Consider the following 57,671-nt stretch of genomic DNA (forward strand, 5'->3'; position numbering starts at 1 on the left):
AAACATATAGCTAGCGCGTAATATAATTCAAAATAGAAAAATTCTAATAGTAGTTGACTATGAAGTTGAAAAGATTAGGCCATGTAGCTATTTGCGTACAAGACGTTGACAAAGCAGTAGAGTTCTATCAAAATCTGGGAATGGAAATAGCCTGGAAAGATGCTGACTGGGCATACCTAAAAGCTGGCGATGATGGACTAGCACTTTTGAGTCCTGGATATGACCAAGCAGGGCCACATTTTGGGTTTGTGTTTAGCGATCGCTCAGAAATGGAAACCGCCTACGAACAGCTCAAAGTCCAAAATATCCAAGTCTCCCCTGTTCATGAACATCGAGATGGTACAGCTTCCTTTTACGGTAGAGATTTAGATGGTAACTGGTTTGAATACCTGTACGAACCCGAAGCCATAGTTAATAATTAATTATTAATTATTAATTATTAATTATTACCTCTCCTTGAAAACGGAATTGATTGACTAATCATAAAAATTTTTTCTCTCTTGGTCGATTGGATATGGTTAGGAAACCCATCCATCCCACCCTTCGGGAAGCTGCGAAGATAGACCGCTTGTTTCTCCTTTAAAGGAGAGGAATTTTACCTTAATTATTCGGTAAAAATAAGAATAATTAATGCTAACTACCTAAGAATTAGCAAAAAGGTGGTTCGGCCTGTGTTAATTACTTAATAACTGAAGTTTTACTTAAGTATAACATCAATGCTTATGAATTGGTATGAGACTCTTTATACTCCCTACTCCCCATCAGGAGCATCACTAGAACAGGCATTTTCAACCTGTCTCTACGGTTTACCGAAGAACATATAAATTTTATCAAAATAATATGGGTCTAAACCCCCCCCTTTTTTAAGGCGATCAGGTTTTTGGAGAGTTGCTCAAATCCCCTACTTCCCCTCCTGGGAGGGGCCTGCGGGTGGGTTAACTTCTGAGTTCTGAGTTCTGAGTTCTGAGTTCTGACTTCATTAAAGCAGTCGCCATTACTCTATTTGACATATCAAAAGCTTAAGATTCAGACAATGCCAGATTTTCCGAATTTTTGCCCTCTTCGAGATAATTAAAGCCTCCTTCCCTCTTCCTTCTTCCCTCTTCTCTCTTCCTTCTGCAATATCAAAAAAAAATTTTAATTTATGCAGACATCCCACTTAAATATATGTATTAACTATCAGGAGTATTCTAAAGTCTAAAATATTCACATATTAAAATATGACCCAGAAATTAGTATTAAGAAATCGCCGAAAATGGCCCCTCTCACAATGGCGCAATATGGATTGGCCTCTACTGCTGATTTATATAGGAATGACCACTTTTGGTGGAGTTATGATCCAAAGTGTCGAACGAAACCAGGGATTGACAGACTGGTGGCAACACTGGCTCACAGGAGGAGTCGGCTTAATCTTGGCCTTAATTATTGCCCGTTGTCGTTATGAAGTTTTAGTTAACTGGAAATGGATAATTTACATTTTAACCAATATTTCTTTGGGAGCTGTACAACTCATTGGTACTTCAGCTCTGGGGGCACAAAGATGGATTAATGTTGGTGGTTTCCACGTTCAACCCTCAGAATTTGCCAAGGTAGGAATAATTATTACCTTAGCGGCAATACTTTCGTCTCAGACTAGGATAAGGCTATTAGGCTTTTTTAAAGTTTTGATTATTACAGCCATACCATGGTTATTAGTATTTTTAGAACCCAACCTAGGCACATCTTTAATATTTGGTGCAATTACCATGGGAATGCTGTACTGGGGTAATGTTAATCCTGGTTGGTTAATATTGCTTGTGTCTCCTATCTTTTCAGCTATTCTTTATAGTATCTATTTTCCCGCTTGGGTTGCTTGGATAGCTTTGATGGCCTTAATTGCATGGCGGACTTTACCTTGGGGTTGGTTATGGATGCCTATAGTTACTGGGATTAATATTGTCTCTGGAAACGTTGGGCAGCTATTATGGGATTTGCTCAAAGATTATCAAAAAGACCGACTAACAGGATTTCTGAACCCAGAACAAGACCCCCTGGGGACGGGATATCACCTAATTCAATCTCGTATTGCTATTGGTTCTGGACAAATGTTTGGTAGGGGGCTATATCAAGGTACTCAAACTCAACTACACTTTATCCCGGAACAACATACAGATTTTATTTTCTCAGCTATTGGTGAAGAGTTGGGTTTTGTTGGTTGTATTCTGGTACTTTTAACTTTTTGGTTTATTTGTCTGCGCTTGGTTATTATTGCTCAGACTGCTAAGGATGATTTTGGTTCTCTGATTGCCATTGGAGTATTATCAATGTTAGTATTCCAGGTTTTTGTGAATATTGGGATGAATATTGGTTTGGCTCCTGTGACTGGTATCCCACTACCGTTACTTAGTTATGGGCGATCGGCTTTGTTGAGTAATTTTATTGCCCTGGGGTTAGTGGAGTCAGTTGCTAATTACAGTGCCAAATCTAGGCAAGGTTTTTGACAACAGGCAATAGGCAACAGGCAACAGGCAACAGGCAACAGGGACAGGGCTATTTCATTTTTGATAATCACCTGGGTGTGGGGAGTGTGGGAGTAGGGGAGAGGGGGAGTTTGGGAAGGGTGGAGAGTTTAGAGAAAAACTACAACCATCTGGGGTTGAATTAGATGAAATTTTATGAGAAAAAAACACTAAAAACAATCTCCATATATAATTTCCAGAGATATCTGTTGGTAATATCATGGCCGTTGGTATCGTTTGTGTAAAAACTTGGGAAATATCTAGGGCTTGCTGATTAAATCTAAAAGCATTGACAGATATTGGTTTTAGCGTTTTAGAGTTCAAAAAAGTACCAGCTTTGGAATGGCTTGAGCTGCATAAAGCTAGTATTTTGGGACGATTATGGCAGAAAAATTGAGGTACAAAACGCCCGCTCCTACCTCCTCTACATTCCCATTTCTCCCCTCCCCTCCTGGGAGGGGTTAGGGGTGGGTTGGGAGGGGGAGGGGCGAGGGGTGGGTTGTCTCCTACACAGAGCAAAAAAACTTTCCATACGCAAACCCTATCTATTTTTTCTTTCTTTCAAATATTCTTCCTTCTTCCTTAATTGCGAGTCAAATGCTCCCACTATTTATCATACCGATTACGAAAAATTAGGATTTGAGATTGCTATCCGCTCCGGACTACTGCGCAAACCTTGTGGGTTGCAATGACGAAAATCGGTTGTAATGCTTAAGTCCTAGCCAAATCTATCTAGCTCCGGTCTCCAGACTTCCGATTTTGAATTTCAGAATTTTTGCAGTAATTATTGTAGTATAATATAATTCATAGTACATAATACTTTATATATATTAAGCTTTGATTCAATCCGAGACTTTAGAATTATTGGAATGGCCTCGCTTATGTCAACACTTGGCCACTTTTACAGCAACGAAATTGGGTGCGATATTGCTCCACAATTCTAGGACTTTTAATATCGGCGATCGCCAAAACACGACTAATTATTTACCAATTCCGTCAACAAAGGCGGAAACTATACAACTATTAGCTGAAACTAAGGAAGCTTATATACTAGAAACTCGTCTTCAACAGGGGTTGTCCTTTGATGGTATTGAAGACTTTGGAGATTCCCTGGAAAGAGCAGAACTAGGTGGTATACTTTCTGGAAAAGAACTTTTAGCTATTGCAACAACTTTGTCTGGCGCTCGTAAGTTACGTCGGACAATTGATAATTATGAGTCGGAATATGAGTTGTCAGTTTTACCAGAATTAGTAGCTGAGTTACGCACTTATCCAGAACTGGAACAGGAAATTCACCGCTGTATAGACGACCGAGGAGATGTTACAGACCGGGCAAGTCCGAAACTGGCGGGTATTCGAGAAAAAATGCACCATTTACGCGATCGCATAGACCGGATACTTCGAGGGATTTTACAACGGAAAGCTAGTGCTATTCAACAACCAATTATTACTCAAAGGAGCGATCGCTTTGTAATTCCGGTCAAGGCACCTCAAAAAGATGCCGTACCTGGTATTGTTCACGATACATCTACAACAGGCTCTACATTATACATTGAACCTAATGGAGTTGTCAACCTCAATAACCAAATGCGACAGCTACAGCGTCAGGCCCAAAGGGAAGAAGAAGCGATTCGGCAAGCACTAACAGAACAAGTGGCAGAAGTCAAGGAAGACTTGGAGCAGTTACTGATAATTGCTACTACAATTGATCTGGCAACAGCTCGCGCTCGTTATAGTTTATGGTTAGGAGCAAACCCCCCTCAATTTACTGAACCAGACTCGGAACGCCCCGTGAATATTCGTCAATTGCGACATCCGTTGTTAGTTTGGCAACAGCAATACGAAGAAGGAAATGATGTGGTACCTATTGATGTTACGGTGAAATCTCCAGTTAAAGTGGTGGCAATTACAGGACCTAATACTGGTGGTAAAACTGTTACTCTGAAAACTTTGGGGTTAGCTGCTCTGATGGCAAAGATAGGATTATTTATACCTGCTAATGAACCTGTGGAGTTGCCGTGGTTTGAACAAATCTTGGCTGATATTGGTGATGAGCAGTCTTTAGAACAAAGTTTATCTACTTTTTCTGGTCATGTTCGACGCATTATTAGGATTTTAGAAGCAATAGATGAGGATGAAAATCAAGAAAATTCTGATTTATCTTCTACTTTGGTTTTGTTAGATGAAATTGGTGCTGGTACAGACCCCACTGAAGGTAGTGCTTTAGCAACTTCTATTTTGCAATATTTGGCGGACCATGCGCTATTAACTGTGGCAACTACCCATTTTGGAGAACTTAAAGCTCTCAAATATGATGATGAAAGGTTTGAAAATGCTTCTGTAGAATTTGATATCAATTCTCTACAACCTACATACCGCTTGCTTTGGGGAATTCCCGGGCGTTCTAATGCTATGACTATTGCTGGTAAGTTGGGTTTAAAACAGGAGATTATTTATAGAGCGCAAGATTATGTGGGAGGAAATTCTGAAGATGTGAATCAGGTAATTGCTGGTTTGGAAGCTCAAAGACAGCAACAGGAAACAAAGGCAAAAGAAGCTTCTGAGTTACTACAAGAAACTGAGTCTTTACATCGGGAGGTTTCTAGAAAAGCTGCTGCGCTGAAAGATCGAGAAAGAGATTTACAGTTGTCGCAAGAGGTTGCGGTACAGGAAAAAATTGCTGAGGCAAAAGCAGAAATTGCTACGGTAATTCGGAATTTACAACAGGGTCCGTTAACTGCTCGAAATGCTCAGAAAGCTACGGAAGCTATTAATGAAATTTCTGAGAAATATTTGCCTTCTCGTACTCTCCCTGTGAAGAAACCGAATTTTATGCCTAAGGAGGGCGATCGTATTCGGATTCCCAAAATTGGGCAAACAGCAGAAGTGTTGAGCGCTCCTAATGAGAATGATGAGTTAACTGTTAAATTTGGAATTATGAAAATGACAGTTAGTTTGGCAGAAGTGGAGTCTCTTGATGGTGAAAAAGCAGAGCTTTCTAAGAAGAGTAAAAATGTAGAGGTGCAAAAGAGTAAGAAGTCAGAAAGTAAGTCTAAGGAAACTCCAGCAGAGATTACTTCTAGTGGTTTAGCTGTCCGTACTGCTAAAAATAGTATTGATATTCGTGGCAGTCGGGTTGCAGATGCTCAAATTGATGTGGATAGGGCACTTTCTCGGGCGATCGAATATGGTTTGTTGTGGATTATTCATGGTAAAGGTACTGGTAAATTGAGACAGGGTATCCATGAGTTTTTGCAGGATCATCCGTTGGTTGAACGTTATGAGTTAGCGTCTAGAAATGACGGCGGTAGTGGGGTAACTATTGCTCATTTAGTATAGTGCCACTCATTACTATAAAATTTTGGTCTATCTGAGTCCAAAGACTTTCACAAGTTGATAAAATGGTGGTATTTTCTACTTCACCCAGAGATTCTCCCTGATCATAATCTCGCAGAACGTTCATTACGGTTGGCAATTATAGCGCTGTGCGCAGGCAACAGCTCCGGAAAGCAACAGCTCCGGAAGGGGGAATAAATTGCTGATCATATAAGACTTTTAGCTATTTTGCCCCTCCTGCAATTTGTAAATATACCAGCGCTCATTGCTATACCAAACGAAAAGTTAGTGGTGGTTCCAGAAGTATGGAAAGATTTCAACACACAGCTAATATCATGTCCGGTAGCATCGGTATTGTAAGCGTGAAGGTAAGGAAGACCGAAGTTGGAAGAAGGAAGAAGCTTTAAGAGAAGGAAAAACCATTAATGGCGCTAGATATTTCCCCAACTTTATACACGCTCCGATACCAACGGACATGATATAATTTATTGACTGTGGTACAAACCTGTCGTTGAATCAGACTATACTCAATTTGTAAACTGATGACTTCTGACTTCTGACTTCGTTAATAGCGATCGCTAAACTACTTCATCACACTACTTCATCATAAATTATCCTAAATTTTTTCCCATCATAAACTGAACTAAACCAGGGAATAATCGATAAGTTTCTGTTGCCAAAACAGCCGGACCTACTACTACTTCAGACTGATGATTTTTCACAGAATTCCAGATAGCTTCAGCAATATCTTTTGACTGACTAACAAAATTAGATGTTAAAACAGAATTCATTTGTTGACGACTACTTTCTATTTCAGAATTATCCCCACCTCGAAACTGCGCTCTTTCCATAAAATTGCTATTAATAACCCCTGGATGTACAGAAATAACATTAATTCCTTTTGACTGTAATTCTAAACGTAAAGTATCATTTAATCCGGTAACTGCGTATTTACTAGCACAATAAGCGGTCATTTGTGGCAAAGGCATTTTTCCACCAATAGAACCAACATTAACAATTGTGCCAGATTTTTTAGCCAAAAAGTGGGGTAATAAAGCTTTTATTGTATTAACATAACCGAAAAAATTGACATTCATTAATTGTTGAAAATCTTCTAATGTTGTATGCTCCATTGCACCAGTCAAACAAATACCAGCATTATTAACTAATACATCGATTTTGCCATAAAAATCTATTGCTTTCTGCACTAAATATTCTACTTGTTTAGCATCAGTAACATCAGTAGGAATAGCCAAAGCAGAACGACCGTTTGCTCTAACTTCATTAGCTGTTTCGACTAATTTATCTAGTGTTCTAGCAGCTAAGACAATGTTATATCCTTTTCTAGCAAATAAAAGTGCTGTTGCTTTGCCACAACCTTGAGAAGCACCAGTAATTAAAACTGTTGGTAGCATTGTTTTTTTTATGGATAATTCAAATTTAATGTGTATAGCAGAAGGAAGAAGGAAGAAGCTTGCATTGTCTGAATTTTGAGTTTTTGATATGTCTTAACCTTTCCATCGACTGCTGTATAGAAAATAGTGTAACGCAACTCTGAGAAAAATAGCTGATAGCTAATAGCTGACCGCTTACCGAATAATTAAGGTTTGGAGAGGTAATTATTAATTATTAATTAAGTAAGTTGGCACAAAAAAACTAAGTATGTAACAAAAAATAAAGTAGCTCTAAAAGCTCTTCCCTTCTGCCTTTCCTGCGGAATGCTGCGCAAACAGCATAGCTGCCTTCATCTAACAATAAATTTTAACGCCTACCTACTTATTAATTATTAATTATTAATTATTAATTATTAATTATTAACATCTACTCATCTTTTAACTTTCTTTTTCCTCTCATCCTTGCCAAAATTTGTAGGTCAACACTTTTATCTGTTTCATCCACAATTTCACCAGTTAATTCTTCCAACACGTCTTCCAGAGTCACCACTCCCGACATTCCTCCATATTCATCTAAAACTACCATCAAATGTTGACGATATTTCTGAAATTCTTTGAGCAATAGATCGACTCTCAATGTATCGGGAACGAATCTAACATCTCGCATAAAATCAGAAATTTTATTACTATCTTTACCTTCTATAATTCCTTTAAGTAATTCATTTTTCAACGCTACACCAAGTACATCATCTATAGAATCTCCAATTACAATAATGCGACTATGTTGAGAAGCAATAATATCTGACTTTACCTCAGCTAAAGTTGCATTAGCATAGAGATAAGTAGTCGCTATTCGAGGTGTCATAATATCAAAAGAATTTTTGTCATTGAGCCGAAATACTCTTCCAATCATTTCAGCTTCATCACCTTCAATAACTCCTTCCTTATATCCTATTCTGGTCAAAAACATAATTTCTGCTTCATTAGTGGTGGGTAATTTCTGCCCTTTAGTAAAAGGAGAAGTAATTTTTTCCATCAACCAAACTATAGGAGAAAATATAAAAGTTAATCCCTGGACAGGTAAAGCCACAGTTAATGCAAATTGCATGGCATAACGTTCGCCTAAAGTTTTAGGAATAATTTCGCCAAAAACTATTACCAAAAAAGTTAATATTGCAGAAAAAACACCTAACCAAGCATTTCCCAAAACCGAAGCTGCAATATTACCAATTAAAATACTACCAACTATATTAAAAATGTTATTAATAATCACAACAGTAGCAATTGGGCGATTAATTTTTTTCCTAATTCCCCACAGTGCTAATGCTGCTGGTTTTTTAGACTGTGCTAACTGTTGTACTTTGATAGGAGAAACTGAAAGTAAGGCTGTTTCAGTAGCAGAACAAAGAGCAGAACCTATGAGAATAATTAAAACTATAATAGTTAGCTTTAGCATACTTAACTAATAATTGGTTAAACTCGATTATACCATTTTTTATTTTCTTATGAAACCTTCTAACTGGCTAATTGTATTAGTTTTAACTATCGGTATTTTGGCAATATCTACAGGTGCAATATTAATAAGGTTGGCAAGTCTCTCTGCTGACATGAATGGGGTAGGGTTTAGTTTGGTAATAGCTGCCTCGCGGGTGACGATCGCTGCTTTATTATTAGTACCCGCATGGTCAAAAATTCAGTGGCAGAGTCTCCAGTCGGGAGCAATACCCTATGCAGTAGGAGCAGGAGTTTGCCTCGCAGTCCATTTTGCTTTTTGGATTACCTCTTTATCCTACACTTCGATCGCGGCCTCTACCAGTCTAGTAAATACTAATCCCATCTGGGTAGCTTTGTTGTCGCGGTGGTGGTTGAAGGAAAGACTCTCTCGTCAGACGGTTATTGGCATAGTAATAGCTATGGTTGGGGGATTAACCATTGGTTTAGCAGATATTGGTGGGGAACCTACAGGTGCTAACCCTCTCCTGGGAAACTTTTTGGCTCTGATGGGAGCTTGGTCAGTGAGTTTATATATACTTCTAGGACGGGAAGCTCAAACTAAAGGGTTTAGTGTTGGTGGCTATCTTGTGGTAGTTTTTTCTATAGCTGGAATTGTATTATTGCCTCTTCCCTTAATTTTAGGTATTGGTTATTCTGGTTATCCTGGTTTAGTTTACTTTTACTTATTATTGATGGCATTATTTCCTCAATTAGTAGGGAATACAAGTTTGATGTGGGCAGTACGCTGGTTGTCTCCTACTTTAGTTAGTTTGGCAATTTTATTTGAACCTGTTGGAGCTAGTTTTTTAGGTTATTTATTGTTAGGTGAAGTGCCTTCTATCATGGTTTTTTTTGGTGCAATTATATTGTTAATTGGAGTGGCGATCGCTGCTCTTACTTCAAAAGAAAAATAAACTGAAAATGTCAGGATTTTAAACTATACTTCATCCATACACTCAATACTGAAAAAAAATTACCGAATAATTAAGGTTTAAAGCAGAGGCTTTAAAGAAGAAATAAGCGGTCAAGGGATGGCGAGTTCTCCTCGCCATATTCAATCAACCAAGAGAGAAAATTTTTTCCTGGAGGTAATTATTAATTATTAATTGTTGAAACACTACTTTCAATTTTTAAACCATTTTTACTGATTTTAAACCATTTTTACTGAGAAACTCTTGATTGTAAATTTTGGATAGGTATTTAATTCCACTATCACAGAGAACTGTAACTACTACCTGTTTTCGATCTAAACGATTTGCAATAAGTTTGGCAGCAAAAACGTTAAGGCCACTACTGCCACCAACAAGTAAACCCTCTTCCTTAGCTAGTTGATGACAAGTAGAAATTGCTTCTTCATCTGAAATTTTTACAACTTCATCAATCACAGAAAAATCCAGGCATTTTGTCGGCGCAGATTTTCCAGCTCCCTCAATAATTGAGAATTCACTAAGACTTGAATTTAAGCTTAAATCATTTTTGGAATTACTATAATTGCTATAGTAGTAGGCATAAATATTTGAGTTTACGGGGTCTGCCAATATAACTTTAACTTTTGGATTACACTCTTTGAGAAAGCTTCCTGTACCTGATATACATCCAAAGGTAGAACCAGTCATCACAAAGTGAGTAATTTCTCCATTTGTTTGTTTCCAGATTTCTGGTCCTAAAGTTTGATAATATGCCTCTGGATTATAGATATTGTTGTATTGATTAACATCAAAGTATCCATTTTCTTTGGCGTAGTTTTCCCCATAACTCATATAGGTATCTTGAGTAACTACAATCAAATCTGCATTAAGAGCTTTTATATGATTTTGTTTTTCTATACTGCATTTGTTTGATGTAACAATAACAACATGATAGCCTCTAATCTTACCTAGCATGGCAAAACTGCAACCTGTATTACCACTAGAAGAACAGACGATAACATCCCCTCGCTTCAATTTACCTTGTGCTTCTGCAACATCAAGAATATAATTTGCCATTCGATCCTTGAGGCTGAAACCTGGGTTGATAAACTCGCATTTTGCATAGAGTTCTGCTGAGTTTTCACTGACTAATCTAGTCAAATCAATTAAAGGGGTATTTCCAATCAGGTCAGTAAATCTTGGAGCTTTCATCACTTTTATCTCATCAGTAAAATAGTTAATTTATGGCTTTACTTCTCAGATATTATGGTAGACATAAAGCCAGAATTCTTCAAAAACATGAAACCCATCAGTTTCTTGAGAAAGACGACTCTCTATCCACGCAAAGATCGTCTCAGGTTTCAACATCCACAGACCAACAAGCTGATTTTTTTTGACGGCATCAAGATAGATATCGGTAGGTATAGTTACTTGTTCTCCATAACAACTCACTGAAAGAGGCATTCCCAATAATTTTGCCGCGTCAAGTCGATCGCTGGGGCGAGGCTCTGCAAAAATACTGGCCCAATAGCTTGATGCGATCTTTGGTAATGGGTAAGAACTGGCAGATCGAACTGTTCTCTCGGCAATTACAATAACCCCATTCTTTTTGAGCAAAGGCTGCAAATACGAAAGCGGAATTTTGTGTTCAAAGTAATGATAGGCTGATTTGACAAATATCAAATCCACTGTTTCATTAGGGGTTCTAGCTAATATATCTGATATCTCACAACAATGGAACTGAACTTGAGAATTTGGCATTTTTTCTCTGGCCAAGGTAATCATACTTGAATCAATATCCACGCCTACAATTTCTGAGTTGCCAAAGTTGGCTTTCAAGGCTAAAGTAGATAATCCTGCACCACAAGCTATATCCAAGATAGACTGAGGCATAAAATCAATTAGGGATTGCAATACCCTAATTAATCGTTCGTCGTAAGTTTTAAAGTGCGAAAAAAATTTATGGTAAGTATCAGCGTAAAACTTATCTATTGTTTTTTCCAAGGGATTACCTCTTTTCAAGATTGTGATGTTTAATTAATAATTATAATTCAGTTGTTAGACCCCACCCTATCGGTGGTGATGCCAAATTAATTACCCATATTCTACAGCTAAAAATCCTATGTTGTCAAAAAAAACAGGGAATAAATTAGGTACAATATTTACGCAAAATTCCCTGTTAAGTTCTAGTTTTAGTCTAATATGTGTTGCAATGTCCTCTACAATTAGAGTTCCTGGGTAAGTTCTGAAGTAATTAATTTTTCCTGGGTACTTAGACTTAGTTGAATTACTACCGATAGAGGCCATCATCTCTATTGGAAAAATATTTTTTCTCTAAAATTAACCCTAGCTATCCATGATGAATACCCCCTCATTCATTTTCACTGTTGAATGTTGACTGACTCAAAAAATTCTATTTAATTTCAGGACTAATTTCTTGATTTTGAAGTGTTAAACTTTTAGTAAGTCTAACTAGGAATTGTTGTAAAAATTGAATTAATTTTCTCATGCTAGAACCGTGAATAATTGCCCAAGTATTGGTAATTAAACAGCAGCTAGCAAACCATAAAAGAATGAATGTTTGGATTCTCACTACTCCGACAATAAACCAGCTTCCAACATGAAGAATAATCATTAAAGCGTAAAAACTAGCTACTAATGCTATTAAATTTATTTCCTGTTTGGGGCGACGGAGGGCTGTAAAAATTATTGGTTGTAAACTTGCTAGTACATTCATGGGTACTAGAACACCACAAATTGCTACACAGTATATGTGTGAAAATTCGATTATGCTATCTAGATTTAACATTTTTGTAGTTTATTTCTCTTTTATTTTCCTAATTTTCCCAGATTAATTCAATCTTATTCAAAGTTTGACTTTTCTAGAATGAAAGTTTAATCAATCACTGTTTATTTATCACTTTTTTCCTGTTTTTTAATTGAATCAGTCCAAAAATTAGTGAACATCATTAGCATTGCTCCAAGAAAAACAGTAATTGCCATTCCCGCAGGAATTATAGTTTGCCAATCAGTTGTTTCCATGTACCTCCTTGTTTGTTTACTAGCATAATTTTAGTAATTATACCTAATATGTTATTTGCTTTTATCCAGTTATATTAAGTTTTGTAAACAAATATTAAGCATAAAGAAAATTAATTAATGTTTAAAGCTATTATAGAAAAATCTATCAATTATCAAAAATACGTTGGATAAATGTACTTAATTTAACACTAAGTATAAAGGTCTAGATGAGCAGAAAAAATATTTAATATCAGAGGTGTTATGATTTGTATTATCACAATAATTAAGATTTTATTAAAATGAAGGTTAAGCAAGTTATTCAAAACAAAACAGTAGATTTAACAAATAAATATCAAGAAAAAATACATCTCTCGGGTCACATTCAATCTCACGGTGTATTATTTGTCTTAAAAGAACCAGAGTTGACAATTTTACAGGTAAGTAATAATACTTTTGAGTTATTTGGCATACCAGCGAAAATATTGCTGAACCAAAATCTGAGTGATTTTCTTGACCAAGACCAAATTAATAAGCTAAGAAAAAGCTTAGAAAATAATCCGGAACTTAAAACCATCAACCCTGTTAAATTATCAGTTAAAACAAAACATAAATCTTTAGTCCTTGATGGTACAATTCATCGTTCTGAAAATTTTTTAATCCTGGAACTAGAGCCAGCTATATCTGAAAAGAGTACTTCATTTTTAAACTTTTATCATTCTGTTAGAGAAGCAGCATCAAGAATGCAAGATGCTTCTGATTTAAAAAATTTATGCCAAACAATTGTTGAAGAGATTAGAAAAATCACAGGCTTTGATAGAGTGATGGTATATAAATTTGATTCTCAATACAATGGAGCTGTAATTGCTGAAGATAAAATAGAAACTTTAGATTCACTTTTAGGATTAAATTACCCAAGCTTAGATATTCCACCTCAAGCTAGAGAACTTTTTAAGATAAATTTGTTGAGAATGATAGTAGATGTTAATGATCAATCAGTAGAAATTATATCTGTCAATAATCAGATTAGTCACCAACCAATTGATTTAACTTTATCTATTTTAAGAAGTGTTTCTCCCTGCCATGCAAAGTATCTAAACAATATGGGCGTTACTGCCACAATGTTTATATCTTTACTTAAAAATAAAAAGTTATGGGGTTTGATTGCTTGCCATCATAATTCACCGAAATATGTACCTTATGAGTTACGGGCAGCTTGTGAATTTTTAGGGCAAACAATGTCTCTAGAACTTGCTTATAAAGAAAACAATGAAGACTATGATTATCAATTAAAGTTAAAGTCTATCAAAAGTCAAATTATTGAAGATATTTCAACATCAGAAAATTTTATTGATGCCTTAGTTGAATGTCAAAATAAACTACTAAATTTAGTCAGTGCTGAAGGAGGTATCATAGTTTCTGGTGACAATTTTCAGTCAGTGGGAAAAACTCCACCATTAATAACTGTTGAAAAATTAATTAGCTGGATAGAAAAAAATTTTAATCAAGAAGTATTTTATACAGATTCATTGCCCAAAGCTTATCAAGAATTTGAGAAATATAAAGATATAGCTAGTGGGTTATTGGCACTCTCAATATCTTCAGCTCAGAGAATTTATATTTTGTGGTTTCGACCAGAAGTTATTAGAACAGTTAATTGGGCAGGAGATCCAGCGCCTATTACAGAAGTAGAATCTAATGGTAATATTAAATTGTGCCCTCGAAAATCATTTGAGTTGTGGAAAGGAATTGTTAAGCTGACATCTCTACCTTGGAAAAAATGTGAAGTTGATGCTGCTTTAGAGCTGAGAAATGCGATTATTAAAATTGTACTGAAACAAGCAGATGAGCTAGCAAAATTAAATTATGCGTTGCAAAAGTCAGAAGCAGGAGAGAGAGAAAAAGCTGCTCAATTAGAACAAACTTTAAAAAAATTACAATTGACTCAAACGCAATTAATCCAAAGTGAAAAAATGTCTAGCTTAGGACAGTTAGTTGCAGGTATTGCCCATGAAATTAATAACCCGATTAATTTTATTTATGCCAATATCAAATATGCAGATAATTATGCTAATGAGCTAATGTATTTGATTAAACTCTATCAAAAATCTTGCAATCCATCGCCGGAAATTGAAGAAGAAAGTGAAAAAATAGATTTAGAATTTATTCTCGAAGACTTACCTCAACTATTAAAATCTATGGAGGTAGGAACAGAACGCATTTATGAAATTGTCAAGTCTTTGCGTAACTTTTCACGGCTTGATGAAGCAGAAATGAAGCTAGTTAATATTCATGAGGGAATAGATAGTACTTTACTAATATTGAATAATCGACTTGCTCCTAAAGTTGGAAAACAGATTAATGTAATTAAGGAATATGGTGATTTACCTAAAATATATTGTTATGTGAGTCAGTTAAATCAAGTATTTATGAATATTTTGGTAAATGGAATTGATGCTCTGGAAGAAGCAATAGCGAAAGACAAATTTTCTGAATCAAATGAACAACAAATTCCCACAATTAAAATTCAAACAAAAGTTGTAGACAAAAATCTGGTAACTATTACTATTTCTGATAATGGTATAGGTATAAAAGATCGAGTGCGTAACAAAATATTTGACCCTTTCTTTACTACAAAACCTGTTGGTAAAGGTACTGGTATTGGTTTGGCAATTAGTTATCAAATTGTAGTAGATAAACATGGCGGTCGGATATTTTGTAATTCCCAACCAGGAAAAGGAACTGAATTTATAATCGAAATTCCTATTCAAGAGAATACTCTGAAAATAAAGACCCTATAAACTTGACAAGAAAAAATTTATTGGAGATTTCCTATAAAGCAATCTCGCAATTTTTACAGGGCTTTATAAATTATTTATGACATATTTATTGACATAAGTTTAAAGTCAAAGTGATGGATTGACAAGATTAGCTCCTGATTCAATTTAGTTTAACACTTGAAAACTAAAATAATAACCTTTGATATTTTGAGCAGGTAGATATTCATCCTCTATTTTAGCTATCATTGTCCAATGTTTAGCTTTTGTCAGTTCTTCTTCTACTATTTGAAAGTGACTCTCTCGATCTTCATAAAAGTGTTTACGAATACTATAAACAATATAGCCTCCCTTTTTGGTAATCCTTACAAGCTCACGGAGAGATTCAGCAGGAGCGTGTCCTGGGATAAAAGTCCCGACACAAATAATAGCATCAAAAAAATCAGAAACAATCCCAGAATCTGGTAAAGAACCTTGAATAAAATCTGAATAAATATTGCGTTTTTTGGCTACATTTAACATACCTTCAGATGGATCAAATGCAGTAAGTTCTACATTTTTGTAGCCATGTTTAGCTAGTTGCTCTCCCTGCTCTCCTGTTCCTGCTCCTACGTCTAATATTTTCATAGACTCTTGATCAGGAACGGTTTCTGTAAAGAGTTTTGCTGTCACTACAACAGGAGTGTTTTCTCCAGTGCCGCACAATTCATTTTTGACGTGTTCATCAAACTCTTGAGCATATTGATTATAGTGATCTAGCAGATTTTTGGCATCTATAGTTTTATTTTTAAATGTATTACCCCAGTTAGTCATAGTTTATCTTCCTCTTAATTTTATAAATCGTTATACAATCGGTAAGGGCAAATGGCCATTTGCCCCTACTCTTATCTTTAAAGACTGAATAGCACCTATGCTACTGGATTCGATATAAAAACATTCTCCATCTTCACCATTACCAAATATTTATAAATTTTTTTCCCTCCTGACTCGGTCGTTCCCCTCCCTGGAGGGGGAGGGGCGAGGGGTGGGTTGACTCCTAATTCAAAAGATTTTACACCGATGCTACCGGATTTGATATCACTCCTAAAATCAAAAAATTAATTCCCCATAAGGCCATCCGGCAAAAATTCTTAACATATCTTAATATATAGAAAAGAAAAGTTTAAGGATATGGCCATGACTGATAACCAAACATCTAAAGTGAATAGACTATTTCAAACCCTAGCCTATTTTGGGGTTGTTCCCTTTGTTGGGAGTTTTAAATGGCTACAAAAATTATTTGGTGAAAAGACACCCAAAACAGCAGAAACATCACAAGTTGTATTAGTAGTAGGTGCTAATGGTGGAGTTGGTAAGCGAGTTGTACCTAGACTCCAGGAGCGGGGTTATCAAGTTCGATCGCTTGTTCGAGATGCGAAAAAAGCTCAGAAAGTTCTCGGTAAAAATGTTGAAATAGTAACTGCTGATATTACTAAACCAGAAACTCTCACCCCTGAGATATTCAAAAACGTGAGCAAAATTATTTGTTGTACAGGAACACGAGTACAACCAGTGGAAGGAGATAACCCAAACCGGGAAAAATATTACCAAGGTATCAAGTTCTTTATGCCAGAAGTTGTTGAAGACCCCCAACTTGTCGAATATCAAGGCATGAAAAATCTCCTGGCAGTCGCCAAACCACAACTACAACCAAGCGACAACAAAATTATCTTTGACTTCACCAACCCCACCCAGGACCTCAAAGAAACTTGGGGAGCATTAGACGATATCGTTATGGGGGGAGTCAGCGAAAGTTCCATCCGTCTGACAGATACTGGTGCTATGTTCTCCGGTAATGTCTCAACTGCTAATTCAGGGGGTTTTGTATCTGTTCGTACTCGTAACTTCGACCCCCCAATGAATTTGTTGGGAGCTGCTGGTATCGAACTCCGGGTAAAAGGAGACGGCAAACGTTATAAATTTTTCCTGCGCTGTGAAGATAAATGGGATGGAGTTGGTTACAGTTATTCTTTTGACACCGTTTATAATATCTGGACAACTATTCGTATTCCATTTAAAGATTTAACACCAGTATTTCGCGCTAGAGTTGTAGAAAATGCTCAACCTTTTAATCCCAGTCAAGTTTATTCTTACCAATTAATGTTGAGTAAATTTGAATATAACCGAGAACTTAATCCTAAATTTACACCAGGATTTTTTCAGTTAGAAATTGAGTCAATTAAAACTTATGGTAGCGACCAATTACCTAAATTTGTCTTGGTTAGTTCCGCAGGTGTAACTCGTCCGGGGCGACCAGGTTTAAACTTAGATGAACAACCTCCTGCTGTGAAATTTAATGACCAATTGAAAGGTTTATTAAACTGGAAATTAAAAGGAGAAGAAGTTATTCGTTCTAGTGGGATTAATTATACTGTTATTCGTCCTTGTGGAATGACTGAACAACCAGGTGGTCAAGCTTTAATATTTGACCAAGGTGATAATATTAAAGGTATTGTTAGTCGAGATGATATTGCCGAACTTTGTATTAAAGTTTTAGAAGAAATACAGGCTTGCAATACAACTTTTGAGGCAAAAGGAGATAAAGAAAATCAAGCTAGTGCTGAAATTTGGGAGAAGTTATTTAACAGTTTAGAAGCGGATATAGCAGAAGAAAGAAGGAAGAAGGAAGAAAGAAAAGGCTAATACTTATTTATCTGATTTACTACAACTGGTTAGTGAAAAAGCTATAAATTTCAAATATTGGTTGCACAACCAAACGGATGTAGTTGCTAATTCACTGTCCTGGAATTTATTGCCTGCACCTTTACCTGTAAGGCGAAAAGTTGAGAGAAATCATGGGGAAAAATTAGAACAAATTCTTAAGCAAATTAACTATGGTAATAGAATGGAAATTCCTCTTACTATGGAACGTGGTTATAAACAGTTTAATTTAGCTGGAAATGAAGTTTATCTTTATGCAGTTACTTGGTTAATTTCTGAAGTTGAAAAAGAGTGGAGTTTACTGCTAATTTTGAGTAGTGCTGAGAGTGAAAAATTATCACCGGGGATGAAATTACGGATTAGCGATCGCACAGGTATTTTAATTGAAAAAGAGCAACATCCAAACAAGGAAAATACTTATCCATACGCTCGTTTAACAGGTAATTTGGATGAAGAATTTGTGGTTACTATTGTGGCACCAAATAATCAGGAAAAAACATCTGTTGTATTTAAGTCGAATCAGATATAACTGAAGTCAGAAGTTCAACTATTACTGTTACTAAATGTGAGAGGAGTGGAAATGTCCTAACATCTAAAATGGTGCGTGACTACTCATCTCCTGAAGCACTCCGGCAGAGGAGATAAATAGTGAAAATTTCTGACTATTGCGTATAGAGAAATAGTTAATTCATTCTCTGAAGCACTCCGGCAGAGGAGATAAATAGTGAAAATTTCTGACTATTGCGTATAGGGAAATAGTTAATTCATTCTCTGAAGCACTCCGGCAGAGGAGATAAATAGTGAAAATTTCTGACTATTGCGTATAGAGAAATAGTTAATTCATTCTCTAAAGCACTCAGACAGAGGAGATGAATAGTGAAAATTTCTGACTATTGCGTATAGAGAAATAGTTAATTCATTCTCTGAAGCACTCAGACAGAGGAGATAAATAGTGAAAATTTCTGACTATTGCGTATAGGGAAATAGTTAATTCATTCTCTGAAGCACTCCGGCAGAGGAGATAAATAGTGAAAATTTCTGACTATTGCGTATAGGGAAATAGTTAATTCATTCTCTGAAGCACTCCGGCAGAGGAGATAAATAGTGAAAATTTCTGACTATTGCGTATAGGGAAATAGTTAATTCATTCTCTGAAGCACTCAGACAGCGCCAGATTTTTTGGTCTTTCAGTCCTTCCTTCTCTGGTAGATAACTAATTGTCTAGATAACTAAACGCCTTCTTCCTTCTTCCTTCTTCCTTCTTCAAACAAAAAAAACGCGAAGTGAAATTAACCACTCGCGTTGATTTTCAGATAGTAAATTTTCTTTTAGATATTGATGTTTATGAAACTGCTGCTGCTACTTTTTCGTCAGGGGAAACTTTCGCAGTCAAACGCTCATAAGTGGCGCGCATTTTCAAACCAACTAAAACTTGGAAAAGCCCACTACCATTATTGGAACCTGGATAGTCTTGATGTTCCCTCATCATGTGGGTCATCTCACCATAATATTTAGTAGAAGTATTGCTGAGGTGTCCTTCAACATAAATCATTTCTTCCAGGTTATCAAAGTTACCATCTACTTCTAAGACAGAAACTTCATTGCCGAAATAGGCATCTGGGCCATAGAACATTTTAATTCCAGGATAGGAACAAGTAAGCTTACGTCCGCAAGGAATCCAGTTAATAGTCGATCCTTCATCAAACAGATATACTGGTTCAAAGCCTTCTACACCTTCACGTTGGATCAAGCGCACTCGTAATACCTTATGTTCTTTGTCATCAGGAATAAGTTTAGTAGGCAAAATTTGAATTACCACATCTGCGTGAGCTTTTTGTGGGTCAATATAGGCATCAAAGTCTGGACGACGGGCATTGATAGAAGCAAGTACATCTTCATAACGATGGCCTCTTTCTGCCATATCGCGCTTAATTTTCCAAGCAATTTTTACTTCATCACTAATGTCTAGATAGACACTAAAGTCAAGTAGGGATCGTACGCGCTCATCAAACAGAGGATGAAGACCCTCAATTACTATAATATGATTGGGATGAACTTTTTCCGGTGGGTCAATCAAGCCAGTTTCGTGGTTATAAATTGGCTTATCAATAGACTGACCTTCCTTTAGAGCTTTAATTTGCTCATACATCAAGTCAAAATTATTGGCCCTTGGGTCAAGAGCAGTAATTCCTGTTTCTTTACGTTGCTTACGATCTAAGCTGTGGTAGTCGTCCAGGCAGATAACTGTAACAAAATCTTCTCCAAATACATCTGTTACACGACGCAAAAAAGTAGATTTTCCGCATCCAGAGTCTCCTGCAACTCCAATTAATATTACTCTATCTGGTTTTTTCACAATAGTTTCCCTCTAACACAAAACAAAGTTGAATGACATATCCCATACTTTTTGTGACGTTCTCTCACGCTAAATCTCGCGAGATTTAGCGGGAGCTTCTCCTCCTCACGGATGGAACTTCCTGCTTCCCTGGCTGACTAATGTCTACGCCTCCACAGGCAGCAACGATGAGACCCACCGCCACTCTTGTACTAAAAGTTCTGTAATCACCCGGCTTCCTTCAAGATTTTACCTCAAATACTGAATTACCAGGACTTCTGAGTTGATCCCCATATCTTGAGTTGTCTAGGTTCAGCCGTCAGGAGCGTATTACTGCTACTCCTAACAGGCCATAGCTAAACACGCTTAAGCCACCTTGTCAACTAAAGAACGCTACTAATTTTTTTGCGGGTCACGCCCTGCCCTCCCGTTATACCTGTTAGGGTTAATGGGATACCCAGAGCGACATTTAGTTGGGTGAGTCTCAGCTTCTCGGTGAGTCCAGGAGAAATTCCTGAGCATTTCTTGAGCCGTGTTCGTTCCTGTAATACTCCATTCAAGCTTATCTATCAAAATTTAATCATAAAATTACCCGTTTTCCTGGCCAAATCCTCTTAATAAGGATAGACTTGAAGTTTTATGGCGGGTTCAGCTAAATCAACAGACAAGTCTCATGAACTTGGTGTCCACATAAAACAAATTCACTTAAAAGTGTTGCTTCGCTACACAGTGAAAAGCTAAAATCACTCACTGTTGTTGGACTTTTGGACAGACTTTGAAGCTATTAACTCTAAAGTCTTTATTACTAACTTTTGTAAAACATCATATCAGAATGGGATCTTCCCTACAAGGATCAAAGAAATAAAAGCTTCATCAACTATGTTCTCTAGGAATTCCCTAGAAAGTTTGAAACAATCTCTGGCTAGAGATTATTGGCCGCCAATGATTTAGGCGATCGCCTCAACAATTCAATTCCCTAGTGGTACTTAGACATTTTATGGTAAAAAAATGCCTGAAAGTCAGTCTAGGCAAGGGAATTACGTCAATTACCTAAAAATACCTGGAACCCTTGGCAGTTAAGGATTTATACCTTTTTGACGTGAAACTATCTGCCTGTATATATTTGAGGCTATTTAATGACTTTATTTTGTGTAAGTCCCACTAGAAAGTTCAAAACAATCTCTGGCTAGAGATTATTGGCCACCAATGATTTAGGCGATCGCCTCAACAACTCAATGGCCTTACAAGATTAAAATATTTTCTTGGTGGCCAATAAGGGATTTAATCTGGAGTAGAGATCGTCAGTTTGGCTTTAATATCATGTCGGGATAATTAGTGATGAAAAAACTTATCATGAGTGCTTCAACAGTACATCTTTCTATTTTCCTCTCCTGGGAGGGGTTAGGGGTAAGTCCCCTACTCCCCTACTCCCCTACTCCCACGCTCCCCTACTATCTTAATTATAAGTATTCAACCGGACATGATATAATTTATAAAAAAGCTTAGTTCAATAATTCAAAAGTCAAAATTGGGTGTCCGTGAATCAGGATATTGTAGCAAAGTACCGAAGACAGTCAGCCAAATATTGCCTCAAGCTAATTAGGGTTTGCTGAAAAAGTCTTTATAGTAGGGACAGGAGACAGGAGACAACCCACCCCTAACCCCTCCCAGGAGGGGGAGACAGGAGACAGGAGGAACGGGGAATTTAGAGGAGTTAATTAATTGATAATGGATCATGGATAATGGATAATGACCTCTGGTTAAAACCGTTACGGAATTGAATATCAGGAATATTTTCTTTTCTTGGTCGATGGTCGGACAGCGCAGGTTTCGGAGCCATCTCTCGACCGCTTGTTTTCCCCTTAAAAGAGGAGGCTTCAAGGCGCGAATTATTTAATTATTAATTATTCGGTAAGAGTAAGAATTGTAAGAATGATTTTTCTGCCCAACTATGAGCCTAAAATACTAACTTTTTGAGCATTTTAGACGTGATACCAGGTAGTTTTTAAAGACCCCAAAAAAGCTAAAACCTTTATTTAGCGGTGCTTTTAGATTTAATCAGCAAGCTCTAATTAAAGTTTAAAATATCAGCAAACAAGGCACATACCAAACAAAGCATCCATTCTTTCTAGTCGCGACGATTTGATTTTTTTTTATTGTTTGAACTATTGCTGCCTTTCGGCAAAGCTCTTGCCGCTTGATCATGAATTTGATAGATAATTTTTTGGTAATAAGTAGCGATTTCAGCTTGAACAGCATAAGGTGAAAAGATTTCAGCCATTATTAATTATTAATTATTAATTATTAATTGTTGAATACTTCCCCACTCCCCACTTCCTACTCCCTACTCCCTCCCTACTCTAACTCAACCTCCGCCAAATACCAACACTTCCATCACCACAACCTGCTGCCAACATCTGACCATCTACACTAAACGTTACTGCATTCACTACTGCTTCCTGAGTCAATACTCCTAACTCCTCCATCGTATAAGGGTTCCATAAATACATATTCCCATCTCGACATCCACTTGCTAAAATCAAACCATCGGGACTAATAGCAACAGCATTAACTCCATCGGGATGCTGCAATGTTCCCAATAAATCTCCAGTTGCTAACTGCCACAACCTAATAGTATTGTCACTACTCCCACTCGCTAATATCTGACCGTCAGGAGCGATCGCCACACCCCGCACTACATCACTATGACCAGTCAAAGTCAATAACAACCTCCCTGTCCCCACATCCCACAACTTAATCGTCTTATCCCCACTCCCACTCGCTAATACTTTGCCATCAGGACTAATAGCAACTGACTCCACCCATGCAGTATGACCTTTCAAATATCCTCGCATTTTCCCACTATTGAGATACCAAACCTTCACCGTCTTGTCACCATGACCGCTTCCCAATATCTGACCATCTTGACTAATAGCGATCGCCTGCACAGGACCCCAGTCTTGACCCAACCAACCGCCAAGAGTTCTCACTAACTTACCAGTACCCAAGTTCCAAACTTTTACAGTGCCGTCATTACTCCCACTCACTAAAGTCTGACCATCTGAACTAAAAGCAATTTCCTGCACCCATCCCGAATGACTAAACATCCATCCCCCCAAATTACGGGGTTCGCTACCAGTTTTCAGAGTCCAGACTTTAATGCTATTATCTTCACCCCCACTCACCACTGTCTGACCGTCAATGCTAAATGCTACTGTTCTGACTTTATCACCGTGACTTTCTAAACTTTCCGAACCTTCCCAAGAACTCTTTGTAGTCTGCATTAAATCTTTCAGTACTTCTTCTACGGAATGATAGCGTTGTTGAAGCGATGGTTGCAACATCCGGTCGATAATATTATTCAAAGATGTGCTTACAGGTCTGGGTAAATGTTGCTGCCATAACCATTCTTCACCATGACGCAGGTCGAAGGGGTCGAGTAGAGTCATTAACTGAATGCAGACAACACCTAAACTATAGATATCGCTAGCAAATACTGCTTGACCAATTAACTGTTCTGGTGCAGTATATTCTGGAGAACCGATAACCGTACCACTTTTGACTGCGGGATTAGTAGAAATAGCTTTGGCAGCGCCGAAACCTACTAAATATAAATTTTTTCCCCAGTCATATTCACTCTCTTTAGTACCACGACGAATAATATTTTCTGGTTTAATATCCCGATGAATTACTTGACTTTTGTGGATAAACTGCAAAACTGGCAGTATTTCTCTCAGAAATTTTCTAATTTTTTGTTCGTTAAATGTTCCTTGTTCTTTTAATTCTTGAGCTAAATTTTTTCCTTCTATATATTCTTGTACTAAATATCTATAAGATGATACAACAAAATAGGCTAATAAACTAGGAATTTGTGGATGTTTTCCCAGTTTGTCTAATTGTAATGCTTCTCGGTTAAATGAGGCTGATGCTTTTTCTATTTCACTAATATTTTGTGCTGCATTTTTGCCTGGAATACCTACAGGTAAAAATTGTTTAATTACACATATTGGTTTTGAAGGGATGTCTTCATCAACTGCCAAGAATGTTCTGCTAAATGTACCTATTCCGATTGGTTTGAGGAGGCGGTAATGTTCTCTAAGGATGAGTTTTGCACCGCAACTTTGGCAAAATCTATTTTTGTCTGGGTTTTGAGGTTTTTGGCAAGTAGGATTGTAGCAATAACTCATAAGAACATTTGGCGTTGCTGAATTAGTGTATGATATTAATCCTAATTACTTAGGAGTCAGGAGTCAGGAGTCAGGAGTCAGGAGGGAAGAAAGAATAAGAAACAGGAGTAGAAGGAGAAAGTTTTTTGCTCGCTCTCTTATCTAGACATGATATCATACCTCAAATCAGCAACGCCGAACATTTTTATTATGGCTAATAATAGACATCTTCACAAAAGAGGGAGTAGGGAGCAAGGAGTAGGGGGAAAGAATTGATAAATAAGAGTGCGATAATTGATTTTATTTTTTATTATTGGAGATGTCTAATACCGTTACCGAAAAATTAAGGTAAAAATCCTCTCCTTTAAAAGAGAAACAGCGGTCGTTTTGCTGGCGCATAACTACGTTAACGCTACGCGACATGTTTGCGGAGCATGACAAACGGAAAAAGCGGAGCGCACCCGTTGGGTGGGATGGCGAGGAAACCTGCGCCATATCCATAAGACCAAGAGAAGAAAAAATTTTCCTTTTAGTCAATCCTATCCGTTTTCTTTTGAGAGGTAATTATTAATTATTAATTATTAATTATTAATTGTTGAATAGCCCCACCGTCACTTGGAATGCCAATGGGGTTAGTGGGGATAAAATCCTAATTTATCAAAATCTCAGTCCTACTGACTACTTTTTTAAATTGTTTTAACTAAAAAAATTTAGGCTTGATTTGAACCTACTTCCAGTAATTTTTCCAATCTTGCCGTTGACCAGTATTCCGTGGGATAGGCGATCGCAAAAATAGACGAAAGTCGAACCAACCATGTCACCTGCTTAAAAACATCATCCTCATCATCAAATTCATCCGGTGGAACTAAGACCATAATTTCTACAAAATCTTCAGTTACAGTAACGGGGAGACCATAATAAGTTTCCTCAGCTTCAATGCGGACTTTACTACCATTTTCCAATGCTTCTGTTAATCTTTGATAAAGAAGATTAGACTTTTTTGATTTTTGTTTTTTGGCCACAATTATTCTCCCTAAGTCTGATGTTGTAATTTAGAGCTTTTAATAGCACCCATGTACAACTTCGCCATTAACTCATTAGCAGTCGTCGCATTTTGCAACTTAGTGAACTACCGAACGCTTTAATCAAAGATTTAAGCGTCGGCTTCTTACCCAGAAACTAGCGTAGTAGTAGATTTCTTACGTCCTCTACTGCTACGTCTTACAGTTTGGCGATAAGCTTTATCCCGTGTCCCACAGGAAATAATTCGTAGTCCCTCGTCTCTGAGAGAAATAGCTGCGTTAATATCTCTGTCGTGTGTAGTATTACATGATTGACAAGTCCATCGTCTGATATCAAGGGGTAAGCTACCCACCTGATTTAAGCAAACATGACAAGTCTTAGAACTAGGAAAGAACCTATCAACTTCAACATAGGTTTTACCATTTTGTTCTGCTTTATATTTAAGCATAGTCATAAACATTCCCCATCCTACTTGCCCTATTGCTTTAGCTAGACAATGGTTTTTCATCATACCTTTAACGTTTAGATTTTCTGTTACTATGACTTGGTTTTCGTCAACTATTCTACGCGATAGTTTGTGTAGAAAATCCTCACGACAGTTAGTTATTTTGCGGTGGACTCTAGCAACTTTCTTTCTAGCTTTATTACGGTTATTAGACCCTTTTTCTTTTTTAGATAGTTGCTGTTGTTTTCGTTTTAAATTCTTTTCATGTTTAGTCAAAAATCTGGGATTCTCATATTTTAAACCTGATGACGTTGTACAGAAGTGAGTTAACCCAACGTCAACCCCTACAGCTTTTCCTCCTGTTGATGATAATGGTTTCTCTTTACCATCTTCAAATAAAATTGAAGCAAAGTATTGATCGCAACAGTTTTTACTGATGGTTACAGTCTTAATTTTCCCCTCAATGGGACGATGAATAACAGCTTTTATATCTCCTATTTTGGGGATTGTTAAGTAATCAGATAAAACCCTAACATTTTGAGGGTATTGAATTGACTGCTTTCCATGTTTTGATTTAAACCGAGGATATTTAGTTCTATGTTCAAAGAAGTTATTGAAAGCTCCACCGAGATTTAAACACACTTGTTGTAAGCAAGACGAATAAGCCAAGGATAACCATTCATACTCTTTTTTAAGTTGAGGTATTAGCTTCTTAATTTCATATCCTGACAATCCTTTTCCCGTTTCTTTATATGTTTGGTTCATCAAATTCAGACAGTAATTCCACAACCAGCGACAATTGCCAAAAGATTGACTTAAGGCTTCTTGTTGTTGGCTATTGGGGTAAAGTCTTACTTTGACTACTTTAAGCATTTAGACTGAATTTGATTTGCTGTAAAGCAGTATATCATAAAAACACTGGCATTCAGGAGAGCACCAAAACAAGTTTATGGTGTCGGGATGAATGCCAGATTCAGCTAAAGTTAATTGTATATGGTTGAACTTTAACTTGACTAAGCAAGTTTTTAACTTCTTTGTCGCTTAACCGCATCTCAATTGCCTGGAAATCCGTACATAGTTGTCAACAACGAGATTTAGGTAGTTGGAAATGTTTAGTCCAAAAATGACTAATGACATGAAAAATCTGTCTTTTTCCCAAATAGAAACCGATGGACTTTATTTAGATTTACCACTTTTATATAGTAACTTCCTCATAACAACTATTGGGGATTTGGCTCCCAATATTACAACAATATTTGACCACAAACTATCTGCAAAAGTTTCCATAGACAATGATATAATGATTTTTTTATTCTTGAGTCTCAAGTAGTGTCCTAGGAAATGCACTCTGTATTTTTTAAACATCCTCATTAATACTATTTATTGACGTACTCCATGGAATTGGAGCTTTAAATCGAATTTTTGGTTTTTTAAATTTGTCAATTGCTGTTGAGCTGATAGCTGAATGTGTGGTTGATATCGTTACAATATTTACTCCTAGTTTGTTACAATATTAGTCTAAATCATCACGTTCAAGTGATTTTTATTCGATTTTACTAATTATATAATGAATGATCTAAAATCAATATAGTGACAATCTTGGGACTATTTAAACTCAAAAAGGCACATGAATTTAAAAAATAGCTTGAGCGAGGATGAATTTAATAGTTTAATAGAACTGCTCTCTAAAAGAAGAGACGAGTTTGAAGGAAGAATTACTATTGACTCGGTCAAAGAGGGTCTGAGAGAATTAGGTTGATTGCATTTACTTTCGGAAAATGACATAAAGGAGGTTCGTAAACAGATGACTAAAGATTCACCTAGACAGCAAAGATATTTTCCCTTAATATCAATAATTATTGCAATTATTGTAGGTGCTGTTGGAGGTTATAATGTGAAGGTATATCTTGCTAGTAATTTTCCCCAATTAACAGATGCTGCGGAAGGTATCAAACCATCAGAATTAGAAGATTTAGAGAAACAAGTTGAAGAATTGAAAAAAAAGGAAGATGAATTAGTAGCTAAATTGGAAGATTATCAGGAAAAAATAATCTACTAGAAAGTGAAAATGATAGGTTAGAAAAAAAAGTAGAAAAACTAGAAAATGAGAATCAAAATCCTACAACCTCTGTTGAAAGTGAAAATAATTTAGAAGATTCTTCGACTAAAAAAGATTATAACCTAAAAACAACCCAGGAAATGTATGGCTTTGTGTTTGAACTTCAGAGCTGTAAAAAAACTAACGTGAGTGTAGATAGTCAAAGCATTAATTGTGAACTATTAATCACAAGCACAGAACAAAATGCTAGGTTAACTTTGTATGGTGGATCGGGTAGTAACAGAACTAGAATGGTTGAAGCAGGTACAATATATCTGGCAACAAAAGTTCAATTAGGAACATCTAGCGGTCGCTCTGGTGCAGCAGAAAACTTGATAAGAGATGTGCCCCTAAAAGCCTCTGTTAACTTCGATAAAGTATCATTGGAAGTTAATAAAATGCAAGTCATGCAAATTTTCTTGTATTCAGGTAATAATACAATTCCTCTTGAGTTTCGTAATGTTCCTCTGTCTGAATAGTAATAAGCTACAATTTGAGCTGAGATTATGCTCACAATTGATATAGTAAAGTTCAGTAAATTAACCATAATAATTATATGATTACAATTACACCAGAAGAAATTGAGAATTTTCGTTCTCAATTAGCAGATTATCCAGAGGCTTTAGCTGCCTTAGATGAGATAGAAGAAGATGAAGGAGATTTGGAGTATGCTACTGGAATTATTGCTTTGGAAGCAGGGATGAGAGAAAGTAGAGACAAGAAAAAGAATTGGTTGAAAGATTGATCCAAGCAAGCTCGCATTATTATCACGAACTGGCAGTGAAGTCTCCATTATTTCCATCAACAACTCTAGTGGTGAAGGTTGAAACAACATTGGCACTAAGTTAGGCAAAGAATAGTAGTCACCTTTAAAAGTAAAAGTTTCCACTGGTGCTTGCTTCTGCTTAAGTTGACTTTCCACATAATTTAGAAGTCTAACTACCCAAACGCACGATAACTACTGATTTCCCCCTTATTAATTATTAATGGCTTTGTTGCATGAAAGCATATAGCTGCGACTAGACTCCCGAGATGTACTTCATAATGCGCGGAAACTGCTGTAACTATTGGACAATAGATAAATCAAACATTAATCTCGCTAAACTCAGCGTTTGCTTTCGTGTGACTGTATCTAAAACCAAGATAACTATTGGACAATAGTAAATCAAATATTAATCTCGCTAAAGTTAGCGATCGCTTGACTATGACTGTATCTAAAATCAAGATAACTATTGGACAATAGTAAATCAAATATTAATCTCGCTAAAGTTAGCGATCGCTTGACTATGACTGTATCTAAAATCAAGATAACTATTGGACAATAGTAAATCAAATATCTATCTCGCTAAAGTTAGCGATCGCTTGACTATGACTGTATCTAAAATCAAGATAACTATTGGACAATAGTAAATCAAATATCTATCTCGCTAAAGTTAGCGATCGCTTGAGTAAGGGACTAGCAAAAAAATAGCTTACCAGATCGTCTTTTGTCCAACAAAGCCATTATTAATTATTAATTATTCGGTAACACCTATTTCCAATAGTCTTTCTAACCTTGCACTTGACCAATATTCTGTAGGATATGCGATCGCAAAAATAGAGGCAAGTCGAATCAACCATGTCACCTGTTTAAAAGTATCATCTTCTTCATCAAATTCATCTGGTGGTACTAATACCATAATTTCCACAAAATCTTCCGTTACACTAACGGGAAGACCATAATAAGTTTCCTCTGCTTCAATGCGGACTTTAGTACCATTTTCTAATGCTTCTGTTAATCTTTGATAAAGAAGATTAGGCTTTTTTGACTTGTATCTTCTGGTCATTTCAGTTATCAGTTATCAGTTATCAGTTATCAGTTATCAGTACCTTCTACCGCAGCATGAACTAGGAAAACAGGAGGCAAGAAAATACGGAATTCCATTTTTTATTGGTCATTTCAGTTATCAGTTGTCACAATTATTCTCCATAACTATAACGTTGCAGTTTATAGCAGTCGAAGCAAAGGTGTTTGACAGATAAAAAACTTAAAACTCAGACAACGCAAGGTTTTTCCTTCTTCCTTCTCCCTTCTTCTTTCTTCCTTCTGCTGTAGTGCTTTTAATCGCACCAACGCACAACTGGACTACCAACTCAGTTGCAGTAGCAGCACTTTGTAATTGAGCAAAAAAGAAACCGGGTTTATTGCCCTGATTATTTTCAAATCACAAGATTTCATCGACAAAAGTTGTATTTGTTCTTAGTTTTGACTTTTGACTTTCCTTCCCGGTTTCTGCCTTAGTTGTATTTGTTCTTAGTTTTGACTTTTGACTTTTAACTTTTGACTTTCCTTAGTTGTATTTGTTCTTACTTTTGACTTTTAACTTTCCTCAGTTGTATCTTTTCTTACTTTTCTTAGTTTTGACTTTTGACTTTTGACTTTCCTTAGTTTTGACTTTCCCGATCATCACGAACTGGCAGTGAGGTCTCCATAATTTCCATCAACAACTCCAGTCGCGAACGACTAGACAACATTGGCACTAAGTTAGGCAAAGAATAGTAGTCACCTTTAAAAGTAAAAGTTTCCACTGGCGCTTGCTTCTGCTTCAGTTGACTTTCCACATAATTAGAAGCATAGTTACCCAAACGCACGATAACTACATTTGGCATAACCGCCAATTCACGACAATAAGCAGTATAAGCTTCAGCAAAGTAGGGTGCAGTATTTTCTCCTTCATCTGTCACCAGAATAAACTGTTCTACAACTTGCTTTTTGCGCCGCATTGCTTCTACAGCACAACCGCAACTTGTACCTCCACCTGCGCGGATATGTTGGAAACCACGTTCCCAGTCACTCAATTCTGTACCTTGAGCATTCACAGGATAAGGAATAGTATCAAAAGCATAGACAAATAATTCCGCTTCAGTAATACCAGAAACCAAAGCAGCTAAACGCTTACCTACTTCGATCGCCTGTTGCATAGAACCAGACTTATCCACAAGTAAAGCAGTTGGCAAAGAAATTTTACCGCGCTTTTTGACTTGTTCGTTAGTCACTTGCTCCAGTTTTGCAACAGTTTCCGCATCTACCTGAGCAGCATCAGCAGCAACCTTAGCTTTATAAGCAGACACGCGATCGCTTTTTTGGGCCTCAGTCAGTTTCTCATCAACTAACGCTTTTACCTCTGGGTGTTCCATTGCTCCACGAGATGTAAGAGACTTCAGGTTATTGATAATTTCCTGGGGTGACATAGAGTTTATCAGTGCCACTAACACAGTAGGTGTCAATTGTTTCACAGCTCCCACCGCCACAGTATAGGGAATTTTATGTTCCACTATTAATGCTGCTTGCTCTACTGGAGTTTCTACTTTTGCCAACTGCTTCAGCATGAAAGCTAAACTGTCCTCTGGAGGTCTTTCCTTAAACAAGATAGCATCAGCGCGAGAGTTAGGTTTAATGTGCAAAGTTGCATATAAGTGCTTCATTGCCTTGCGGTTACGGAGAGCTGCTCGGTCAAAAAATTCTGAATTTTGTTCGCGCTTCCGTAGATAACGAGTCACAGCAGTGCGTGCAGAACGTGGCATTTTATTTCGTTGCTGTTTCATAAAGTCTACAATGCGTGACACCTGGTATGGTGGGAAATTTTGTAGCATGATGAAACCAGCATCTCGGTGTTCTGTGAGGTTACTTGTTAACAAGTTTCCGAGGAACACTTCTTGATGGTCGCGCACATCACCGTTGTTTTGATACCATACTGCTAAATGACCGTAAAAAATTGGGTCTAACTCAACAATTAATTGATGAATTTCTGCTACTTTTTCTAATTGACGGTGTGGTGTTGTGAGCAGACTATTGAGCATTTCTAAACGTAAGTCGCGCTCATCATTATTCATTTGAGTTTTAGACATATTTTCTACCTCCTTATTTCAGTTATCAGTTAACAGTTATCAGTAAGCATTCAGCTGTCAGCTGTCAGCTATCAGCTATGAGTTATTAAGTCATTATCTTGGAAGAAGGAATTAGTATTCAAGAAATGACATAAGAATGAAATAGTCCTTTGAGCTAACCTTGGTCATTGCTTAATTCTTTCTTTCATGCATCTGATAGCTGTTTGCGCAGCATTCCGTAGGAAATGCTATATAGCTGAATGCTTACGTTATCAGTTAAATTTCTGTCATGTTTTTAATGTTAAATGTCAGACATAACATCATCAAACATTTGATAACCTATAACTGTTCTTTCTTAACTAATTTAATTACAAAAAATCTACTTTTAGGAGGCAATTATCGTTGGCAGTTTTGCGGAGTATTAATATTAATATTTATGATTAAATATACCGCGCAAGTTGAGAGAGTTAATTTTACTAAACCATAGGTATTTGTATGTAACCTCTCTCAGTTAGGGCGCGACGATAACTGCACATTTTATAGCTTTAAGCTTAGTTTGAAAGATTTTACAACAATTTTCAATCTGGTGATAACCATTTTTAAATTGTATAGTCAATACTTTAAGTCTATTAATTTTCACTTCTGACTTCTGACTTTTGACTTCTGACTTATAAATCTGGTTCTACCCAATTTTTTCGAGCTGACTCAGACATCAGAAATTCTCTACTGTAATATTCAAAAGGTAAAGCTGAATTTTCGTAAAGGTTGACTAAATTATTGGCATTTTCTGCAAAAGAGTTATTCGCTGAATTTGTAGTCAAATATTTCTGAATCATTTTCACCCAAAACAGCGTAATTGTTTCGTGATAACCACTATTTTTAGTATTTTGAGTACCTACTGCAACGTTATATTTTTTGATGCGATCGCGAAGATTATTTATTGCCTCTAACTCGGAATAGTTAGTCAAATACCAAAGGGCAACAATTAAATGTGCAGCATGAGTCCAATTGCTTTTTGGCAAGGTACAATTATTAAATTCACTAACAATATTTTCTAACTCATTACTGGTGAAATCAAAATTTCTATTGCACATACAAAAATTATTTCAAAGAAACTGTTGCTCCTAATTCCTCCAATTTTTGCTTAATCTGTTCTGCCTCCTGAATATTGACATTAGATTTAATAATTTGGGGTAAATTATCAACAACTTTTTTAGTTTCCTGTAAACTTCCAAAGAGATTTAAACTTCGTATCTCCTTAATAAAAGATATTTTTTTATTAGCAGGAAATTTCTCTAAGACAATATCAAAAATAGTTTGTGGTTCATCGCCATCTTTATCATTATTGTCGAACTTATCATTAGGTTTTACTACAATAATTCGATCGGCACTTACTTGAAAACAATCTTCTATTTGTTTCACCAATTCTGTAGCTTCCAACATTGTGATAGATTTGAGTTTTGCCAATATTTCATCAGTTTTTATAGACATGATGCTTTCTCCATATAATAAAAAAATTATCTACTAAACTGCTAAAATAGACATTTTATTTACTCATTTTTTTACCGAATAATTAAGAGTTAAAGCCTCTCATTTAAAGGATAAAAAAGAAAAAAAAATCACGCTCCGCCTCAATCCTCTTCTTTTCAAGGAGAGGTAATTATTAATTATTAATTATTAATTATTAATTATTAATTGTTTACCAATAGCCATAATATGAGCGCTCATTCCTAATAAGGAAGGTTCTGCTTCTATCCAACGAATAGCTTCTAGCATTCTTTCACGACGACTGGGGTTATTCCAATTTTCCTCAAAATTTTGAAGTAACCAACCCGCTCCTTCAACAGCTAAAATTTTTTCACAAAATAAACCTGCTTCTTCCACCTCTGTTTTCAGCTCTTCAGGATGATGAAAAAATGTTGTAGTAAAGTAAGCAGGGTGGTTGTTAGGGTTGCGATGCTGACCTTCAGCTAAATCTCGTCGAACAATTTCTACGAACTCTGGATCGTTGAAATTTCCCTGAAATAATCCACTAAAAGTTGAAGCAAAGCGCGAAATACCAATAGCAAACAGAAAACCACCAGTTTTTAAGATTCTAGTAGCTTCACGCAAAGCAGTTAAGCGATCGCTACGTTCAGTTAAGTGATACAGGGGACCAAACAGGAGAACAACATCAACGCTCTTGTCTGGTTGCTCTAATTGACGAGCATCTCCAACCTCCATGCTTGCAAGAGGATAATTAGGTTGAGTTTGAGAAAAGTTTTGAGCTTGCTGTATATGTAGAGGAACTGCATCTATAAGATGGACTTCATACTGTTGTTGAGCAAGCCAAAAAGCATAGACACCTGAACCACCACCGACATCGAAAATAACAGCAGGAGGAGCGGGTAAAAAACGACTGAGAAGTTCTTGAGTGCGAGCCAATTCAAGCTTTCCTTCGTCTTTCGATAAGCGTTGCTCTTCTTCACCTCTGTTGTAGTAACTTAAGGCTTCATTTGAAAGCTTTAACCTAGATTTGTCTGACATTGTTTTTTCTTGAATATTAACGACAAATATTTTTTTTTTATTAATAAATAATGCTCTTAATATTTTGTTGTTATTCAATTATAATTAACGCTTTTATGCAGTTTTTAAATTATCTCGCACAAGTCAAAAAAGCTATTTATTCATACAGAGGAATTTACCCCGCATTTTCTTGAATCCAAATCAAGGGTTGTTTGGTTAGTATGTAAGCTTTTTCTGTTAGGGTGCGAGATGAAAATTATATTTTTAGTTATTTTTATAAATTATCGAATTCAGATTTTTTTACTCTTTCTTAGTCTTAGTGGGAATTAAACAATTTTAATCACCTCGCGCAAGTTAAGAAAGCTGTTTGTTTATACACAGGATTTGTTCGCCGAAGGCGTTCCCGGAGGATACCTGTATTAGCTTTCGCTAGCTTGATTATGAGTCAAGTGCCTTTACCATTTGGCTAGTATTTGACATCCTCTCCGGCCTGAAGGCACGGAGATTCCTACCGAGTCATAGCTCCTCGGCGGGTTGACGTTTCACTGGCTACTGCTAGCTTGACGCTAGTCTGACGCTTGCCTCCACGTCCGTTTAATGTCTCGGATTGCCCACCCGCGACTAATATATTTATTGCTGCGTTTTCATCACGATCATGCTTACTACCACAATTCAGGCATTGCCACTCTCTAACTGAAAGGTCTAATTTTCCACCTTTAAAACCACAACAGCAACAGGTTTGAGAAGTTGGCTCCCATCTATTAATTACTCTGAAATCACGACCGTATTTTTTTGCTTTTCCTTCTAGCAGAGTCCTAAATTGTCTCCAACCTAAATCACTGATTGCCCTGGATAATTTACGGTTTTTCACCATACCAGAAACGTTCAAATCTTCTAAAACAACTGTTTGGTTTTCACGAATTATTTTAGTAGATAATTTATGGAGAAAATCTGTTCTTATATCTTTCAGTTTACCATGGAACTTCGCAACTCTAAGCCGTGCTTTTTCATACCTTTTAGACCCCTTAGTTTTATTAGATAATGACTTACTTAACTTTCTTAACTTCTTAATTCGTTTTTTGAGTGGTTTTGGTGCATCAATCTTTGTGCCGTCACTAAATGTAGCAAAGGTTTTGATGCCTAAATCTATACCTACTGAATTATCATTTTGAGGTAAGATTTCTGGTTGTATTTCTACTACAAAACTTAAGAAATATCTATGATCTGAATCTTTGATTACTGTTACTGATGATGGAGGAGCAGGTAACTCTCTTGACCAAACTATTTTCAACTTTCCTATCTTGGCTAAATAGACTTTATGTTGACCAACTTTAAACCCTCCCTTTGTAAACCTAGCAGTCTGCTTTGACTTTCTACTTTTAAATTTAGGAGGTTTAATAGGTCTACCTTTTCTCTTGCCTTTTGTTGAACTGAAAAAGTTTTGATAAGCCTGGTTTAAATCATTCAAAGATTGCTGCAATGGTATAGCAGAAACTTCTGATAACCATTCTCTGTATTCAGTGTTTTTAGCTTGAGTGATAAACTGTTTTTGTAGCTCAGAATTAGTAGGTTTCTTTTCTCCTAATTTATACTTTTCTTGGCAGCAAGCTAGACTATCATTCCAAACCACACGAACACAACCAAATAGCTTTGCTAATCTGGTTTTTTGTCCCTGTGTTGGATAGATACGGTACTTAAATCTAGCTTTCATAATTTGACTTTTTAACTAATATGATTATAACATATTTATTGAAAAAAATCAACTAAAAAGTCGCTCTAGAAGGGCGAGGCGCATACCCCAAATTTCCTGTAAGCTTTCCCTGTTTGGGCACGACATGAACTTTGTTTATGTTAATAAATCTATTTTGTCTGTATAATACATGATTTTCAAGAGTATGGGAAAAAACTTTTTAAAGAATACAAAAACCAGAAATATTCATAACTTAAAGTTCTTTACCATAAATAATTTTAGCATGAATTTTACGGAAACCCACAGACTCATAAAGTCTATTTGCTCCCGACGGGTTTTCAGCATCAACACCAAGTATTGCCTTATCCATACCAACAGTTTGTAAACGCTCCATTCCAGAAAGTAACATAGCTTTTCCTAACCCACGCTCCCTAAAACCACGGCGAGTTCCCAGATCGGCTATCCGCCCCTCTCTAGTTCCTTTGCGCTGGTTATCTTCTGGGTGAATAAAACAAAGACAAAAAGCTGCAAATGTACCATCAGCAGTCAGCGCAACTAAATCCAAGTCTTGCCTGTACTTAGGGTAACTCATTTTATGTTCTAACTTCTCAACTGTCAACTCATGGAAATTCCAATGGTCGATAAATGTTTGGTTATACATTTCTACCCATGCTTCTAAAAAGTGTTGCTGCTCCTGCTTACCAGAAAACTGCGCAGAGGAGTGACACTGTAATGTAAAACCTATAGGAAACTCTGGTTTTGGTAAGGGGTCGGTAAGCGATCGCTCCATATTAAAAAAGTGACGCTTTGGAGTAAAACCACAACTTTCTAATAATGCGATGCACTCGGTTTTGTCGTCACGAGTAGCTGCTCGCAACTTTACAGATACACCCCGATCTCTAGCGAAGTCCTTCATTCGTGCTTCACCCCACCTAATGATTTCTTGCTCTATACCTTCACCTCTGACCGTGGGATGAACTTTGAAAGAGAGATAACCATCAACTGCTTCCTGTATTGAGAGCTTACCAAAACCAATGAGTTTACCGTCTGCATTTTCCCAAAGACTAATGTCACGCTCTCGATCTACATCTGGAGCATTAAATGCTTGTCGCAGATCCGAAACAGATACCCATTCATCTAAACGATCGACCATTTCGCAAACTTGGAAAAATTCAGCCATCGCTTCTAAATCATTTTCACCTTGATAGGAGCGAGTTACTAAAGTTTTCATAAAGACCTAGAATTCTTTCACATAAACAATATCAGTATGAACTTTACGGAAACCCACAGACTCATAAAATTGATTTACTTCCGACGGGTTTTCAGTATCAACACCAACCAACACCTTATCCATACCAACATCTCGTAACCGTTGCATTCCAGAAAGTAACATCGCTCTTCCTAACCCACGCTTGCGAAAACCACTACGAGTACCGAAATGACCTATGTAACCTTCTTTCGTTCCTTTGTGCTGGTTTTTCTCTGGGTTAATAAAGCAGGAACAAAAAGCAGCAAATGTACCATCATTAGCATCGACCGCAACTAAATCCAAATCTTGTCTGTAGTAGGGGTGACTTATTTCATTTTCCAAGTCCTCAACTGTCAACTCATGGCAGTTCCAATGCTCAATAAACGTTTGGTTGAACATCTCCACCCATGCTTCCAGGAAACGTCGCTGGCCAATTTCACCAGAAAACTGTGGAGATAGAGGAGACTCCAGTGTAAAACCTGTCGGTAACTCTGGTTTAGGAAAGGGTTCGACGAGCGATCGCTCCATCCGCAAAAAGTAACCGTTAGAAGTAAAACCACAACTTTCTAATAATGCAATGCGTTCGGTTTGAGTGTCGCGAGTACCTGAGCGTAATTTTACAGATACGCCATTCTCCTTAGCGACTTTCTCCATTCGCGCTTCACCCCACCTCATGATTTCTTGTTCTATACCTTCACCTCTAACAGTGGGATGAACTTTGCAACATAGATAACGATCGACTGATTCTTGTATTAATAATTGTCCAAAACCAATCAGTTTACCCTTTCCATCTTTCCAAAGACGAATGTCGCGCTCTTTGTCTAAGTATCGATCATCAAAGGTTGGTCGGATATCGGAAATAGATACCCAGTTATCTAGATGATCGACCATTTCGCAAGCTTGGAAAAGTTCGGCGAGCGCTTCTAAATCATTTTCACCTTGATAGGAGCGAGTTTCTAATGTTTTCATAAATACTTAAAGTTCTTTGCCATAAACAATATTAGCATGAACTTTACGGAAACTCACAGACTCATAAAGGCGAGTTGCTCCCGACGGGTTCTCAGCATCAACACCAAGTAGCGCCTTATCCATACCAACAGCTCGTAAACCCTCCATTCCAGAAAGTAACATCGCTTTTCCTAAACCACGCTTGCGAAAACCACGACGAGTACCCAAAGTATTTATCCAACCTTCTTTTGTTCCCTTGTACTTATTTTCTTCTGGATAAAAACAACAGTAGCAAAAAGCTGCAAAAGTACCATCAGAAGCTATTGCGACCCAGGTCAAGTCTGGTCGATAGTCAGGACCGCTTACTATATGTTCCACCTGCTCGACTTTTACTTCATGGAAGTTCCAATGGTCAATAAATGTTTGATTATGCGCTTCCACCCATGCTTCTATAAATTTTCGCTGCTCCTGCTTACCAGAAAACTGGGGAGAGGAGTGAGACTGCAATGTAAAACCTACAGGTAACTCTGGTTTGGGTAAGGGGTCGGTGAGCGATCGCTCCATCTCAAAAAAGTAACGCTTTGGTGTGAAACCACAACTTTCTAATAATGCGATGCGCTCGGTTTGAGTATCGCGAACAGGCGATCGAAACTTGGCATATACACCCTTATCTCTAGCGACTTCTTTCATTCGTGCTTCACCCCACCTAATGATTTCTTGTTCTATACCTTCACCTCTAGCAGTGGGATGAACTCTGAAAGAGAGAAAAGCATCAATTGACTCTTGTATTAATAGCTTCCCAAAACCAATGAGTTTACCCTCTCCATTTTCCCAAAGACGAATGTCATGCTCTTTATCTATATCTGGAGCGTTAAATTCTTGTCGTAGATCCGAAACAGATACCCATTCATCTAAGCGATCGACTGCTTCACAAACTTGAAAAAATTCAGCGATCGCTTCTAGATCCGTTTCACTTTGATAGGAGCGAGTTACTAACGTTTTCATAAATATTTAAAATGGTGAAAATTAATTTTTTTTTTACTTATTTATTCCTTCAAATAGTTAAAAATTACTTCGCACAAGTCGAAAAAGTAATGAATACGGTTACGGCCGTTATTATCAGTTTTTTACCTGACAGTGAACTCGCTAATTTTATCTCAGAGAGACTTAAAAAGCTTCGCTATTTCGGTCGCCCGAACATTGCTACCTTAGGACCGTTAGAATATGTATGTATACTTTATCCATTGGAGTACGAAGTAAATTTTTTCCTAAATTTTATATATCTTTAAAAAGTAACGCATTTTTTTAAATAGACTATTTTTTATGTCAAAAAAATAATGTATATTTTTGACTTTTTTTAAGTTAGTTCAATAATAACTCTGTACAAGTCAAAAAAGCAGTTTATACAGTCATTTCGGTCACCCGAATATTGACCCGTGATAGGGGTAATGTATGTATGCTTTATTCGTTAGGGTACAAAGTTAACATTCTCTTTTTAAGAGATTATACTTATTTCAAAAATTTGATATTTTTTTCTGACGACTTCTATATAATCATCCGTACATCCGTTTAAAAAATCTTTGCTCTGCTTAATTCAAGTAGTTAAAAATCACCTCGTGCAAGTCAAAAAAGCTGTTTGTTCATACGCAGGATTTGAACCTGCTACACTTTGTTCTCGAGACAAATGCTCTACCAATGAGCTAGTATGTAAGCTTTCTCAGTTAGGGCACGAAGTTAATTGTCACCACTATTATTATGTTCCGCACAAGTCAATAAAGCGTTTTAAAGAAATACTAATGCTCTATCCATTGAGCTACATCCCCTAAAAATAATGGGGACGATAGGAGTCGAACCTATAACCTTTGGTTTAGCAAACCAGATGTATGTACGCTTTACCAGTTAGGGTGCGGAACATTCGATAATTAATTTAACCGTAAACTGCTTCGGGACGAACAATTAAATCCCCACTGGGACGATGGTCTAAAACATAGAAATTAAAGCGTTCTTTACCCACATCAAAATATTGAGCCAGGCGTTCTTTAATAGTATTTTCTGTCATATTTTCTCTGATGCCTAATTGATTTTCTGTAACATCATAAGAACGTCCTTCAAATCTAATATGAACCATACCTACACCTCCTAATTTTTTTGATATTATTTCTTACAACATGAATCGTCTTTATAGATGATATTCTTCTTGAACTTTACTAATTTCTGTTGTTATTTGAGTTGAGGAAGCAGAATATTTTTCTGGTTGATTTTCTGCTTCTTTTTGGTTGATAAAAAATTGATGATCTTGAAATTTACCAGATTTAAACCAACCTAAAATTCCATGAGTGTAAAGTAATAGCATAAGCAACTCAGGTTTCGTGTAATACCTGATGGATATTGGTGAAAATTCCGATTAATTATTTAATTTTCTAGGTGCAGATATGGCTTTTTTGTCTAGAGGTTATTTACTTCTCCTTTGACTGCCATATTTATATACTACATAAATAATACATAAAGTGTCAAGGGGCTGGGATAAAAAAAATTAGGATGTTGAAAATCAGCTATAGCAATGAGCGCTGGTATATTTACAAATTGCAGGAGAGGCCAAATACCTAAAAGTCTTATGTTATCGGCAATTGATTCCCCCTTCCGGAGCTGTTGCTTTCCGGAGCTGTTGCCTGCGCACAGCGCTATATATCAAGAGATGTAGGAAATTTAGGTCAAACAAAATAGAGACATTCCAGGCCACTACGCTAAAACTTTTCCCCAACACACCCCTACTAAACTTAATGCGAAAAATTACAGTTTTTGCAGGGACGGGGCGGTTGAGTCCCTGACGCTAAAAGTTTTGCCTGGATTGTCTTGAGTTTATGAATTTATTCAAGAGATAATCTAAAATATTATACCGTCGTCCATAACGAAGTCTTCCATTTGACTGGCTGAATATCCTGCTTTAATCATTTGTTCGACCATTGATTTTTGAGTGGTGGAAATTTTGGTTTAATGGCACATTCCACACTTCAAATTGTAGCATTAAAAGTAGTATTTAACTGTGTAGCTTGGTAGGTATTTATACGTGGAAAGATTGAGTAAGTCTGGCTGTTGTTTGGCTCGGTCTGAATTATATCTTTGGTGTGTGAGTGTTGTAGGTAAGAAAAATCTTATTTCTAGAGTTGGATTAGAAATAGTAGCTAAGTTTGAATATTATAAAGAGCAGTTACAGAAAGACCCTAACTAAAAGACAAAAATTTACTAATTTAGTTCGGTCTAGAACTGTGGCCTTTATGCTAAGGAGATTATTTCGGGACTTAAAACGAATTGTATGAGCGATCGCCATGAATTTTATTTATACTTTTGTTATGAGCGATCGCTTCTACTTTAAACATCTATTTCCTTGTAGAGTAAAGAACTAGACTAATTTATAATACTTATGCAGTGGCCTGAATCTTAAATATTTTTGTTGGTTCTATTTGAATCTTAGAAAATTATAGATGTTGAATATTGTGTCATAATGGCCGATAATGTTAAATTGAGAGTGGACTATGACGATACTAAAGTGTAATAAGTAGTTTGTGGATTTTTCAATCAGGTCTTGAACAAAATATTTAACGATGACCAAAACTGAGAGAACTTGGTAACAACTAACTTTGCTGTTTTATGCCGAAAAGAAAAAGGACTTTTCCGTGTGGCCATAAGGGATATGGGAGAAAATGCCATCGTTGTGAACAACAGGAGATGGCAAAGCAAAGAGTTGATGAAGAAATAGCGGAAAAGCGAGAAAAAAAGTTAGAATGGGAAGCTTCTTTCGATGGTGATTTGATAGACTTGAGAGGTTTACCAGATTATGTAGTGGTCAAAGCCAGGGCAATTATTTCTGCTTTAAACGATAATCAAAGCTATCGAGAATTTGGAGGTAAACGACTCCGTCATAATCGTTTTATAGTAAGTATACCTGTTACCCGCAACTATAGAATGATTTGTCAAGATTATGGGAGTTTTGTCATACCACAGAAAGTTATGTCACATGAAGATTATAATGTTTGTAAACCTAAGTAGCTATTTAATAATTAATAATTAATAATTAATAATTAATAATAACCTCTCCTTGAAAATGGATAGGATTGACGAGACAGGAAAATTTTTAGTATAGAAATATCTAAGTCACAAGAACAACATTAAAAAGAATTCAGATACATAGCAGTCCTATTAGAATTATGTAGAAAATATCTAGGAAAATATCTAGGAATTTACAGAGGAAATATATCGGGTGATATTGCTCGCCGAGTTAAACAATTTTTACCGAAAAATTAAGGTAAAATGCCTCTCATTTCAAGGATCAACAATGAATTAATTTGCCCTTTTGCGTCAATACTATCTGTTTTCAAACAGTAGTAATTGTTAATTATTAATTATTAATTATTAATTATTAATTGTTGAACTACTTTTTCACTCCTTTATCTCAAAACTTCTGTGGTGATATTTTGATTATATTGTAGAAGTTAATGATCAAAACGGATAGACATGATGCAAATTTATCTAGACTATAGTGCTACAACACCAACAAGGCCAGAAGCGATCGCTGCTATGCAACAAGCTTTTACCCAACAGTGGGGCAACCCATCTAGCTTACATACATGGGGCCAGAGGTCGGCAACATTAGTTGAGAGGGCAAGAATAAAAGTAGCTAATTTGATCAATACAGTGCCAGAGTCAATTATTTTTACTTCTGGGGGGACTGAAGCTGATAATATGGCAATCATGGGTGTGGCAAACTGCTATGAAAAACCTCAACATATAATTATTTCTAGTGTAGAACATTCTGCAATTTCACAACCAGCAAGAATGTTAGAAAATTGGGGTTGGCAAGTGACAAGATTACCTGTTGATCGCCAAGGAAGGGTAGATCCAGAAAAACTACAAGCAGCATTACAACCAAATACAGTTTTAGTATCAATAATTTATGGTCAAAGTGAAGTAGGGACTCTCCAACCTATTGAGGAATTAGGTAATATTTGTCGTTCTCATAAGGTTTTATTTCATACTGATGCCGTTCAGGTGGCAGGACGTTTACCAATAAATGTACAAAAACTGCCAGTAGATTTATTATCTTTATCAAGTCATAAAATTTATGGTCCTCAAGGTGCAGGTGCACTTTATATTAGAGAGGGTGTAGAGCTAGTACCGATATTAACTGGTGGTGGCCAGGAGTTGAAATTACGTTCTGGTACTCAGGCCGTAGCAGCGATCGCTGGTTTTGGGGTGGCAGCAGCATTAGCTAATGAGGAAATGACGACAGAAACATTAAGGTTAATAAGATTGCGCGATCGCTTATTTGAACAGATGGCACAAACTCCTTATGTAATTTCTACTGGGGATCGATGGCACAGACTACCTCATCATGTTAGCTTCTGCATTGTTCCCCCAGAAGTTGAAAGAGGTGAAACGGAAGATAAAATTACAGGTAAAACTTTGGTGCGACAGTTAAACTTGGCTGGAATTGGTATTAGTGCTGGTTCAGCTTGTCATAGTGGAAAGGTAACTCCAAGTCCAATATTACTAGCAATGGGGTATACAGAAGAAGCTGCTATTAGAGGTATTCGTTTAACATTGGGACGAGAAACAACGGAAGCAGATATTGATTGGACAGCAATGGTACTGAAACAAATTTTGGAAAGACTAATGCCGAGGACACTAGCCATTGTGAATTGACATACTCCCGACGTTGCGCTTGAGCTACAACACGGAATTCTTCAACCCGCAAAGGAGTTGCAGTTTATACAGAGGTGATGTCCTCCCCCTGTCTCCCTCAGTATACCATGTTCTGGCTCTCCCTTATGGCGCTGAATCAAATATTACAGCGTGGGACTTCCCACCAGGAAAATTAAAAATCAATATAGCATTTCAGGAGTCAGTCCTCAGGAGCCAGTTCTCAGGAGGAAAGAAGAAGGACCAAGAGAAGAAAGTTTTTTATCGCTAATTAAACGGACATGATATGAAGTATAAATTACAAATTATTTTGTCTTCCTTTCTATCTGTAGGTAAGGAATTAAGAACTGTATATTGTTATTACTTTCTTAAAAGTAAAAGTAGTACAAATTTAAACTATATTAATTATTCCCAATATGATTTGTTTAAAGGGAGTATTTAGTTTTTCATAACTTTTGTTATTTTGAAGCTTAGTATTAATGTTAAAAAAATACTATTACTTAATATCAAGCACATTAGTCAAAAAAAGTAGTAATTATCTTTTTGTTTCTGAGTTTAATACCCCGCCGTCTACAGGGTATTTACAATTGGTTTGGGTTTGAGTCCCCATTCACTTTTTCCTCCTTCCTTCTTCCTTTTTCCTTTTTCCTTTTTCCTTATTAAACAAGTATAAAAATATTATATAATTTGAATGTTAATTTTCAGTTTGAACTAAGATTAACAAAGAAAATATACCAATAAGTCTATAGTCTCAAACATCGGAGAAAAAAATTGAAAAATCAACAACAAAGTTTACAAACAGTAATATTAGCAACCGTGTCATCATTAATATTGCTAATTGGCTTCAATTCCTTTGTCATTATTAATCCTGGTCAAGCTGGTGTTATTAGTATTTTAGGTAAAGCTAGAGATGGTGCTCTCTTAGAAGGTATTCACTTTAAACCTCCCTTGGTTTCTCAAGTTGATATCTATGATGTGACTGTACAAAAGTTTGAAGTTCCAGCCCAAAGTTCTACAAAAGATTTACAACAATTATCAGCAAGTTTTGCAATTAACTTCCGCTTAGACCCTATGTTAGTAGTAAAAATCAGAAGAGAACAAGGAACTCTACAAAATTTAGTTGCTAAAGTAATTGCACCACAAACTCAAGAATCTTTTAAAATTGCTGCAGCTAGAAGAACTGTTGAAGAAGCTATTACTCAAAGGGAAGAATTGAAAGCAGATTTTGATAATGCTTTAGGTTCTCGTTTAGATAAATATGGCATTATTGTGTTAGATACTAGCGTAATTGATTTAACATTTTCTCCTGAATTTGCTAAAGCAGTTGAAGAGAAGCAAATTGCTGAACAAAAAGCACAACGAGCAGTATATATTGCTGAAGAAGCAGAACAAGAAGCTCAGGCATATATTAACCGTGCAAAGGGTAAAGCAGAGGCTCAAAAACTATTAGCTGAAACACTAAAAGCACAAGGTGGTGAGTTGGTTTTACAAAAAGAAGCGATCGAAGCTTGGAAAGCAGGTGGTTCTCAAATGCCTAAAGTTTTAATTATGGGAAATGAAAAATCTCAAAAACCTCCTTTTATTTTCAATCTTGATAATTTGGATGAAAATCAATAAATCATTTTGAAGAAGGAAGAGGGAAGAAGGAAGAGGGAAGAGGGGGGAAGGCTATTGAGCAAAAAAACCTAAATTTCCTGTAGATACAGCATATAGCGCTGTGCGCAGGCAACAGGCAACAGGCAACAGGCAACAGGCAACAGGCAACAGGAGGAATAAAAGACCGATAGTATAAGACTTTTAGCTATTGGAAAGTTCTTGTAATTTGTAAATATGCCAGCGCACATTGCTATATTTCAGTCAAATGATGTACAAGGTAAATGGTGAAAATCTTGTAGTGCGGGCATCTTGCCCGCTATGGGTGTACTTCATAGAGTTGCAAAGTGCTGTATTCACCCTTGACTTTACACAAACGATACCAACGGACATGATATAATTTGATATTATGCTTTAGCCCGCCATTATAGATATTTTATGGGCTAAAGCCTAACTACAAACAAAAACTTTAAATGACAATTACTCAACTAAAATTTGAGAATCAGATGAAGTTTCTTCTGCTGGAGTTGGTGAAGCTGTTGCCTCTGTTTCTGGAATCACAATTTGCTTTTTAGGCTTTTTAGAAGGTTTATCAAGTTCCTCCAGTGGGGTTGAAATGGGGAATGATTTTTTTATCTGCTTCTTGGAAGGTTTATTGAGCTGTAGACCAGAAGGTGACTCAGTTGCTTCCGGTTCTTGTGTGGGTGCGGGTGACTCAGTTGCTTCCGGTTCTGAACTAGGAATAACTTTAGGTATGGGGTTAACTAAATTAATATCTAGCTTGTAGTCAGTACCAGGTAAACCAGGTAAGGGGGTGAGAGTTATTTTGTAGTCGCCATCATTGGATAGAGTTCCTTTCCAGATAGATACTTTCTCAGAAATTCCATCTACTGGTTCACCATCTACTCCTGCTAAACTCATTAATACTCCTTCTCCTGTTACTAATAAATTCAAATTTTGCCCAAGACTCCCAGAAATTATATAGTCAATACTTTCATTCTCCTTCAGGCGACCTTCAATAGATATAGGTTCTCCTGGGGATATATTCAAACGTTCTTGTGAAGTAATTGATGGGGATGGAATTATTACAGGAGCAGGAGTCTCCGGAATAGGAGTAGAAGTAGGTAATGGTGTAATTGTTATTTCTGGTGTTGCAGATGGTACAGGAACAACAGGTAATGGTGATGGCAAATTAGGTGATGGTATTGATGTAGTTGTTGGAGATGGGGATGAAGTGGGTATTGGTGATGATGGAGGAGGGGGGAGGGTCGGTACTGGTATCGGATTCATTTTCGTTGGTTGCTGAAGTTCAGGTTCTTGTTGTCTGCGCTTGAGGAAAAAATTAACTGCACTCCAAGATGCTACGCCAGATAAAACAACTAATACTGCTACTAATGCAGTTGCAACCCACTGGTGATTATTAAAAAAGCTATCGTTGTTATTGGGGTTAAGGTTTTGATTTGGAGTTGCTCCTATTGTTGGTTGCTGGGAAGGGGAAGGATTATTTTGTTCTTGGTTGATAGTAGGTAGTTGCTGAGATTTGATATGGGGTAATCTTTCCAAAGCTTGCTCTACTTCAGTAACAGACTGATAGCGATCGCCTGGTTGATGACTTAACATTCTATTGATAATTTCAGCTAACCCTGGACTAACTGCTACCCACCGTTGCCAATTCCAAGTTAATGTACTTTGATCGATTAATTGTTGGGGTTCTTTTCCCGTCAATAGTACAACTACTGTAACTGCCAAAGCATATAGATCGCTATTTGCTGTTGCTGTTCCCAGTTGAATTTGTTCCCAGGGAGCGTAGCCAAATTTTCCTACATTTGTCAAGGGTGCTGCTAAGTGGGAAGATTGAATTTTTGTTACGAGTTCTTTAACTACTCCGAAGTCTATTAATACTGGCATTTGATCGCTTTCTCGCCTAATGATATTGTCGGGGGATATGTCTCGGTGAATTATATTAAAACTGTGAATATGAGCTAAGATGGGTAAAATTTGTTGTAAAAAGGTTAGCACTTCTGCTTCTGAGAACAAACTATTTGTTATTTGACGCTCTTGCAATATGTTGCGATAGGTTTTGCCATCGATATAATCTTGTAAAAGGAATAAACGTTGATTTTCTTCAAAAGTGGCTCGAAATTTGGGAATTTGGGGATGTTGAATTTGATAGAGAATAGCTGCTTCGCGAGAAAATAGTTCTTGAGATTTAGTTACTGCATAGGTATTTGTCTGTAGAGGAATAAATTCTTTGAGAGCGCAACGCTCGTTAAAGCGACCTGTATCTTCAGCTAGATAGGTACGTCCAAAACCACCTTGACCGAGAATATTAATCAAGCGATAGCGGTTTTGTAAAATAGTTCCTACAGGAATTGGTGGTTGCATAATAATAAATTTAATTTAATAGGGAACAGGCAATAGATCACATCATTTCTCAAAAACTTTTCTACATTTTCTTGAGTGGGAGAGTGGGGGAATAGGGGAATAATAAACATAAGAATAATTAACACGAACTGACTAATAATTATCAAAAATATTTTTCTGCCTGTATTAATTATTTAATAATTGAAGTATCGCCTAAGTATAGTATGACTTTTAGTAATTGGTATAATTGAAATGTGTTTTAGTTTAATATTTTTTGTATGAATAAATAAATTTAGCGATCGATTTCGAGAGAAAACCAGAGTAATTTTTTCAGATATTTATGATTTATTTCTCCCGATCAATTATCTCTATTATCTTTTTCTTTTGGGTTTAATATCCCACACCTCATAAGCGGTGTTTACAATTGGTTAGAGTTATCAAACACGAAGTGGTAGGTTGTTGACTATCCCCACCCACTTTCTCCTTTTCAAACATAGAAAAAATTACTCTTACTTGATCTTATCCAATAGTAGTTGACACTCCTGTTCTCCAAAACACTTGATTTATGAATTATCTGTAGATGCCTACATCTACAAATTACTCTATTATTAATAGATTAAAAGTGCTAATACTTGTGGGAAATTAGTAATCCATTTAATTAGTATTTTAGCTGTTGATAATAGAGTTTAATTTGAGGAAAAGAATGAAGATACTGCATCAAATCATATTCCCTTCCCATGTTGTTAAGGCCATTAAAAATGGCAAGATTTATGACCTTAACTATAGTATTGAGGTGAGCTTAATTTTTAACTATGAATTAAGCCTAGCCTTAACTGCCTCCTGTACTTTCTTTCCATCAGCTTTACCCTTCAACTTTTGCATGGCCGGACCCATCACCTTACCCATATCTTTCGGAGAATTTGCCCCTACCTGAGCAATAATTTCATCAACAACCTGAGCAATATCCTCATCAGATAATTGTTTTGGCAGATATTCTTCAAGAATGGCCAACTCTGCGGCCTCTCCATCTGCTAGTTCCTGACGACCTGCTTTAGTATATTGCTCTATGGAATCCCGGCGTTGTTTAGCCAATCTTGTTAATATATCCATTTCTTGAGCTTCTGTAAGAGAATCCTTTCCTGCTGCCCTAGCATTGGCTTCTTCTTCTAGAATTACTTTTTTAATGCTACGAACTGTTTCCAGACGAACCTTATCTTTGGCCTTCATCGCCACTTTAATATCTTCTGTAATTCTGTCCTTTAAACTCATAATCTCACTCCGGATACCAATTCACTCTAAAGTCATTTTACAAGCTATATTAATACTCTGTTAAGCTTTTTAGTCAAACATATATTGCTTTTGACTTTGGAACTGTGACTTTTGACTTAAGAAGTTAGTATTTATCAGAAAAATTGAATTTACTTAAGAGATTTTACGTTTTTTAAAGACCTCTGTAATTTTCTTAGTAAATATTCAACATTCATCTGACTTAACCTAGCAAATATTCTTGGTATATTACTAAAAAAAACGATCTTTCTATCAATAAAAATACGGAAGAATATTTTTAGTTTGAGATGATAAGATTGCAATGAATAAAGGTGCTGCGAGGGCTTGCTGTGATCCGTGCTACTTTACCAATTCAGGCTCCTGTGCCTGCCACTACTAACGATCATAATAGATTGAGGCTTTTCTCTGGATCTGCTAACGTTCCTTTGGCTACGGAAGTAGCTAGATATCTGGGTTTAGATTTAGGCCCAATGGTGCGTAAACGTTTTGCAGATGGAGAATTATATGTTCAAATTCAGGAATCAATTCGAGGCTGTGATGTTTATCTAATTCAGCCTAGTTGTCGTCCAGTTAATGACAACTTGATGGAAATGTTAATTATGGTAGATGCTTGTCGTCGTGCTTCTGCCAGACAAGTGACTGCAGTTATTCCTTACTATGGTTATGCTAGGGCAGACCGTAAAACTGCTGGTCGAGAATCAATTACTGCAAAATTAGTGGCCAATTTGATGACTGAGGCTGGTGCTAATCGTATTCTAGCAATGGATTTGCATTCTGCCCAGATTCAGGGTTATTTTGATATTCCGTTCGATCATGTTTATGGTTTACCGGTAATTTTAGATTACTTAGTAAGTAAGAATTTATCTGATATTGTTGTTGTTTCTCCGGATGTGGGTGGGGTGGCGAGAGCTAGAGCTTTTGCGAAAAAGTTAAATGATGCCCCATTAGCAATTATTGATAAGCGTCGCCAAGCTCACAATGTGGCAGAGGTATTAAATGTCATTGGTGATGTTAAGGGAAAAACTGCTGTTTTGGTAGATGACATGATTGATACGGGTGGTACCATTTCTGAAGGGGGACGACTTTTGCGCGAAAAAGGGGCGCGACAAGTTTATGCTTGTGCTACTCATGCAGTATTTTCACCACCAGCGGTTGAGCGTCTTTCTAGTGGGGTATTTGAAGAGGTAATTGTTACTAATACTATTCCATTCTTGGAGGAACATAGTTTTCCTCAGTTGACTGTTCTTTCAGTGGCAAATTTATTGGGTGAGACTATTTGGCGCATTCACGAGGATACTTCAGTTAGTAGTATGTTTCGATAAAATTTGTTGCTCTGATATGCTAGCTCGCACTTTCCTCAATATTTTGGGGAGGGAAGAATTTTGGAAATTTAATCTTCACGAAAAATTAATAAAAAGAAAATTTTTGTGAAATCGATCGGGAGCTGGATATTTGGAAAGTTAGTCCTTTTTTACTGTCGAGGGTTAGACCCACAAGGGTCTACCTACTTCAGTTAATTATAATAAGGAAGAAGGAAGAAGGAAGAATCTGGCTTTGTCTTAGTTTTAAGCTTTTGACCTGTCCTAACCTTTGCTTCCACTACTATAGAAGCCATTTGGGATCTATTTAACAAATTACAAGTCCAATACCCATCTGGGTTTTATGATTCTGGCAGTCATTTTTCACAATTTTTCGGTTTCCTGAACCCTTATAGTTTTTAGACTCCTTAAAACGGCTTTCCTGAAACTTTTGTATTTCCAGAAAAGATACGATCAGGGGTTCTATAACAGTAGGGTCTATTCTATGCTCTGCTGTTATTATCTTTGTTATTTTGAGTTTAATACCCCACTGTCTACACGGTGTTGACAATTGGTTGGGGTTTGTAGACACGGAGTGGTGTGTTGAAGACTATTCCCATCCATTTTTTCTTCCTTGTTCCTTCTTCCCTCTTCCTTCTTCCTTATGCTTAGAAAATGCTATATTACTTCTTTCTTCCTGATTAAAACTATTGAGGTAATTATATGGCAACTATCGAATCTCAAGACATGACTCTAGAAAAGTTATTTGATGAGTTTTATGTCATTCCTGATTATCAGCGTGAATATGTTTGGGAGGAAAAAGAAGTAAATGAATTTATTCAAGATATATATGAAGAATTTTCTGAGCAAAATCAAAACTCTTATTCTGAGTATTTTATTGGCAGTATAATTGTTTGTAGTCGTGGGGATAATTTGTATGAAGTAATTGATGGGCAGCAACGGATGACTACTGCTTATTTAGTTCTCTGTGCAATTCGAGATTATCTATTAACTATTAATTCAAATGAACGTATTGAAGCATTAAAAAATAAGATTGCTTCTCTATATACAGATGATTGGGGTAATGACCAGTTTAAGCATAGGGTAGAACTGCAATATGAAGAAAGTAGGGGAATATTAGAAAATATTGCTATGCAAACAGATTTAGACCAAATATCTCCTACTCGTTCTGTTAAACATATTCAAAATGCTTATGCTGAAATTAGAAAGTTTCTTTCTCTTAAATTTGAATTAGATGAAGTTGCTATTTCTCATCTCAAAAAATTTTATGTCTATTTTCTCAAAAATGTTAAATTAATTCGTGTAAAAACTGCTAGTGTTGCTCATGCTTTGAAAATCTATTCAACTTTAAATCATCGTGGTTTACCCCTAGATGATATGGATTTACTCAAAAATTTGATTTTTGCTAAAGCCAAACAAACAGACTATGAAAAAATCAAAGTAAAATGGAAAAAAATGATAGATTTACTCTATCATTCTCAGGAAAGACCGATGCGTTTTTTGCGTTATTTTATTTTGGCAAGATATGCAGAAGATGGAAATTATATTGCAGAAAAAGAAGTCTATGATTGGTTTCTCAAAAATGAATCTAGATGTGGATATCATACTGAACCTATTCTATTTGTGAATGATTTACTAGCCTCGACAGAAGCTTATGTAGCATTTTTGTCAGGTAATAATATTGATGAAACAGTAAATCGTTATTTGGCAAATATTCGTTGTCTCAGTGTTAATGTTAGACAACATTTAATCTTACTTTTAGCTGCTTATCAATTGCCTCAATATTGTTTTATTGAATTATGTCGGCAGGTAGAAAATTTATTATTTGTGGCAATGTTGACTAGCGATCGCAATCAAAAAGCTTTCGATGGCATGATTCTTAAGTGGGCTAGTGAATTACGTCAAATCACATCAACAGAAGAATTTAATCAATTTATTACTAGCCAAATTATTTCTAGTAAACTGTTAGTGGCAGATAAATTTGAGAAAGCATTTCATAAACTTAATAAGTCATCATTTCAGCCTTATCAAATTAAATATATTTTAGCAAAATTAACACAATACATAGATGAAACTGCTTGGGGTGATGGGGGAGGAATTGATGATTTAAGCAATTATCTTTTGAAATTAGATGTAGAACAAATTTTACCAGAATATCCTACTAAAAAAATAATTTCATCTTTCGATAAACCTCGTGAAATAGAAAGTTATAGTAAACTTTTAGGCAATCTGACTTTGTTAGAAAGTTCGATTAAATCTGCTATTACTAATGTGAGTTTTACGGAAAAAAAATTAGGTTATACTAAGTCAAGATTTCTATTAACTAGAACTATTGCTGAAAAAATTTCTGTTGGTAATAACACAACTATTGACTTAGCAGTAAAAGATTTAAAAACCTTTATTAAATGGGATTCCCACGCCATTGAAACTCGACAAGAAATATTGACTCAATTAGCTAAAAAAGTGTGGGATATTCCTGAGTAGTGGAGTATTGCCAAATCAAATAAGGTTTGATCGAAAATATTGGTTTAATTATCTACTCAGCTATTACATAACCCGTGTAATACCAAGCGTGAAAAAAGAATGTTACGAATAGTAATACCAAGCGTGATAAATGTTTGTTACAAATGGTAGGGACGTTGCATAAGGGCGTCCGTACGAAAGAAGGAAGAGGGAAGAAGGAAGAAGGAGTAAATATTGAAAAAAATGGAAAAACGACAAAGATAACTATCTAAAATGAACTGGAGCAGCTATTTTTAAGCATATCCGATCAATATAGCGCGAGAATTAATCAGCAAGCCCTAATTAATAATTCCTTCTCAGGTTAAAGGAGTACACCTTGGCAGTAAATTTCAATTCTCTCTCAATTTTTCAATTGCTTTGACCTCCTACTATCATAAATAGCTGAAGTCCGCAGTTCCGACCATAAGAGGCTAGCTAATGGCTGTTTGCGCAGCATTCCGCAGGAAATGCTTACATTTAAACTGATAATAATATCCTCTTTTGGTATTCCCATATCGGTCAAATCTTGAGCTAGATCGACTTCTGTTTAATGATTATTGAACTTGTGCCAAAATCCAAGTAACTATATACCAAGAGTGCTCATTTTTCATTGCTAATTGATATATTGGATTATCTGGATCTTCGGGAATTTTATGACCTCTAAAACCCATTTGAATATAAGACCATACTTCTTGATTACCCCAACCATTAACTTCAACTATTTTAAGATTGTGGGATTCACTCATTAACGCCAAAGCTTTAGGAGTAAATCTCCAGTAATCATCGAAATTTTTTCCACCATGTATTGGGTTGATAAAGCAAGTTGTATGACATATATATCCTCCTTGTTTAACAACTCGAATACTTTCTTCAAAAGCCTTGTAAGGATTTTCAGCAACATGCTCTAAAACTTGGTCTGAAACGCAAAAATCAAAAAAATTATCTTCATAATTTAGATTGGTTAGATTACAGTCTGGATAACTACTGTTATAAACTTCCGCTTGTTTTAACCCTAAAATTCTTGCCAAATTAGCACTGTTAGATACGGCCAAAATTTTTTTAGTCTTGTCATCTTCATTAGTCAATAAGTTTTCTAATCTTTTATACATATATAGTCGTGTAACATGATATCTTTTTTTTCCTTTCTTTGAGTTCAAACAAAAAATAATTAAGTCTTTTGTTAAACTGTTATTTAGCGTGGAATTAAACATTTTTTTTCAAAATATTAGCCGAATTACCGTGAGCAATTTAAGTATGTTTGTAGCCAGAATAAATTATAACATTGAATAAATAATAATTAGGGCTAGCCGAATAAAATTGTAATCAATACCTGTAAAGGCTTCCAGGGTTTTTGATTATGAAAAAGTGCAAGGTTTTTGGCTCTTGTAGTCTCAAAATGCTAATATTTTGCCCCTGACAATGCCGAAAATTTTGCCGTAGCAGATAGTCTAAACTGTTGCCTTTCGGAGCTGTTCCCTGTTGCCGATCATCACCATCAGACTTTTGAGCGCAAACCCTAATTAGGACCGAGTTTCATTGTTCAGGACTTACGGAACGAAACTAATTTTAGTCGGAATACCTGAATAAATAACCAAATCATACACCATATATAGCGGTACTGTGTAATTCCTGATGATTATTACAAATAAATTTTTAATACTTCTTCTGTTTTTCAAATTTCAAGTTGGCCTGCCCCAACCCAGCCTGGCTTTTCTCTCACCCACATCTATTGAACAGCCTTAAAACCTCTTTTTTCAGAATCATCGACCTTTGGGAAACCCAAAGCCAGGCCAGGTCTAATTGCACTCCATATTTAACACTTAATTTTCAGAGGTAATAATTGGTATTAATAATACTAATACCAATTTTATGTGAGGCTGTATAGAATTTAGTTGTTAGGTGTTAGGTATTGGGTAGCGCTGTGGCACATAATTATGAAATTTATTAACAAGTCTTTCTTTAATGTACAGGCAACACCTGATTAAAATATTGTTCTATGCAACTTTATATTAATTTGGTATAAAAGAATCTAAAAAAGCTTTAGCCTCTGGAAAGTCTAAATTTCCATCTTCAGCAACTACTTGTAAACTATATAATGTTGGTCCGCTAGGGTCGATAAATATTCTTAAAAGTAATCTCAAATTAGGCTTTACTTTTGACTGTAAAATAATTTCTCTACCTGGAAATTCTTGATAACTAATCTTTTTTTCACTAATTATTATCGAGTTAGAATTAGTTGCTGCTCCATCTCGCGCTCCGTCTAATCCTTTTTCAACATTATATTCACTAGAATCAACTGGATATTTGATGCTAGAGACAGAAAAAAATCGTTGTTTTTCTGGATATTGATAGAAAACTAATAAGGCATTAAGTTTTCCCAAAGAAGTATCAACAGATAAGTTTTCTTCTTCTGGTTGACCAGGGAAAAAAACTGTATAAGTATCATCTTTAGCTGTATATTTATACCAGTTATTAGCAAGATAAATAGTATTAGTATCTGTAAATTCCGATGAATATTTTGGTGGTGGATATATAACTGCTATTGCATTGAAATTTGATGTAAAAGATAGAATTGTAGCTATACTATAAAATATAACAATTAAAAATGATTTCATAATATTAAGCTTAACTGTTTTATATCATTTTTCCCCTCCGGGGGAGCTACGAATTGCGGACGGGTCATTTCAGTTATCAGTTATCAGTACCTCTAGTTAAAGTCAGAGACTTGAAATATTGAACTTTATTTTCTCTTAGTCGATTGGATATGGCGAGGAAACCTCGCCATCCCTCGACCGCTTTTTCATCCCCTTCTAGAGCGGTAGCTCGCGGCGCAGCCAAGGGGAGGATATTGAGCTTATTTTTTGGTCAGTTATAATAGAATTTAAGGACTTTGGGTACCGACAGTACCAAAGAGATACTGAAATTATCAATACTATTCTCCTTGATCAAAATCATAAGGGTCGCGCAACCCCACCGGGAAGTGGCGAAATATTTTTGGAGCGAAGCTCAAATTCCCTACTTCCCCTCCACGGTCGGGACGGGGGTGGGTTGGGCCCGCGGGTGGGTTAACTTCTGACTGAAATGAAGTGTGTCTTACATTCTGGAGGGGCTGTGTGCGGAATTACTTCCGCACAGTAGGTGCCCCGTAGGAGACCTCAGAATTACACACTCGCTTCTGACTTTTGACTTTGTTAATTCCTATGCTTTCCTCCTGACTCCTCACACCTAACTCCTGACTCCTGACTCCTGACTCCTCACACCTAAACTTTAGCTTGAATTTCTCTCAACTTCTCCCCTACTTCACCACTACTTAATAAACTTTCCGCCTTAGATAAGCCTTCCTTAATATCAGAGCAAACTCCACAACGCCATAAATAAAAACCTCCATTCCAAATAGCTGCTGACATTAACTGACTCACCTTACCCTGCAAAACTTCTTGCATTTGCTGTACTAACTCCGTAGTTGAGCCTAATGACACCTCCTTTCCTCCACAACCATAGTCACTCGGATGCAACAAGAGACGTTCAAAAGTGGCAGAGTTGTCAGATGGCATCGATACCCCAATAATAGCTGTCCGGTCGCGAGGCAAGTCACAACTTCCTTCTAATCCCTTGACTGTTGTATAATTTTTCACACCTTGTAATTCCAATGCTCCTCGAAACATACCTTCTGTAGGAGGATGAACATATCCGGCAGCCAGATGAACTTCTCCTGCAAAGGGGGCCCAAATTAATTCCATTGTTGCTAGAGGCGGTCGTTTACCAATATCTCGACGATATTCTACTAAAGCATCTGCCTGAGAAAAATGTGTTGGTAAATAAACAAAGCCTAAACCAGTCTGCTCAAATACTTGTTGCACCTGTGGCAGGGATAGTTTTTCCCATTCAACCCCTAACCCTTGCCAAATATCAATAAAAGGTACTCCTTCTTTTGTCGGCATCCGCGCTCCACCGTGCATCACAACAAACACCCCTGCTGTTGCTAAAATTAAAGCTGTGAGTGGGGTAACAGGTGCAGTGCGCGATCGCCCATCATAAGGACAACCTAATACTGTCACTACACCCATCGATGGTTGACTTTGCAATTTTGGCCCCAATTCGTAATAACTATCTAACATTCCTGCCAACTCATCTCCAGTAGGCCGTTTAATGCGTTGAGCAATAAAAAAAGCACCGATCTGGACTGGTTTTGCTTCTTTCAACAACATCATCCGCATTGCTACTGCTGCCTCTTGGCGGGTTAAATTTTTCCCTGTATGGGGGCCACTGCCAATAGTTTTGAGTAATTCTCGAAAGCGATCGCTCATCTAATTTATCTGCTCCATAAAACTGATATAAAACGTTATATAGCCACATTTTAATGTTTACTTCCTGCTTTGCTGACGCAACGCTGCGCGAACAACTGAGGCCGTCGGCGGTTACTCATCCACAAGCATTCACGGGTCTTGCCCGACCGCA

Annotated in this window: 50 protein-coding genes, 2 tRNA genes and 1 pseudogene (2 of these 53 running past the window's edge); 20 read left to right on the forward strand and 33 right to left on the reverse strand. The window is 36.6% G+C overall.

The annotated features are described in order from the left end of the window. From F6K15_RS12090 to F6K15_RS12110, 5 genes are all read left to right on the forward strand, one after another. Window positions 1–14 carry the 3' end of a tyrosine-type recombinase/integrase gene (locus tag F6K15_RS12090; RefSeq protein ID WP_293061168.1) on the forward strand. Its footprint begins 172 nt before the window's first position, so only the last 14 of its 186 coding nucleotides appear in the window; the start codon falls outside the window, past its left edge; it ends in the stop codon at window positions 12–14. 45 nt (window positions 15–59) lie between these two features. Continuing rightward, window positions 60–422 carry a VOC family protein gene (locus F6K15_RS12095; RefSeq protein WP_293061074.1) on the forward strand — a complete coding sequence of 121 codons (363 nt, stop codon included), beginning with the start codon at window positions 60–62 and terminating at the stop codon, window positions 420–422. 798 nt (window positions 423–1,220) lie between these two features. Further along, the gene (gene rodA / locus F6K15_RS12100) at window positions 1,221–2,480 is read left to right on the forward strand and encodes a rod shape-determining protein RodA (RefSeq protein ID WP_293061075.1); all 1,260 of its coding nucleotides are present in this window, start codon (window positions 1,221–1,223) and stop codon (window positions 2,478–2,480) included. Beyond that, window positions 2,477–2,644, forward strand: a complete 168-nt coding sequence (locus F6K15_RS12105) for a hypothetical protein (protein WP_293061077.1) — start codon at window positions 2,477–2,479, stop codon at window positions 2,642–2,644. The genes rodA and F6K15_RS12105 overlap by 4 nt, the downstream gene beginning before the upstream one ends. Window positions 2,645–3,335: 691 nt before the next feature. Then, window positions 3,336–5,837, forward strand: a complete 2,502-nt coding sequence (locus F6K15_RS12110; protein WP_293061079.1) for an endonuclease MutS2 — start codon at window positions 3,336–3,338, stop codon at window positions 5,835–5,837. On the opposite strand, the gene F6K15_RS12115 is transcribed toward F6K15_RS12110, so the two are convergent. The 3 genes from F6K15_RS12115 to F6K15_RS12125 all read right to left on the reverse strand — a co-directional run bounded on the left by F6K15_RS12115 (window position 5,818) and on the right by F6K15_RS12125 (window position 8,684). Continuing rightward, entirely contained in the window at window positions 5,818–5,961 is a 144-nt protein-coding gene (locus F6K15_RS12115) for a hypothetical protein (RefSeq protein WP_293061183.1), read from the reverse strand. The genes F6K15_RS12110 and F6K15_RS12115 overlap by 20 nt on opposite strands. Window positions 5,962–6,445: 484 nt before the next feature. Beyond that, window positions 6,446–7,249, reverse strand: coding sequence for an SDR family oxidoreductase (locus tag F6K15_RS12120; protein ID WP_293061081.1), 804 nt, complete (start codon window positions 7,247–7,249; stop codon window positions 6,446–6,448). Window positions 7,250–7,655: 406 nt separating this feature from the next. Further along, a complete protein-coding gene (locus F6K15_RS12125) occupies window positions 7,656–8,684 on the reverse strand; it encodes a hemolysin family protein (protein WP_293061083.1) in 1,029 nt (342 codons plus the stop codon). A 49-nt stretch (window positions 8,685–8,733) separates the two neighbouring features. Between F6K15_RS12125 and F6K15_RS12130 the strand changes: the two genes are divergently transcribed. Continuing rightward, window positions 8,734–9,636 (forward strand): DMT family transporter, encoded by a 903-nt coding sequence (locus tag F6K15_RS12130; RefSeq protein WP_293061085.1) that lies wholly within the window; start codon window positions 8,734–8,736, stop codon window positions 9,634–9,636. Window positions 9,637–9,852: 216 nt separating this feature from the next. On the opposite strand, the gene F6K15_RS12135 is transcribed toward F6K15_RS12130, so the two are convergent. The 4 genes from F6K15_RS12135 to F6K15_RS12150 form a co-directional block, all read right to left on the reverse strand. Beyond that, window positions 9,853–10,842, reverse strand: a complete 990-nt coding sequence (locus F6K15_RS12135) for a PLP-dependent cysteine synthase family protein (RefSeq protein WP_293061087.1) — start codon at window positions 10,840–10,842, stop codon at window positions 9,853–9,855. A gap of 45 nt (window positions 10,843–10,887) precedes the next feature. After that, window positions 10,888–11,652, reverse strand: coding sequence for a class I SAM-dependent methyltransferase (locus tag F6K15_RS12140; RefSeq protein ID WP_363267809.1), 765 nt, complete (start codon window positions 11,650–11,652; stop codon window positions 10,888–10,890). Window positions 11,653–12,043: 391 nt separating this feature from the next. Next, on the reverse strand, window positions 12,044–12,439 hold the full coding sequence (locus F6K15_RS12145; RefSeq protein ID WP_293061089.1) for a hypothetical protein: 396 nt from the start codon (window positions 12,437–12,439) through the stop codon (window positions 12,044–12,046). Window positions 12,440–12,540: 101 nt separating this feature from the next. After that, a complete protein-coding gene (locus F6K15_RS12150) occupies window positions 12,541–12,672 on the reverse strand; it encodes a hypothetical protein (RefSeq protein WP_293061091.1) in 132 nt (43 codons plus the stop codon). 278 nt (window positions 12,673–12,950) lie between these two features. On the opposite strand from F6K15_RS12150, the gene F6K15_RS12155 reads away from it, so the two are divergent. Further along, window positions 12,951–15,449: an ATP-binding protein gene (locus tag F6K15_RS12155; protein WP_293061092.1), complete on the forward strand. Its 2,499-nt coding sequence runs from the start codon at window positions 12,951–12,953 to the stop codon at window positions 15,447–15,449. A gap of 144 nt (window positions 15,450–15,593) precedes the next feature. Here the strand turns inward: F6K15_RS12155 and F6K15_RS12160 are convergent, their stop codons facing one another. After that, window positions 15,594–16,238 carry a class I SAM-dependent methyltransferase gene (locus F6K15_RS12160; RefSeq protein ID WP_293061093.1) on the reverse strand — a complete coding sequence of 215 codons (645 nt, stop codon included), beginning with the start codon at window positions 16,236–16,238 and terminating at the stop codon, window positions 15,594–15,596. A 363-nt stretch (window positions 16,239–16,601) separates the two neighbouring features. On the opposite strand from F6K15_RS12160, the gene F6K15_RS12165 reads away from it, so the two are divergent. Both F6K15_RS12165 and F6K15_RS12170 read left to right on the forward strand, forming a co-directional pair. Beyond that, window positions 16,602–18,107, forward strand: a complete 1,506-nt coding sequence (locus F6K15_RS12165; RefSeq protein ID WP_293061094.1) for a CIA30 family protein — start codon at window positions 16,602–16,604, stop codon at window positions 18,105–18,107. 61 nt (window positions 18,108–18,168) lie between these two features. Further along, window positions 18,169–18,654, forward strand: coding sequence for a DUF1822 family protein (locus tag F6K15_RS12170; protein WP_293061095.1), 486 nt, complete (start codon window positions 18,169–18,171; stop codon window positions 18,652–18,654). Window positions 18,655–19,467: 813 nt separating this feature from the next. Here the strand turns inward: F6K15_RS12170 and F6K15_RS12175 are convergent. From F6K15_RS12175 to F6K15_RS12195, 5 genes are all read right to left on the reverse strand, one after another. Next, entirely contained in the window at window positions 19,468–20,484 is a 1,017-nt protein-coding gene (locus F6K15_RS12175; RefSeq protein ID WP_293061172.1) for a phosphoribulokinase, read from the reverse strand. A gap of 2,104 nt (window positions 20,485–22,588) precedes the next feature. Next, window positions 22,589–22,741, reverse strand: coding sequence for a hypothetical protein (locus F6K15_RS12180; protein ID WP_293061097.1), 153 nt, complete (start codon window positions 22,739–22,741; stop codon window positions 22,589–22,591). 79 nt (window positions 22,742–22,820) lie between these two features. Then, the gene (locus tag F6K15_RS12185; protein ID WP_293061099.1) at window positions 22,821–24,647 is read right to left on the reverse strand and encodes a serine/threonine-protein kinase; all 1,827 of its coding nucleotides are present in this window, start codon (window positions 24,645–24,647) and stop codon (window positions 22,821–22,823) included. A gap of 689 nt (window positions 24,648–25,336) precedes the next feature. Further along, window positions 25,337–25,648 (reverse strand): hypothetical protein, encoded by a 312-nt coding sequence (locus F6K15_RS12190; protein WP_293061101.1) that lies wholly within the window; start codon window positions 25,646–25,648, stop codon window positions 25,337–25,339. Window positions 25,649–25,794: 146 nt separating this feature from the next. Continuing rightward, complete coding sequence (locus F6K15_RS12195; protein WP_293061103.1) at window positions 25,795–26,967, reverse strand: RNA-guided endonuclease TnpB family protein; 1,173 nt, start codon at window positions 26,965–26,967, stop codon at window positions 25,795–25,797. Window positions 26,968–27,202: 235 nt separating this feature from the next. Here F6K15_RS12195 and F6K15_RS12200 point away from each other — a divergent pair, with 235 nt between their 5' ends. The 5 genes from F6K15_RS12200 (at window position 27,203) to F6K15_RS12220 (ending at window position 28,937) form a co-directional block, all read left to right on the forward strand. Then, the gene (locus F6K15_RS12200) at window positions 27,203–27,424 is read left to right on the forward strand and encodes a hypothetical protein (RefSeq protein WP_293061105.1); all 222 of its coding nucleotides are present in this window, start codon (window positions 27,203–27,205) and stop codon (window positions 27,422–27,424) included. A 297-nt stretch (window positions 27,425–27,721) separates the two neighbouring features. Continuing rightward, entirely contained in the window at window positions 27,722–27,853 is a 132-nt protein-coding gene (locus F6K15_RS12205) for a hypothetical protein (protein ID WP_293061107.1), read from the forward strand. Between the two features lie 45 nt (window positions 27,854–27,898). After that, window positions 27,899–28,153 carry a hypothetical protein gene (locus tag F6K15_RS12210; RefSeq protein WP_293061109.1) on the forward strand — a complete coding sequence of 85 codons (255 nt, stop codon included), beginning with the start codon at window positions 27,899–27,901 and terminating at the stop codon, window positions 28,151–28,153. A 185-nt stretch (window positions 28,154–28,338) separates the two neighbouring features. Then, window positions 28,339–28,671 (forward strand): hypothetical protein, encoded by a 333-nt coding sequence (locus F6K15_RS12215; protein ID WP_293061110.1) that lies wholly within the window; start codon window positions 28,339–28,341, stop codon window positions 28,669–28,671. Between the two features lie 77 nt (window positions 28,672–28,748). Next, window positions 28,749–28,937, forward strand: a complete 189-nt coding sequence (locus tag F6K15_RS12220; RefSeq protein WP_293061112.1) for a hypothetical protein — start codon at window positions 28,749–28,751, stop codon at window positions 28,935–28,937. 420 nt (window positions 28,938–29,357) lie between these two features. Here the strand turns inward: F6K15_RS12220 and F6K15_RS12225 are convergent, their stop codons facing one another. From F6K15_RS12225 to F6K15_RS12290, 14 genes are all read right to left on the reverse strand, one after another. Continuing rightward, complete coding sequence (locus tag F6K15_RS12225) at window positions 29,358–29,525, reverse strand: hypothetical protein (RefSeq protein WP_293061114.1); 168 nt, start codon at window positions 29,523–29,525, stop codon at window positions 29,358–29,360. A gap of 184 nt (window positions 29,526–29,709) precedes the next feature. Next, the gene (locus F6K15_RS12230) at window positions 29,710–30,018 is read right to left on the reverse strand and encodes a hypothetical protein (RefSeq protein WP_293061116.1); all 309 of its coding nucleotides are present in this window, start codon (window positions 30,016–30,018) and stop codon (window positions 29,710–29,712) included. 598 nt (window positions 30,019–30,616) lie between these two features. Next, on the reverse strand, window positions 30,617–32,065 hold the full coding sequence (locus F6K15_RS12235; RefSeq protein ID WP_293061174.1) for a hypothetical protein: 1,449 nt from the start codon (window positions 32,063–32,065) through the stop codon (window positions 30,617–30,619). 662 nt (window positions 32,066–32,727) lie between these two features. Continuing rightward, window positions 32,728–33,153 (reverse strand): hypothetical protein, encoded by a 426-nt coding sequence (locus F6K15_RS12240; protein ID WP_293061118.1) that lies wholly within the window; start codon window positions 33,151–33,153, stop codon window positions 32,728–32,730. Window positions 33,154–33,160: 7 nt separating this feature from the next. Continuing rightward, window positions 33,161–33,550 (reverse strand): 50S ribosomal protein L7/L12, encoded by a 390-nt coding sequence (gene rplL / locus F6K15_RS12245; RefSeq protein ID WP_293061120.1) that lies wholly within the window; start codon window positions 33,548–33,550, stop codon window positions 33,161–33,163. A 186-nt stretch (window positions 33,551–33,736) separates the two neighbouring features. Then, window positions 33,737–34,585 (reverse strand): class I SAM-dependent methyltransferase, encoded by an 849-nt coding sequence (locus F6K15_RS12250; protein WP_293061122.1) that lies wholly within the window; start codon window positions 34,583–34,585, stop codon window positions 33,737–33,739. Window positions 34,586–35,072: 487 nt separating this feature from the next. Then, a complete protein-coding gene (locus F6K15_RS12255; protein ID WP_293061124.1) occupies window positions 35,073–36,275 on the reverse strand; it encodes an RNA-guided endonuclease TnpB family protein in 1,203 nt (400 codons plus the stop codon). Between the two features lie 232 nt (window positions 36,276–36,507). After that, window positions 36,508–37,485, reverse strand: coding sequence for a GNAT family N-acetyltransferase (locus tag F6K15_RS12260; protein ID WP_293061126.1), 978 nt, complete (start codon window positions 37,483–37,485; stop codon window positions 36,508–36,510). A gap of 6 nt (window positions 37,486–37,491) precedes the next feature. Continuing rightward, a complete protein-coding gene (locus F6K15_RS12265; RefSeq protein WP_293061127.1) occupies window positions 37,492–38,472 on the reverse strand; it encodes a GNAT family N-acetyltransferase in 981 nt (326 codons plus the stop codon). Window positions 38,473–38,478: 6 nt separating this feature from the next. After that, window positions 38,479–39,456, reverse strand: coding sequence for a GNAT family N-acetyltransferase (locus tag F6K15_RS12270; protein ID WP_293061128.1), 978 nt, complete (start codon window positions 39,454–39,456; stop codon window positions 38,479–38,481). Between the two features lie 636 nt (window positions 39,457–40,092). Beyond that, window positions 40,093–40,161: transfer RNA gene (locus tag F6K15_RS12275), tRNA-Ser, on the reverse strand. Window positions 40,162–40,283: 122 nt separating this feature from the next. Beyond that, window positions 40,284–40,348: transfer RNA gene (locus tag F6K15_RS12280), tRNA-Ser, on the reverse strand. 30 nt (window positions 40,349–40,378) lie between these two features. Further along, entirely contained in the window at window positions 40,379–40,579 is a 201-nt protein-coding gene (locus F6K15_RS12285; RefSeq protein WP_293061129.1) for a hypothetical protein, read from the reverse strand. Between the two features lie 51 nt (window positions 40,580–40,630). Continuing rightward, window positions 40,631–40,804: a hypothetical protein gene (locus tag F6K15_RS12290; protein ID WP_293061131.1), complete on the reverse strand. Its 174-nt coding sequence runs from the start codon at window positions 40,802–40,804 to the stop codon at window positions 40,631–40,633. 714 nt (window positions 40,805–41,518) lie between these two features. Between F6K15_RS12290 and F6K15_RS12295 the strand changes: the two genes are divergently transcribed. From F6K15_RS12295 to F6K15_RS12310, 4 genes are all read left to right on the forward strand, one after another. Next, entirely contained in the window at window positions 41,519–41,680 is a 162-nt protein-coding gene (locus F6K15_RS12295) for a hypothetical protein (RefSeq protein ID WP_293061132.1), read from the forward strand. 419 nt (window positions 41,681–42,099) lie between these two features. Continuing rightward, window positions 42,100–42,498 (forward strand): hypothetical protein, encoded by a 399-nt coding sequence (locus tag F6K15_RS12300; protein WP_293061134.1) that lies wholly within the window; start codon window positions 42,100–42,102, stop codon window positions 42,496–42,498. Between the two features lie 468 nt (window positions 42,499–42,966). Then, window positions 42,967–44,151 (forward strand): cysteine desulfurase family protein, encoded by a 1,185-nt coding sequence (locus F6K15_RS12305; RefSeq protein ID WP_293061176.1) that lies wholly within the window; start codon window positions 42,967–42,969, stop codon window positions 44,149–44,151. Between the two features lie 768 nt (window positions 44,152–44,919). Next, window positions 44,920–45,765: a prohibitin family protein gene (locus F6K15_RS12310; RefSeq protein ID WP_293061135.1), complete on the forward strand. Its 846-nt coding sequence runs from the start codon at window positions 44,920–44,922 to the stop codon at window positions 45,763–45,765. Between the two features lie 456 nt (window positions 45,766–46,221). Here the strand turns inward: F6K15_RS12310 and F6K15_RS12315 are convergent, their stop codons facing one another. Then, a complete protein-coding gene (locus F6K15_RS12315) occupies window positions 46,222–48,126 on the reverse strand; it encodes a serine/threonine-protein kinase (protein ID WP_293061137.1) in 1,905 nt (634 codons plus the stop codon). A 789-nt stretch (window positions 48,127–48,915) separates the two neighbouring features. Further along, window positions 48,916–49,374 carry a GatB/YqeY domain-containing protein gene (locus F6K15_RS12320; protein ID WP_293061139.1) on the reverse strand — a complete coding sequence of 153 codons (459 nt, stop codon included), beginning with the start codon at window positions 49,372–49,374 and terminating at the stop codon, window positions 48,916–48,918. Window positions 49,375–49,721: 347 nt separating this feature from the next. Here F6K15_RS12320 and F6K15_RS12325 point away from each other — a divergent pair, with 347 nt between their 5' ends. Together F6K15_RS12325 and F6K15_RS12330 are read left to right on the forward strand one after the other, a co-directional pair. Then, window positions 49,722–50,714: a ribose-phosphate pyrophosphokinase gene (locus F6K15_RS12325; RefSeq protein WP_293061178.1), complete on the forward strand. Its 993-nt coding sequence runs from the start codon at window positions 49,722–49,724 to the stop codon at window positions 50,712–50,714. Between the two features lie 699 nt (window positions 50,715–51,413). Beyond that, a complete protein-coding gene (locus F6K15_RS12330) occupies window positions 51,414–53,195 on the forward strand; it encodes a DUF262 domain-containing HNH endonuclease family protein (protein WP_293061141.1) in 1,782 nt (593 codons plus the stop codon). 572 nt (window positions 53,196–53,767) lie between these two features. On the opposite strand, the gene F6K15_RS12335 is transcribed toward F6K15_RS12330, so the two are convergent. The 4 genes and pseudogenes from F6K15_RS12335 to F6K15_RS39065 form a co-directional block, all read right to left on the reverse strand. Further along, window positions 53,768–54,424: a methyltransferase domain-containing protein gene (locus tag F6K15_RS12335; RefSeq protein WP_287324845.1), complete on the reverse strand. Its 657-nt coding sequence runs from the start codon at window positions 54,422–54,424 to the stop codon at window positions 53,768–53,770. Between the two features lie 798 nt (window positions 54,425–55,222). Next, complete coding sequence (locus F6K15_RS12340; protein ID WP_293061145.1) at window positions 55,223–55,828, reverse strand: hypothetical protein; 606 nt, start codon at window positions 55,826–55,828, stop codon at window positions 55,223–55,225. Window positions 55,829–56,473: 645 nt separating this feature from the next. Beyond that, on the reverse strand, window positions 56,474–57,520 hold the full coding sequence (locus tag F6K15_RS12345; protein WP_293061147.1) for an anthranilate phosphoribosyltransferase family protein: 1,047 nt from the start codon (window positions 57,518–57,520) through the stop codon (window positions 56,474–56,476). 129 nt (window positions 57,521–57,649) lie between these two features. Beyond that, window positions 57,650–57,671: pseudogene (locus tag F6K15_RS39065) on the reverse strand (RNA-guided endonuclease InsQ/TnpB family protein) (it continues 1,068 nt past the right edge of the window).

The organism is Okeania sp. SIO2B3, assembly GCF_010672525.1.
Lineage (GTDB): Bacteria > Cyanobacteriota > Cyanobacteriia > Cyanobacteriales > Microcoleaceae > Okeania.

Excerpts from the sequence above, each read along its gene's own strand:
- F6K15_RS12240 (WP_293061118.1), bottom strand. The coding sequence starts at position 33,153 with ATGTGCAATAGAAATTTTGATTTCACCAGTAATGAGTTAGAAAATATT.
- F6K15_RS12345 (WP_293061147.1), bottom strand. The coding sequence starts at position 57,520 with ATGAGCGATCGCTTTCGAGAATTACTCAAAACTATTGGCAGTGGCCCC.
- F6K15_RS12160 (WP_293061093.1), bottom strand. The coding sequence starts at position 16,238 with ATGACTAACTGGGGTAATACATTTAAAAATAAAACTATAGATGCCAAA.
- F6K15_RS12250 (WP_293061122.1), bottom strand. The coding sequence starts at position 34,585 with ATGTCAGACAAATCTAGGTTAAAGCTTTCAAATGAAGCCTTAAGTTAC.
- F6K15_RS12185 (WP_293061099.1), bottom strand. The coding sequence starts at position 24,647 with ATGAGTTATTGCTACAATCCTACTTGCCAAAAACCTCAAAACCCAGAC.
- F6K15_RS12200 (WP_293061105.1), top strand. The coding sequence starts at position 27,203 with ATGTTTAGTCCAAAAATGACTAATGACATGAAAAATCTGTCTTTTTCC.
- F6K15_RS12270 (WP_293061128.1), bottom strand. The coding sequence starts at position 39,456 with ATGAAAACGTTAGTAACTCGCTCCTATCAAAGTGAAACGGATCTAGAA.
- F6K15_RS12265 (WP_293061127.1), bottom strand. The coding sequence starts at position 38,472 with ATGAAAACATTAGAAACTCGCTCCTATCAAGGTGAAAATGATTTAGAA.
- F6K15_RS12340 (WP_293061145.1), bottom strand. The coding sequence starts at position 55,828 with ATGAAATCATTTTTAATTGTTATATTTTATAGTATAGCTACAATTCTA.
- F6K15_RS12305 (WP_293061176.1), top strand. The coding sequence starts at position 42,967 with ATGCAAATTTATCTAGACTATAGTGCTACAACACCAACAAGGCCAGAA.
- F6K15_RS12095 (WP_293061074.1), top strand. The coding sequence starts at position 60 with ATGAAGTTGAAAAGATTAGGCCATGTAGCTATTTGCGTACAAGACGTT.
- F6K15_RS12130 (WP_293061085.1), top strand. The coding sequence starts at position 8,734 with ATGAAACCTTCTAACTGGCTAATTGTATTAGTTTTAACTATCGGTATT.
- F6K15_RS12165 (WP_293061094.1), top strand. The coding sequence starts at position 16,602 with ATGACTGATAACCAAACATCTAAAGTGAATAGACTATTTCAAACCCTA.
- F6K15_RS12120 (WP_293061081.1), bottom strand. The coding sequence starts at position 7,249 with ATGCTACCAACAGTTTTAATTACTGGTGCTTCTCAAGGTTGTGGCAAA.
- F6K15_RS12155 (WP_293061092.1), top strand. The coding sequence starts at position 12,951 with ATGAAGGTTAAGCAAGTTATTCAAAACAAAACAGTAGATTTAACAAAT.
- F6K15_RS12320 (WP_293061139.1), bottom strand. The coding sequence starts at position 49,374 with ATGAGTTTAAAGGACAGAATTACAGAAGATATTAAAGTGGCGATGAAG.
- F6K15_RS12290 (WP_293061131.1), bottom strand. The coding sequence starts at position 40,804 with ATGCTATTACTTTACACTCATGGAATTTTAGGTTGGTTTAAATCTGGT.
- F6K15_RS12150 (WP_293061091.1), bottom strand. The coding sequence starts at position 12,672 with ATGGAAACAACTGATTGGCAAACTATAATTCCTGCGGGAATGGCAATT.
- F6K15_RS12205 (WP_293061107.1), top strand. The coding sequence starts at position 27,722 with ATGAATTTAAAAAATAGCTTGAGCGAGGATGAATTTAATAGTTTAATA.
- F6K15_RS12135 (WP_293061087.1), bottom strand. The coding sequence starts at position 10,842 with ATGAAAGCTCCAAGATTTACTGACCTGATTGGAAATACCCCTTTAATT.
- F6K15_RS12125 (WP_293061083.1), bottom strand. The coding sequence starts at position 8,684 with ATGCTAAAGCTAACTATTATAGTTTTAATTATTCTCATAGGTTCTGCT.
- F6K15_RS12180 (WP_293061097.1), bottom strand. The coding sequence starts at position 22,741 with ATGGCTGAAATCTTTTCACCTTATGCTGTTCAAGCTGAAATCGCTACT.
- F6K15_RS12260 (WP_293061126.1), bottom strand. The coding sequence starts at position 37,485 with ATGAAAACTTTAGTAACTCGCTCCTATCAAGGTGAAAATGATTTAGAA.
- F6K15_RS12210 (WP_293061109.1), top strand. The coding sequence starts at position 27,899 with ATGACTAAAGATTCACCTAGACAGCAAAGATATTTTCCCTTAATATCA.
- F6K15_RS12195 (WP_293061103.1), bottom strand. The coding sequence starts at position 26,967 with ATGCTTAAAGTAGTCAAAGTAAGACTTTACCCCAATAGCCAACAACAA.
- rplL (WP_293061120.1), bottom strand. The coding sequence starts at position 33,550 with ATGTCTATAAAAACTGATGAAATATTGGCAAAACTCAAATCTATCACA.
- F6K15_RS12115 (WP_293061183.1), bottom strand. The coding sequence starts at position 5,961 with ATGAACGTTCTGCGAGATTATGATCAGGGAGAATCTCTGGGTGAAGTA.
- F6K15_RS12335 (WP_287324845.1), bottom strand. The coding sequence starts at position 54,424 with ATGTTTAATTCCACGCTAAATAACAGTTTAACAAAAGACTTAATTATT.
- F6K15_RS12220 (WP_293061112.1), top strand. The coding sequence starts at position 28,749 with ATGATTACAATTACACCAGAAGAAATTGAGAATTTTCGTTCTCAATTA.
- F6K15_RS12315 (WP_293061137.1), bottom strand. The coding sequence starts at position 48,126 with ATGCAACCACCAATTCCTGTAGGAACTATTTTACAAAACCGCTATCGC.
- F6K15_RS12330 (WP_293061141.1), top strand. The coding sequence starts at position 51,414 with ATGGCAACTATCGAATCTCAAGACATGACTCTAGAAAAGTTATTTGAT.
- F6K15_RS12300 (WP_293061134.1), top strand. The coding sequence starts at position 42,100 with ATGCCGAAAAGAAAAAGGACTTTTCCGTGTGGCCATAAGGGATATGGG.
- F6K15_RS12230 (WP_293061116.1), bottom strand. The coding sequence starts at position 30,018 with ATGACCAGAAGATACAAGTCAAAAAAGCCTAATCTTCTTTATCAAAGA.
- F6K15_RS12255 (WP_293061124.1), bottom strand. The coding sequence starts at position 36,275 with ATGAAAGCTAGATTTAAGTACCGTATCTATCCAACACAGGGACAAAAA.
- F6K15_RS12235 (WP_293061174.1), bottom strand. The coding sequence starts at position 32,065 with ATGAATAATGATGAGCGCGACTTACGTTTAGAAATGCTCAATAGTCTG.
- F6K15_RS12285 (WP_293061129.1), bottom strand. The coding sequence starts at position 40,579 with ATGGTTCATATTAGATTTGAAGGACGTTCTTATGATGTTACAGAAAAT.
- rodA (WP_293061075.1), top strand. The coding sequence starts at position 1,221 with ATGACCCAGAAATTAGTATTAAGAAATCGCCGAAAATGGCCCCTCTCA.
- F6K15_RS12145 (WP_293061089.1), bottom strand. The coding sequence starts at position 12,439 with ATGTTAAATCTAGATAGCATAATCGAATTTTCACACATATACTGTGTA.